Consider the following 56,988-nt stretch of genomic DNA (forward strand, 5'->3'; position numbering starts at 1 on the left):
CTTCACATCAAGTGCCTGCTCTGTCGATCAGAGCTGGTTGCCGACGAAGACCGTGAGGTCGACGAGGCGGTTGGAGTAGCCCCACTCGTTGTCGTACCAGCCGACGACCTTGACCTGCTTGCCCTGGGCCATGGTCAGGGAGGAGTCGAAGGTGCAGGAGGCCGGCCAGTTGACGATGTCCGAGGACACGATCGGGTCGGCGGTGTACTCCAGGATGCCCTTCAGCTGACCCTCGGCGGCCTTCTGGAAGGCGTTGTTGATCTCGTCCTTGGTGACCTCGCGGTCCAGCTCCAGGACCAGGTCGGTGACCGAGCCGGTGGGGACCGGGACGCGCATGGCGATGCCGTCCAGCTTGCCCTTGAGCTGCGGCAGGACGAGGGCGGTGGCCTTCGCGGCACCCGTGGACGTCGGGATGATGTTCTCCGCGGCGGCGCGGGCGCGGCGCAGGTCCTTGTGCGGGAAGTCCAGGATGCGCTGGTCGTTGGTGTACGCGTGGACGGTCGTCATCAGACCCTTGACGATGCCGAACTCCTCGTCGAGGACCTTGGCCATCGGCGCCACACAGTTGGTGGTGCAGGAGGCGTTGGAGATGACGTGGTGGTTGGCCGGATCGTACTTGTCCTGGTTGACGCCCATCACGATGGTGATGTCCTCGTCGGAGGCCGGAGCCGAGATGAGGACCTTCTTGGCGCCGCCGGCGATGTGCTTCTCGGCGTCGGCCTTCTTCGTGAAGATGCCGGTGGACTCGATGACGATGTCGACGCCCAGCTCGCCCCACGGGATGTCGGCGGGGTTGCGCTCGGACAGGACCTTGATGGTGTGGCCGTCGACGGTGATCGTGTCGGCGGTGTGCGACACCTCGGCCTTGAGGCGACCCAGGATGGTGTCGTACTTCAGCAGGTGAGCGGTGGTCGCGGTGTCACCCAGGTCGTTGACAGCCACGATCTCGATGTCTGCACCCTGCTCCAGCAGCGCGCGGAAGTAGTTACGACCGATGCGGCCAAAGCCGTTGATGCCTACGCGGATCGTCACGAACCGATCTCCTCGTTGGTACGCCGGCTCAGTGCCGGCGAGCTGTATGGGATGTCCCCGACCGCCTACGACCCTACCTCCCCGGGGCCCGTCCAGTGACATCGAGATGCCCTATACATGCCGGTGTTGTCCGTACCCGCCGGTAGGGGTACGGACCGCCCTGGTTTTGCAAGGTGATTACCTTTTGAGCGGCCGTCCGATCATCTGATTCCAGACGTTCGGGGAGGCCTCTTGTCAGCTGATCGGAGCAGCCGGCGCTCAGTTCTTCAGGGCCGCCAGCGCCTTGCCGATCAGTGCCGTTCGGTCGGCCGCCAGGGTCACCTGCTCCAGGCCGAAGCCCAGCAGCACGGTGTCCTTCGTGGTGACCGCTCCGTACGTCTTGAACAGCTCACCGGACAGACCCCACTCGTTGACGACCGCCGGGCTGCCCGCGGGCGGGCCCGGGGTACTCCAGGCGCCGAGGGAGGTCTCGAAGCCCTCGACGGCACCGGCCGTGCCGCCGATGACGACCGTGGCGTTGTCGGCGAGGAGGCCGCGACCGCCGCTACCGGGGTCGGTGATGTAGCTGAGCGACACCTCGACCGTCTTGCCGGCGTAGGCGGACAGGTCGAACTCGACCTGCTGCCAGCCGTCGGAGGCCCCGGTGAAGCTGTTCCAGGAGCCGCTGGTACCGGTGGGCGTGCACCCGCCGGAGCCCAGGGTCAGATACCGCTTCAGGGCCGGGTGGGCCTTGATGAAGTACCCGGCCTCGCACTCGACGGGCACGGCGGTGGAGGTGGCGCCGCCGGCCTCCGGCAGCGTCGTCCAGTCGTCCGCCCCGGCCGTGTGCGCCTCCAGGACCGCGTGGTCGTAGCCCTCCTCGGTGCTCCACAGGAGCTGGGTGCGCAGGGTGGGCTTGTCGGCGGCGCTCACCGAGGTGAGGTCGATGGTGCGGGTGAGACGGTTCCAGGCGTAGTCGGAGTGCGTGACGGCCGCCATGGACGCGCCCGCGTACGGGCCGTACGGGTTGGTGGTCCCCGGGTACTGGCCCGCCCCGGCGCTCGCGAACTGCGGGAACGTCTCCGTGGGCAGGGCGTCCGAGGTGAGGCCGAAGGATCCGGCGGTGTCCAGCGGGTTGCCCGGCGCGGCACCGAGGGCACCGGTGACGCCCGCCAGCTTGCCGCTGCCCGCGAAGGCGGTGACGTTCGGCAGGGACGTACGGCTGTAGGCGCCCAGGTAGTACTGACTGAAGTCGTTCGACAGGGTGCCGCCGCCGAGGTCGACGGAGCCGCCGGCGCTCTCGCCCGCCTCGATCAGCTTGCCGCCCTCGTTGAGGTAGGCGCGCAGTTCCACCTGGGTGGCCACGCCCGGGCGCACGGCGCCCGTGTAGTGAACGACCTGCTTGAAGTGCTTCAGTACGCCGAGCGCGTCGGGTGCGCCCTGGGTCGCGACGTCCCAGACGAGCGCCTTCTTGCCGTTGGCCTTCAGCGCGTTCACATACGCCTGGGCCTGGGTCTGGGCCGCGCCCTCCTCGGCGACGACGAGCGTGTCGGCCTTGGGGCGTTCGGCGATGGTGTACGTGAAGCGCTCGCTGCGAGTGGGCTTGCCGCCCTTCGTCCTGCCGGTGAACCAGACCTCGACCTTGTCGCCGGGCTCGCCGCCTCGCACCTTGGCCCGGTACTCGTCGAAGTAGAGGTTGTCCTCACCGCCGAACGTCTCACCGCCCTTCCAGGCCTTGAGCGTCCGGTCGTGGGTACGGCCGCCGTTGACGCGGTACTTCATCTCCTTGTCGCGCACGGACTTGCGTACGACGACGGAGATCTCCTGGTCGGCGCCGCGCGAGTACGACGTGGTGAAGCCGGCCGGGGTGAAGTCGGGGGCGTCGAGGCCGACCGAGGACTTGGGCTGGTCGGGCCTGGCCGCGGTCTCGGCGACGGAGAGCGCGAACGGGATGTTCTTCTGGAACTCCTGCTGGATCAGCTTCTCGTCGTCCGGGAACGTGAAGACGGAGGCGCAGTCCTCGGGCTTCCAGGCGTCGTCCGGGTCGATGTTCGACGCCGTCTGGCAGGTCGACATCTCCGGGGTGAACATCGCCGTGCCGTTGACGTTGGCCGCGTGGCCGTCCGCCTCACCGTTGGTGGTGTACAGCTCGGAGGAGAGCTGGGGGTGGTAGCCGGGGATCGCGGGGTTCTCCGGTGTTCCGGCCAGCGCCTTGTAGAGCACGTCGTCCGGGGTGGGCGTGGCCACCTGCCAGCCGACTCCGTAGAGGATCAGTTCGGCGGCGGAGTGGTAGTTGATGCCGTACTCGAAGCCGATGCGCCGCTCGAAGGCGTCCAGGGCCTTTGTCTCGGGCTCCGAGTCGGGGCCGGCGCCGCGATAGGTCTCGCTGGTGGGGTAGGGGGACGAACCCTCGTTGTCGTAGCCCCACTTGTAGGCGAAGTTGCGGTTGAGGTCGACGCCGTCGCCGACGGTGATGGCGCCGTCGCCGTTGACGTCCCGCAGGTTCTTGCGCCACTGGCGGTTGGCGTCCGCCTGGTGCGTGAAGTCGTAGCCGTCCGGGTTGGCGGTGATCACGAACCACAGCTCGGTGGTGTCGACGATCTTCTTGATCCGCTTGTCCGTCTTGTAGTTGTCCAGGTAGTAGTGCATCAGGCGCCGGGTCATCTCCGGCGTGATCCACTCGCGCGCGTGCTGGTTGGACAGGTACAGGACGGAGGGCTTGACGCCGTCCTTGGTCTTCTTCGCGTTCTTGGTCAGTTTGAGCGCGAGGATGTCCTGCCCCTGGAGGGTCTTGCCGATGGAGACCACCTTGGTCAGGGACGGGTTCTCCTGGCCCGTCCGGATGATCTCCTCCTTGATGTTGCCGGCGCCGCTGTACGGGCGGTAGACGCCGTCGCCGGCGGCGGCCACCCGGGCCTCGGCCTTGCGGGTGAGCTTGTGCTCCTTGAGCTCGACGCCCTTGTCCTCCAGGGCCGCCGCCTGCTTGTCGGTGAGGTAGACCTCGACCGAGGCGGTGCCCTTCTTCGGCGCCTGCTCGCTGAGTTCATGGCCGTCCTGGCCGGCCGCGAGCAGCAGCGGAACCTGCTGCTTCGTCACCTCGGCGCGGAAGACCTTGACTTCTTCCGTCTCCGTGGAACCGTCGTTCTCGGCCGCCTGGGCGAGTGGCGCGAAGCCCGCACCGCCGCCCAGCAGAAGCGCGCCCGCGGCGAGGATCGATCTGGCTCTTCGTCTCATGAACCCCCCTTGGCGTGGTCCGCCACAGTGGCGAACCCACGCCAGGCTCATGTCAGTTCTGAGTCAAGTCAAGGGGGTCACACAGGCCACACAAGGATTTCACGCCGCAAGCGGAACGCCGGTGCCGATCACTACAACTAAGCGTCGGCACCGGCGAGTTGGTCCGTCCGGGGTGGAGGATGACAGGGCGTCACCCGGCGAGGTTATCGGCCATCTCCTCGGTGAGGCTGGCCTCGGTCCCCGGGATGCCGAGGTCCTGCGCGCGCTTGTCCGCCATGGCCAGCAGTCGGCGGATACGGCCCGCGACGGCGTCCTTGGTGAGCGGCGGGTCGGCGAGCGCGCCCAGCTCCTCCAGGGAGGCCTGCTTGTGCTCCATGCGCAGCCGGCCGGCGGCGGCGAGGTGCTCGGGGACGTCGTCGCCGAGGATCTCCAGGGCGCGGCCCACGCGGGCACCGGCGGCGACGGCGGCGCGGGCCGAGCGGCGCAGGTTGGCGTCGTCGAAGTTGGCGAGCCGGTTCGCGGTGGCGCGGACCTCGCGGCGCATCCGCCGCTCCTCCCAGGCCAGCACGGACTCATGGGCGCCGAGCCGGGTCAGCAGCGCGCCGATCGCGTCGCCGTCGCGGACGACCACCCGGTCCACGCCCCGTACCTCGCGGGCCTTCGCGGCGATCGACAGCCGGCGGGCCGCGCCGACCAGCGCGAGCGCGGCCTCCGGGCCCGGGCAGGTCACCTCCAGGGAGGACGAGCGGCCGGGCTCGGTGAGGGAGCCGTGTGCCAGGAAGGCGCCGCGCCAGGCGGCCTCGGCGTCACAGGTGGCCCCGGAGACGACCTGCGGGGGCAGGCCCCGGATGGGGCGGCCCCGGCCGTCCACCAGACCGGTCTGGCGGGCCAGCTGGTCGCCGCCCGCGACCACGCGCACGACATAGCGCGAGCCGCGGCGCAGTCCGCCGGGTGCCATCACGATCAGTTCGGAGCTATGACCGAAGATCTCCAGGATGTCCCGCTTGAGCCGACGCGCCGCCATCGCCGTGTCCAGCTCCGCCTCGATCACGATGCGACCGCTCACCAGGTGCAGCCCGCCCGCGAACCGCAGGATCGCCGAGACCTCCGCCTTTCTGCAGCAGGTCCGGGTGACGGGTAGCCGGGAGATCTCGTCCTTCACCGCTGCCGTCATCGCCATGGGCCGATCCTTCCATGCATCCGAAAAATACGGTCGTACGCGGCGGCCAACAGCTCCGGATCGTGCCGCGGAGATCCATCGGTCCGGGCCACCGGCGCCAGCTCGACCGCGGCGCCGAACCGTTCGGCGGCGTCGGTCAGGGATTCGCGGTCGGGCACGGCGGCCTTGTCGGCCAGCACCACGTCCAGGGCGAGTTTAGGGGCGTGTCGTGCCAAAACCTCCAAATGACGCTGCGGGGAGAAGCCATCGGTTTCTCCCGGCTGCGGGGCGAGGTTCAGGGACAGCACGAGTCTGGCCTTGGTCTCGGTGAGGGCGTCCAGCAGCTCGGGCACGAGCAGGTGCGGGATCACCGACGAGAACCAGGAGCCGGGACCGAGGACCACCCAGTCCGCGTCCAGGACCGCCTCGACGGCCTCGGGCACGGCGGGCGGATCATGCGGTACGAGATGCACGGACTGCACCTCGCCGGGGGTGAGCGCGACGGTCGCCTGTCCCCGTACGGTCTCGATCTCGTCCGGACGCTCCGGGTCGTGGCCCTTGACCAGGGCCTGCAGCTCCAGGGGTACGGCGGACATGGGCAGGACGCGGCCCTGGGCGCCCAGGAGCCTGCCGACCAGGTCGAGGGCCTGGACGTGGTCGCCGAGCTGCTCCCAGAGGGCGACGATCAGCAGGTTCCCGACCGCGTGCTCGTGCAGGTCGCCCTTGGACTGGAAGCGGTGCTGGATGACACGGGCCCAGGTCTGACCCCAGTCGTCGTCGCCGCACAGCGCGGCCAGCGCCTTGCGCAGATCACCGGGCGGCAGGACACCCAGCTCGTCCCTCAGGCGTCCGCTGGAGCCGCCGTCGTCGGCCACGGTGACGACGGCGGTGAGGTCGCCGGTGATCCGGCGCAGGGCGGCGAGCGAGGCGGACAGGCCCATGCCGCCGCCGAGCGCGACGACCTTGGGCTGGGCGCCCCGGCGGCGGGGCCTCGCCCCCCGCGCCTCGGCGGGCCTGCCCGCGCGGGCCTCGGGGGTGACCCGGCGCAGCCTGCTCAGCCGCAGGGCAGCACGTCCGGTCACTCGCGCCCCATGTCCCGGTGCACGACCACGGTCTCGACGCCCTGGGAGGACAGACGGGCGGCCAGCTTCTCGGCGGTGGCGACCGAGCGGTGCTTGCCGCCGGTGCAGCCGACCGCGATGGTCACATACCGCTTGCCCTCGCGGCGGTACCCGGCGGCGATCATCTGGAGCAGCTCGGAGTAGCGGTCGAGGAACTCCTTGGCGCCGGGCTGGTTGAAGACGTACGCGGAGACCTCCTCGTTGAGGCCGGTGTACGGGCGCAGCTCCGGGACCCAGTGCGGGTTGGGCAGGAAGCGCATGTCCACGACCAGGTCGGCGTCGACCGGGAGGCCGTACTTGAAGCCGAAGGACATGACGGTGGCCCGCAGCTCGGGCTCCTCCTCGCCGGCGAACTGGGCGTCCATCTTGGCGCGCAGCTCGTGCACGTTCAGGCTGGAGGTGTCGATCACCAGGTCGGCGTCGCCGCGCAGCTCGCGCAGCAGCTCCCGCTCGGCGGCGATGCCGTCGACGATGCGGCCGTCGCCCTGGAGGGGGTGCGGGCGGCGCACCGACTCGAAGCGGCGCACCAGGGCGTCGTCGGAGGACTCCAGGAAGACGATCCGCCGGGTGACGTTCTTCGTCTCCAGGTCGGCGAGGGAGTCGCGCAGGTTGTCGAAGAAGCGCCGGCCGCGGACGTCGACGACGACCGCGATCCGCGCCACGTTGCCCTGGGAGCGGGCGCCCAGCTCCACCATGGTGGGGATCAGCGCGGGTGGCAGGTTGTCGACGACGAACCAGCCGAGGTCCTCCAGACACTTGGCGGCCGTGGACCGTCCGGCGCCGGACATGCCGGAGATGATGACCAGCTCGGGGATGGCCGTCTCGGGGACCCCGGCTGTTTCGATGCCCGTACTCACGTGTGCTCCGTCTTCCTGTGGCGCTGGGTGCTGCGAGGCATGGTCGCCCGCGGCGCTGTGCGCTTCCCCGCGCTGTGCTGTGTGCTCGTCGTGCTCTTCTTCCGGACGCTCGAAGCGCTCCGGAGGTTCTGGGCGCTCGTCGTGCTCGGTCATGTCTCCTGTCCCGATCGCCGGTCCGGGGCGCCCGCGGCCACGGGCTCCCCAGAGGGGTCCGCCGTCGTTCCGGGTTCCTCCTCCTCCATGATCTCCCCAGTGGCCGTGTTCACGGCGGGTGCGGCCGAGGCCGCCTGGGCGAGGGCCGCGGCGATCGTCTCGGCCGTCTTGCGGCCTATGCCGGGGACCTCGCAGATCTGGTCGAGGGTCGCGGAACGCAGCTTCTTCAGCGAACCGAAGTGCTTGAGCAGCGCCTGCTTACGGGTGTCGCCGAGCCCCGGTACGTCGTCCAGGGGGCTCGACCGGAAGCGCTTGGCCCGTTTGGTGCGCTGGTAGGTGATGGCGAAGCGGTGCGCCTCGTCGCGGACCCGCTGGAGCAGATACAGGCCCTCGCTGGTGCGGGGCAGCACCACCGGGTCGTCCTCGCCGGGCACCCAGACCTCCTCCAGCCGCTTGGCGAGCCCGCACACCGCGATGTCGTCGATGCCCAGCTCGTCGAGCGCCCGCTGGGCGGCGGCGACCTGCGGCTGACCGCCGTCGACCACGACCAGCTGGGGCGGGTAGGCGAAGCGCTTGGGGCGGCCGTCGTCGTCCTTGAGGGCGTTGGCCGAACCGGCGAGACCGCTGGTGGGGCCGCCGAGACCGTTCATGGGGCCGCCGAGACCGTCCCCGGAGTCGCCGGACCCGCTCGCGGTGAGGTCGGAGCCGCTGCCGGAGGCATCGGAGCCGTTCCTCGTGGTGTCGGTGCCGTTCCCCGCGGTGTCGGTGCCGTCGTCCATCCACTCGCCGGTCTTCTCCTTCTCGGCGAGGTAGCGCCTGAAGCGGCGGGTGATGACCTCGTGCATCGAGCGGACGTCGTCCTGCCCCTCGAAGCCCTTGATCTGGAAGCGGCGGTACTCGCTCTTGCGGGCCAGCCCGTCCTCGAACACGACCATGGAGGCCACCACGTCGTCGCCCTGGAGGTGGGAGATGTCGTAGCACTCGATCCTGAGCGGGGCGCTGTCCAGGGCGAGGGCGTCGGCGATCTCCTCCAGGGCCCGGGAGCGGGTGGTGAGGTCGGAGGCGCGCTTGGTCTTGTGCAGGGCGAGCGACTGCTGGGCGTTGCGCTGCACGGTCTCCATGAGGGCCTTCTTGTCGCCCCGCTGCGGAACGCGCAGGGAGACATTGGAGCCGCGGCGCCCGGTGAGCCACTCCTGGACGGGCTCGACGGGGTCGGGCAGCGCCGGGACCAGGACCTCCTTGGGCACCGAGTCGCCGGTCTCCTCGCCGTAGAGCTGCTGGAGCGCGTGTTCGACGAGATCACCGGTGGTGACGGCCTCGACCTTGTCGGTGACCCAGCCGCGCTGGCCGCGCACCCGCCCGCCGCGTACGTGGAAGATCTGGACGGCCGCCTCCAGCTCGTCCTCGGCGACGGCGATCAGGTCGGCGTCGGTCGCGTCGGCGAGCACGACCGCGTTCTTCTCCATGGCCTTCTTCAGGGCCTCGATGTCGTCGCGCAGCCGGGCGGCCCGCTCGTACTCCATCTCCTCGGCCGCGTCCATCATCTGCTTCTCCAGACGACGGATGTATGTGCCGGTGCGGCCGGCCATGAAGTCGCTGAACTCCTCGGCCAGCTCGCGGTGCTCCTCGGCGGAGATCCGCTCGACGCAGGGGGCCGAGCACTTGCCGATGTAGCCGAGCAGACAGGGCCGTCCGGTGCGGGTCGCGTTCTTGAAGACGCCGGCCGAGCAGGTGCGGACGGGGAAGACGCGCAGCAGCAGGTCCACGGTGTCGCGGATCGCCCACGCGTGCGCGTACGGGCCGAAGTACCTGACGCCCTTCTTCTTGTGACCGCGCATCACCTGCACGCGCGGGTACTGCTCGTTCAGGGTGACGGCGAGGTACGGGTAGCTCTTGTCGTCGCGGTACTTGACGTTGAACCGGGGGTCGAACTCCTTGATCCAGGAGTACTCCAGCTGCAGCGCCTCGACCTCCGTGGACACCACGGTCCACTCCACGGAGACGGCCGTGGTGACCATCGTGCGGGTGCGCGGGTGGAGGCCCGCCAGGTCCTGGAAGTAGTTCGCCAGGCGCTGGCGCAGGCTCTTCGCCTTCCCGACGTAGATCACCCGACGGTGCTCGTCGCGGAACTTGTACACCCCGGGAGAGTCCGGGATCTGCCCCGGACTGGGGCGATAGCTGGAGGGGTCGGCCATGCAACACACCCTACTGGCGGCCACTGACACAGCGAGGGCCCGCGCCCGGAAGGGGCGCGGGGCCGTATGCCGCGTGGGCGCGACCAGCCACACAGAGCCCGCGGTCGCCGGACGGCAGCCACGACCGGGCTCTCAGGTGCCCGAACTCAGCGCGTCTCCAAAAACGTCAGCACGGCAAGCACCCGCCGATGATCGTCCGGCTCCTCCGGCAACCGCAGCTTCCCCAGAATGCTGCGCACATGCTTCTCCACGGTCCCTTCGGTGACCCACAGCCGCTTCCCGATCCCGGCGTTGGAGCGACCCTCGGCCATGAGGCCGAGGACTTCCCGCTCGCGGTTGCTCAGCATCGCCAGCGGATCGTCCCGGCGCTGCGCGGCGACCAGCTCCTGCACCAGCGACGGATCGACCACGGACCCGCCCCGGCGGATCCGGTCGAGGGTCTCCAGGAACTCGTCCACGACGGTGATCCGGCTCTTGAGCAGATAGCCGATGCTGCGGCCACCGGCCAGCAGCTCCAGCGCGTCCTCGACCTCGACGAACGCCGACAGGACCAGGATCCCCACGGCCGGATGGCGCTCCCGGATCTCACGGGCCGCCTTCAGCCCCTCCGTGGACTGGGTCGGCGGCATGCGGATGTCGATGATCGCGATGTCCGGGTGTTTCGCCTCGACGAGGTCCATGAGCCCGTCGGCGTCCCCGGCCTGGCCCACCACCTCGTAGCCGACGCGCTCGCAGAGGCTTGCCAGCCCCTCCCGCAGGAGCACGTCGTCGTCCGCGAGAACCACTCGTCCGAGCTCTGGATGCTGATCGGCGTCCATGGTCTCGGCCTTCCCCCTTGCCCGACCTGTTCGGTTCTTCCCAGCAGCCTGCCCGAACTGGGGACTTACGGCTAGCCGGAAGCCTAGTTGGGGGAGGGCCGGGAGGACACCGGAACGTTTGAGCGTCATGCTCGAATCCGTGCAGTCGCAGATGGATCCGCCGTCTCTGGCGAGGGGTGGCAGGTCATCGGCCGCAAGGCTGTCGGCCGAGCATCCGCGACTGGCCCGGCACGGCGGAACTCCCGCCACCGGGCCGGACGGCCGTCTCCGCTGTCCGACCTGACCGCCCGGGACGTACGCTCGCCACCGAGTCCAAGAACTCCCCCCTTGCTTGGGCCGCCAACGCGTACGCTTCGGGCGGTCATCCATGTCCGAGGACGTCGACCTGCCCCGGAGGCGGTGTCACGGGCAGTCGCACGGTGATCGTCGTACCGCTGCCGGGTGGGCTGACGACGGTCAGCCGGCCGCCGCTGGCCTCCACGCGGTCGATGAGCCCGATCAGCCCCGAGCCCTTGTCCGGCTCCGCTCCCCCGTCCCCGTCGTCGCGGACGACGAGCTCCAGCACGCCCTCGTGGTCCCGGCCCTCGACGGTCACCACGCTCGCGCGCGCGTGCTTGACGGCGTTGGTGAGGCACTCGGAGGTGACGTAGTACGCCGCCACCTCGACCTGTTCCGGGAAGCGGGCCGTGGAGAGCTTCAAGTCGAGTTCCACGGGTACGGCGCAGCGGCGCGCGAGGGAGCGCAGGGCGGGGCCCAGGCCGCCCTTGGAGAGGATGGCGGGGTGGATGCCACGGGCCACCTGGAGGAGGTCCTGGAAGGTGTCGTCGAGGCCCTTGCCGAGGTGGGCCAGCTGCTGAGCGAGGGCGGATGAGCGGTCCTCGACCAGGGACTCCGTCATCCGCAGCTCCAGTTGGAGCGAGACCAGGCGCTGCTGGACGCCGTCGTGCAGGTCGCGTTCGATACGGCGCCGGGAGGCGTCCCCGGCGGCGACGACACGCGCGCGTGAGGCTCTCAGTTGGTCGCGGCTGTCGGCGTTGGCGATGGCGGTGGCGATCAGTTCGGTGAAGTCGGCGAGCCGGGACTCGGTGCCCTCGGGGAGCGGGTCGAGCGGCGAGGCGGCGACGACGACGCCCCACAGCCGGCCCTCGACGACGATCGGCGCGCCCACGGCGCTGCCGGCCCGGGCCGCGGACCGGGTGCGAGCCACCCCGTGGATCACCTGCCGCGCCGCCTCGCGTCGCACCAGTCGCGCGTCCTCGGCGCGCGCGATGCCCAGGACCGTGTTGGCGCCGTCGGGCTCGTAGCGCAGTACGGCCGCGGCCGTGCTCAGCAGGGCCCCCACCTCCTCGGCCACCTTGGCGAACACCTCGGACGGCGGCACCCCGCGCGCGACGGCGGTGGCGACCCTGCGCAGCGCGGCCTGTTCGAGGGCGGCCAGGCGGCTCTCGGTGACGTCGCGGGCGGCGGCGTAGATGAGCCCTTCCTCGCGGACGGCCCGGGCGCTCCACTGCAGCCAGCACTCGGTGCCGTCCGCGCGGACGTACCGGTTCTCGAACTCGGCGATCTCGTCGCCGCCCGCGAGCCGCGCAAGGGCCTCCTCGGTGCTGTCCCGGTCCTCCTCGCGGACGAAGTCCATGAGCGGTCTGGAGGTCAGCGTCTCGCTCGAATATCCGAGAGTGCGTTCGAAGGCGGGGTTGACGCGCTTGAAGTGGCCGTCGAGTCCGCTGATGCACAGCAGGTCGAGGGAGAGGTTGAAGATGCCCTCCAGTTCCTGTTCGGCCCGCCTGCGCCGGCCGTGGGCGGCGGCGAACGACGCCATGGTGCCGTTCATGCCGCCCAGCAGCTGGGCCCAGGTGCCGTGGAAGGCGTCGACCTCGGCCCGGTGTTCGAGCCGGCCCGCGTCGATCGCCGTGTTCATGGCCCGGATCTGCTCGGCCAGCCGTTCGGTGGTCACCCGCAGCTCGCGGAAGGTGTCGGCGACGTCCCCGAGCTCGTCACGCCCGGCGTAGCGGATGTCGTACGAGAGGTCGCCGTCGGACAGGGCCCGGGCGCCCTCGGCGACCTGGCCGAGGGGCTGGGTGATCGAGCGGCGCAGGGCCAGCGCCAGGACGGTGACCAGGCACAGGACGGTCAGCGAGACGCCCAGGTCGGTGAACGCCTGCCGCCGTGTGGTGCGCAGGTCGCGGTCGGCGGTGACGGCGAGTTCGCGCGCCGCCCGGTGCTGGATGGCGTGCAGATCCTCGACATAGGCCCCGGACTGAGCGAGCCAGCGGTCGTACGAGGGCCAGTCGGCGGGCCGGGTGGCGGAGTCGGCGAGCATGTCGCGGACCTTGCGGACGGCGCGGCCGGGAGCCTGGAAAGCGGCGCTGTCCAGCTCGGTCTCCAGCTCGTCGGAGGCATTCAGGCGGAATGCCCTCAGCTCGGCCTCCTCCAGTTCGGTCCAGCGGCCGGCGGCGGTGGGGCGTTCACCGGCGGGGGCATCGAACAGGATGGCGAGCTCGGCCCGCTCCCGTTCAGTGGCCGCGATGGCCCTCAGCAGCACGATGTGGGCGTCGGCCGCCCGGCCCGCGGCCCTGGTCGGCCGCCCGGACTCCAGGCCGGCGATGGTGTCGAGGAGAACGTTCTCGATGGCCTCGTACCGTCTGGCCACGGTCGGCGCGTCCAGCGAGGCGGTGCCCGTCTCGACGCGCAGCGCGTGCAGTTGCCGGCGTACGGAGTCGAGGACACCGGCGATGTCGGCCCCCGGCCGGTCGAGGGCCCGTTCGGTGGCCCGCCGCAGTGCGCCGTCTGTGGCCCGCTGGGCCGCGGCACGCTCGCGCGCGGTGTCTGTCGCGGGGCGCAACCTGTGCTGCACCGCGGCGATCCGCTCCCGGGCGACCGCTTCGGAGACCTCACTCGTCGCGAACGACACCCGGATCGCGGTGTCGAAGTCCCCCAGCCTGCGCGCCTCCTCCCACCGGGTCACGGCGGCGAGGGCCGTGAAGGCCAGCAGAACGGTCACCGGCAGCAGCACGAGCAGCATCAGCTTGGGACCGACCCGCAGCCGGGACAGGAACGGCACCGCACCTCCGGCGGCGGCCCGCCGCCGGAGGTGCGCGAGGGCGGGCCGGAGGGCCGGGGGTCGGCTTTGCGAAGGTAAGGCGTGCGGGGCCGGGACACGACCCAGTGCGCGTGAGCGGCGAAGGGCAGGGGTGCGTCTCTCCGAGGGCGAGTCGCGGGGGTCTGCGGCACGGCTTTCGGAAGCTGATCGGCCTGGGTCGGTGGCGCGGTATTCAGAAGGCAATCGGCCCGACTCGGTGGCACGACTCTCCGAAAGGGACCGGCTCCCGTCGGTGGCACGGCCACCCGAAAGCGACCGACCCGACTCGGCAGCCGAGCCGTCCGAGAGCGACCGACCCCCGTCGACAGCCGGGCCATCCGAAAGCAACCGACCCCCATCAACAGCCCCACCCTCCGGAAGCAACCAACCCCCGTTGACGGGCACGGCCGCTCGAAGGGGACCGGCCCGGGTCGTCCGGTCGGTTTCGTGAAGGTGATCGGCGCATCGCCGGGCCTCACGAACCGGTGGGCGGGTAGTAGCGGTGGTCGGCCAGGTCCTTGTCGACGGCGCGCACGGCCTCGTCCAGGGCGGGTTTCACGGGGGCTCCGCGCATGATCTCGGTGAACGCGTGGGCGAAGGCCTTGCTGATCGCCGGGTAGGCGGGGGTCTGCGGCCGGGGCCGGGCGACTCCGCTGCGCAACTGTTCGATGTAGAGCCGGGCGGGGCCGTCCTCCGCGAACATACCGGTGCGTTCGACGGCGGTTCCGGTGGCGGGTATCGCGCCGTTGGCCTCCGTCATGCGCAGGATCTCGTCGCACCGCAGCAGGAAGGCCAGGAACCGCCACACCGCGTCGCCGTCGGCGCCGCCCGCCGGGACGCCCCACTGCCAGGAGCCCATGCCCGTGGCGGTGCCCGTGCCGAAGTCGGGCAGCGGCACGATCGCCACGTCGCCGGGGAACGCCTCGGAGTAGCGCCGGTACCACCAGTGGCCGGTCCAGGACACGGGGCTCCTGCCTTTCTGAAAGGCCTCGGCGTCCTTGTCCGCGTCCACGTATCCCGCCTTCGCCCAGCCCTGCAGCGTCGTCAGCGCCTCGACCGTCCGCGGCCCGTTGAGCACGCCGTCGGCCGTTCGATAGGTGGAACGTTCGACCAGATCACCGCCCGCCGACCACACCGCCGGGGCGAATCCGTACGTTCCCCACTCGGTGTCGGCCCACGCCAGCTGGAGGTCCAGCGGCCTCTCGTAGCCCAATGAGCGCAGTTTCTTCAGAATGCCGGTGAACTCGTCGGCGGTCCAGGCGTCGCCGATGCCCTTCGGGACGCGGACACCGGCCTTCTTGAGCACCGAGGGCCGTATGTAGAGGCCGAGTCCGGAGTCAAAGGTTCCGAGACCCCACAACCTGCCCCGGTAGGTGCCCTGTTCGAGGATCGAGGGGAGCAGATCCGCGCGCAGGGCCTCCGGGACGCAGGAGTCGATCGGTCTGAGGTCGCCCGCCCAGGCGTGGCTGAACAGGTTCGTGGCGTCGAAGTCGAGCAGGTCGGGCAGTTCGCCGTCGGCCGCCGCCTCGCGGACCAGGTCGTCGTAGTCGCCCTTGGGCAGACTGACGAGCCGGACCTTCACCTCGTCCTGGGCGGCGTTGAAGGCCCGTACCTGTGCCCGCACGGCATCCAGTTCACCCCGCGCGGCCGGTGCGTGGAACCACATGGTGATCTGCGTGGAGCCACCGTCGATCCGCCCGTCGCAGGTCGCGTCGGCCCGCCGCCGGGCGCCGTCGTGACCGTCCGAGTCCGTGTCGCACCCGGCGAGGAGCAGCGCCGTGCAGAGCACTACGGCGAGAAGGGGGCGGCCGGGTGCCTTCGGTCTCGCGGCAGCGCGCCCCCGCGTCCCGACGCCGAATCTCATGGCTTGCTCTGTGGGTAACCGTCGTGGGCGGCCAGATCCTTGTCGATGTCCTCGACGGCCCGGTCCAGCGTCTTGCGCGCGGGGGCGCCGGCGAAGACGATCTCGGCGACCGCGCGGGCGAAGGCCTGGGTGACCGCAGGGTAGGCGGGGGTCTGCGGCCGGGGCCGGGCGACGCCGCTGCGCAACTGCTCGATGAACAAACGTTCGTGACCGTTCTCGTCGTACTGCTTCGACAGCTTCACCGCTCTCTCGGTCGCCGGAATGGCGCCGTTGGCCTCGCTCATCCTGAGCACCTGCTCCGGCTGCAACAGGTACTCCAGGAAGCGCCACACCGCGTCGCCGTCGGCGCCGCCCGAGGGGATGCCCCACTGCCAGGACCCCATCCCGGTGACGGTGCCGGTGCCGAAGTCGGGCAGCGGCACGATCGCCACGTCGTCCGGGTGCGCGGCACTGAACTCGCCGTACTTCCAGTGCCCCATCCAGGAGATGGGGCTGCGGCCCTTCACGAACGCGCTCTTGTCCTCGCCCCGGTCGACGTACCCCTCCTCCACCCAGCCCCGCAGGGTGGTGAGCGCGTCGACGGACTGCGGGCTGTTGAGGAACCCGTCGGCGGTACTGAACTTCTCGGGGTCGATGAGGTCGCCGCCCGCGGACCAGACCGCCGGGGCGAAGGCGTAGGTGTTCCACTCGTCGGGGCGCGCGGAGTCGACGAAGTTGAGGTCCAGCGGCGCCTCGTAGCCCTCCGCGCGCAGCGTGCGCAGGATCCCCGTCAGCTCGTCGGCGGTCCAGGCGTCCTCGATGCCCTTCGGGACGCGGACGCCCGCCGCCTTGAGCACCGAGGGCCGTACGTACAGGCCGAGCCCGGAGTCGAAGGTGCCGACGCCCCACAGCCGTCCGTCGTACGTGCCCTGCCGGCGGATCGAGGGGAGCAGATCGTCGCGGACCGTCTCGGGCACGCAGGAGTCGATCGGCTTGAGCTTGCCGGACCAGGCGTAGCTGTAGAGGTTCGGGCCGTCGAAGTCGAGCAGGTCCGGCAGGTCGCCGCTGGCCGCCGCGGACAGGACGAGTTCGGTGTACGGACGCTGTTCGGGCAGGGTGACCAGTTCGACCCGCACCTGCCGCTGGGCCTTGTTGAACTCCTTGACCTGGCTGCGCAGGGTGCTCAACTCGCCGCTCTGTCCGGCATGGAACCACAGCGTGATGTGAGCGGTGCCGTCGATCCGGCCGTCGCAGGTGGTGTCGCCCGCCGCCTTGTCGCCCTCGCCCCGCCGGTCCTCCCCGTCGCCGCCGCTGCATCCCGCCAGCAGTAAGACGGCAGTCGACATTCCGGACAGCAGGGCGCGACGGATCCGACGCGCGCCGACGTCTCTGTGCGGCGCCCTCATCACGCACCCCCACTCGAACGAACGCCCTGGGCCCCAGGGCAGCGACATGCTACTCCTCGTGGCGCGTTCGATTCCCTGCGTGAGTGCGAACGGATCGATCCGGTAAAGGACTTCAGCACATTCCGGCTAACGGGAATCCGGCCGGGACGACACTTTCCGGCTAGCCGGGATGTGCGTCCCCGAGCACGTTGGGAGGCTGACGGCATGTCCATGCGCTGTCTGATCGTCGATGACAGTGCCCGTTTCCTGGAGGCCGCCCGCACGCTTCTGGAGCGCGACGGGATCCGTGTCGTCGGTGTGGCCTCCACTGGTGCGGAGGCGCTCGCGCGAGCCGTGGAACTGGCCCCGGACGTCGTCCTGTTGGACATCGATCTCAACGGCGAGAGCGGGCTGGAACTCGCGCCACGACTCGCACGCACCGCTTCCTCCATCATCATCATCCTCACGTCGACGCACTCGTTGGACGACATCCAGGAACTCGTCGCGGCCAGTCCTGCCAGGGGTTTTCTCCACAAATCGAAGCTCTCCGGACAGGCTCTGCGAGACCTGCTGGGGCCCGATCCCCGGCCCCCGGCGCATCGAGGGTTCTGACGGTGATGACCGGCCATGTCGCACATCAGGTGTTGTCGGGATCTGGTCAACACGCTTCAATGCGGGGGAACTCGGGGACCGGAACGCTGTCGTACGGATGTAAAGACATGTGGTCGCCAGAACACCGCGCGTCCACCGGGTGCTCCCCGATCGGCCCTCCGCGCGGTCCGACCAGCCCTCGCGCCTCCTCACAGAAAGGCCCCTGCATGCGGCACGCCCCAGCCCCAGAGCACGCGGACGGCGCGGCGGTCACCGACGTCCCGGACGTCCCTGACGCCTTGGACATCCCGGATGCCGCGGACGGCGCCATGGCGGAGTTGGAGTCGGTCCTGAAAGGCGGCCCCTTCCACGTCGCGCTGCGCGCCGCGATCGCCGCGCGCGGACTGCCGCTGCAGCGTGTGCAGCACCATCTGTCGCGCCATGGGGTCAAGGTCGGTGTCACCAGCCTCAGTTACTGGCAGCAGGGCGCCAGGCGCCCCCAGCGCCCCGAGTCGCTGCGCGCGGTACGTGCCCTGGAGGAGATCCTCCAACTCCCGGACGAGTCGCTGATCCGTCTGCTCGTCCAGGCCGACGGACTCTCCGGCCCGGAGCGCCCCGTCGGCCGCTCCTACCGCGCGGTCGTGGAGGCCTCCGGCGTCCTGGAACGGCTCCTCGACGAACTGGAGGTGTCGCCGGACGGGGGCGTGCACACGGTCGGCCATCACGAGCGGGTCCGGGTCGGCGCCTGCCGGGAACTGCTCGGCCGCGAGTCCCAGCACATCGTCCGCGCCCACAAGGACGGCGTGGACCGCTATGTCGCCGTCCACCACGGCGACCCCGGCTGCACACCCGAGCGCATGGCCGTCCGCGCCCTGGAGAACTGCCGCCGCGGGCGGGTGCGCTGGGACCACGACACCGGGGTCCTCGTCGCCGAGCTCCTCTTCGACACCCGGCTGCGCAGCGGTGATACGTTCCTCTTCCGCTATGGGTTCGACGACGGTACGGCCGGGGTCTGCACCGAGTACGTCCGCGGCTTCCGCTCCGCCGGCGGACAGTACGCCCTCCAGATCCGCTTCGACGAGCGCGCCCTGCCGGTGCGCTGCCACCGCTTCAGCCAGCACTCGCCGGCGGCCCCTCGCAGCGGCCGCCAATCCCTCGCCCTGAGCACCCAGCACCGCTCGGTCCACTTCGTCGAGCCCCGGGTACGGACGGGGATCGTGGGGATCGGGTGGGACTGGGAGTGAGCGGGCGGGGGCGCGGCGACGGGCGATGAGCGGCAGCGGCCGGGAGTGAGGAGACCCGGGCGGGAGTGAGGGGACGCGGGCGCGGCGACGGACGGCGCATGTCCGGGAACCAGGCGGTGGGCCGGCGGGAACTGAGCGCTGTGTGGGCGGACTCGGCGATGACGGGGGCCGGGTCGGCGCGCAGCGCGCAGCACACGGCACACGGCGCACGGCGTTGATGGGCCGGTCGTGAGGGCCCGCCCGGCAGAGACCGGCGATCGCGCTGCGCAAACGTTTGCGGTACCTTCCGGCCCAGAGTCTGCCGAGTGCCCCGAGAAAGGATCCGTGGCGTGATCGTCGTCGCCGGTGAAGCCCTGATCGATCTGGTCCCCCAGGGTGCGGGCGCGCTCGTGGATCTGCGGCCGGCCCGTGGTGGCGGCCCCTACAACACCGCGGTCGCCCTCGGCCGCCTCGGTTCCCCCACCGCCTTCTGCTCCCGGGTGTCGTACGACGTCTACGGCGAGGCCCTCCTGGACGGGCTGCGCGAGGCGGGCGTCGACGTGACCTCCGTGCAGCGCGGCCCCGAGCCGACGACTCTCGCCGTGGCCTCGATCGGCGAGGGCGGTTCGGCCCGGTACTCCTTCTACGTCGAGGGCAGCGCCGACCGCCTGTTCGAGGCCCCCGACCGCCTCCCCGACGGCACCCGGGCGGTGTCCTTCGGCACCTGCTCGCTCGTGCTGGAGCCGGGGGCGAGCGCGTACGAGAAGCTGATGCACAGCGCCGCCGCACAGGGCGTGTTCACCGCCCTCGACCCGAACATCCGGCCGGGGCTGATCCCCGACGCGGACGCCTACCGGGCCCGCTTCAAGAGCTGGCTGCCCTCGGTGTCCCTGCTCAAGCTCTCCGAGGAGGACGCGGACTGGCTCGGCGGCACCCCGGACCAGTGGCTGGCCTCCGGCCCTTCGGCCGTGGTGATCACCCATGGCGGCGACGGCCTGACCGCCCACACCCGCGACGGCGCCGAGTACTCGGTACCGGGCGAGAGGATCGACGTCGTCGACACCATCGGCGCCGGCGACACCGTCAACGCGGCCCTCCTCCACGGTCTCGCCACCCGCAACGCCCTCTCCCCCACCACGCTCGCCGCCCTGACCTCCGACGACTGGACCCGCCTACTCCGCTTCGCCGCCCGCGCCGCCGCCATCACCTGCTCCCGCGCGGGCGCGGAGCCGCCGTACGCGGCGGAGGTGGGTGAGCTCTAGGCCGTCGGCCGTCCCCGCTGCGCGGCGCGCGCCGGCGCCGGAACGCCTCGCGACTGAGCCGGAACCCCAGGGCCAGGGAGCCTGATCACTCGGGCCTCTACGACTGCGGCTGCTGCAGGGCCAGGGCGGCTGATGGTGGAACGAGCGGCGCCCCGCGGGGAGTTCCCGCGGGGCACCTTACTTTCACGCGCTGCTGTCGCTATTGCTTGCTTGCGGCCTTCCGTCGGCTGCCGGCCTTCTTCGCCGGTGGCTTCGGCGAACGCGCGGCATCGCTGATCTTCGCCGGCTCAAGGATCTCGCGCAGGAACTTGCCGGTGTGGCTGGCCGGAACCCCGGCGACCTGCTCGGGTGTGCCCTCCGCGATGACGAGACCACCGCCGGCGCCGCCCTCGGGGCCCATGTCGACGATCCAGTCGGCGGTCTTGATGACATCGAGGTTGTGCTCGATGACGATGACCGTGTTGCCCTTGTCAACCAGGCCGGAGAGGACCTTCAGGAGCTTGCTGATGTCCTCGAAGTGGAGGCCCGTGGTCGGCTCGTCCAGCACGTAGACCGTGCGTCCGGTGGACCGCCGCTGCAGTTCGCTGGCGAGCTTGACGCGCTGTGCCTCACCGCCGGACAGCGTGGTCGCGGACTGGCCGAGGCGGACGTAGCCGAGACCGACGTCCTTCAGCGTGTTGAGGTGGCGGGCGATCGCGGGGACGGCCTCGAAGAAGTCGGTCGCCTCCTCGATCGGCATGTTCAGCACATCGGCGATGGACTTGCCCTTGTAGTGGACCTCCAGGGTCTCCCGGTTGTACCGGGCCCCGTGGCAGACCTCGCACGGGACGTAGACGTCCGGGAGGAAGTTCATCTCGATCTTGATGGTGCCGTCGCCCGCGCAGTTCTCGCAGCGGCCACCCTTGACGTTGAAGGAGAAGCGACCGGGCAGATAGCCGCGGACCTTCGCCTCGGTGGTCTCGGCGAACAGTTTGCGGACGTGGTCGAAGACGCCGGTGTACGTCGCCGGGTTGGACCGCGGGGTGCGGCCGATCGGCGACTGGTCGACGTGCACGACCTTGTCGACGAGGTCGTCGCCGTCCACGCGCGTGTGGCGCCCAGGCACGTTCCGGGCGCCGTTCAGTTCGCGGGCCAGGTGCGTGTACAGGATGTCGTTGACCAGCGTCGACTTGCCGGAGCCGGACACGCCCGTGACGGCCGTGAAGACGCCGAGCGGGAAGGACACGTCGATGTCCTGGAGGTTGTTCTCCCGGGCGCCGTGCACGGTGAGCTGCCGGGACGGGTCCAGGGGACGCCGGATGTCCGGCACCGGGATGGCCTTCTTGCCCGACAGATACTGCCCGGTCTGCGACTCGTCGTTGGTGAGCAGCTCCTTCAGGGAGCCGCTGTGCACGACCTTGCCGCCGTGTTCACCGGCGCCGGGGCCGATGTCGACGATCCAGTCGGCGGTCTTGATGGTGTCCTCGTCGTGCTCGACGACGATGAGCGTGTTGCCCATGTCGCGCAGCCGGACCAGGGTCTCGATGAGCCGGTGGTTGTCCCGCTGGTGCAGACCGATGGAGGGCTCGTCCAGCACATAGAGGACGCCGACGAGTCCGGAGCCGATCTGGGTGGCCAGGCGGATGCGCTGGGCCTCGCCGCCGGAGAGCGTGCCGGCCGCGCGGTTGAGCGACAGGTAGTCCAGGCCGACGTCGACCAGGAAGCGCAGCCGTTCGTTGACCTCCTTCAGCACCCGCTCGGCGATCTTCTTGTCGCGGGCGTTGAGCTTCAACTCGCCCAGGAACTCCGCGCAGTCGCTGATGGACATGGCGGAGACCTCGGCGATCGACTTCTCCATGATCGTGACCGCGAGGACGATCGGCTTCAGACGCGTGCCCTGACAGGTGGGGCAGGGCACCTCGCGCATATAGCCCTCGAAGCGCTCGCGGCTGGCGTCGCTCTCGGCCTCGCTGTGCCGCCGCTTCACGAAGGGGACGGCGCCCTCGAAGGCCGTGGTGTACACACGCTCGCGCCCGTACCGGTTGCGGTAGCGGACCTCGATCTGCGTCTTGTGGCCGTGGAGGAGGGCCTTCTTGGCGCGCTGCGGGAGGCCGGCGAAGGGGATGTCGGTCCGGAATCCCAACGCGTCGGCCAGGGCACCGATGAGACGGCCGAAGTAGTCCTTGGTGTGGCCGTGCGACCAGGGGTGGATGGCGCCCTCGTCGAGCGACTTGTCCTCGTCGGGGACGATCAGCTCGGGGTCGACCTCCATGCGCGTACCGATGCCGGTGCAGTCGGGGCAGGCACCGAAGGGCGAGTTGAAGGAGAAGGAGCGGGGCTCCAGTTCCTCGAAGGACAGGTCGTCGTACGGGCAGTACAGGTGCTCCGAGTACATCCGCTCGCGCTCGGGATCGTCCTCGGGGAGGTCGACGAAGTCGAGCACGACCATGCCACCGGAGAGGCCCAGGGCGGTCTCCACGGAGTCGGTGAGCCGACGCTTGGCGCTGCCCTTCACCGTGAGGCGGTCGACGACCACCTCGATGGTGTGCTTCTCCTGCTTCTTCAGGATGGGCGGGTTGGAAAGCTGGACGGTCTCGCCGTCGACCCGCGCGCGGCTGTAGCCCTTGGTCTGGAGATCGGCGAAGAGGTCGACGAACTCGCCCTTGCGCTCACGCACCAGCGGTGAGAGCACCTGGAAGCGACTGCCCTCCGGCAGCTCCAGCACCCGGTCGACGATCGCCTGCGGCGACTGACGGGAGATCGGGCGGCGGCACTCCGGGCAGTGCGGCTTGCCGATGCGCGCGAAGAGCAGTCGCAGGTAGTCGTAGACCTCGGTGATGGTGCCCACCGTCGAGCGCGGGTTGCGCGAGGTCGACTTCTGGTCGATGGAGACCGCCGGGGACAGCCCCTCGATGAAGTCGACATCCGGCTTGTCCATCTGCCCGAGGAACTGCCGGGCATAGGAGGAGAGCGACTCGACGTACCGGCGCTGCCCCTCGGCGAAGATCGTGTCGAAGGCGAGCGAGGACTTGCCCGACCCCGACAGGCCCGTGAAGACGATGAGCGAGTCGCGTGGGAGGTCGAGCGAGACGTTCTTCAGGTTGTGCTCACGCGCGCCACGGACGATGAGACGGTCGGCCACGCCGGTCCGCACCTTTCTTGAGTGAAATGACAGGAGCGGAGCCCCCGTGCTTCACAGACTAGGGGGAGCCACTGACAGCGCCGGTCCTGTTTCCCCGTTCCACAACAATTCCGGGCCTTCCAGCATGCCCGACGCAGAACTCGACCATATAGCACGTGCATTCGATTTTGGGCCGCGGTTCGCCACCTTCACCCGAAGGGGTGGCCGAGCTAGGGTCGGCGTCATGATGGATCACGCGCGTGACCTGGTCTGTGTACGTGAAGCGACCGAGCGGCTGCTCACCGCAGCCGCCAAGTTGGACGACGCCGCCGTCGCCGAACCGTCACGGCTGCCCGGCTGGACCCGCGGTCATGTCCTGGCCCACCTCGCCCGCAACGCGGACGCCCTCGTGAACGTCCTCGCAGGGCGCCCCATGTACGCCTCCGAGGAGGCCAGGGACACCGATATCGAGCGGGACGCGCCCCGGCCCCTGGAGGTGCACCTCACCGACGTACGCGAGAGCGCGAACCGCTTCCAGGAGGCCGCCTCGGTGCCCGCCGACTGGTCGCGCACGGTGGAGTTGCGCAACGGAGTCCTCGACTCCGCGTCCCGGTTGCCGTTCCGCCGCCGGGTCGAGGTGGAGCTGCACCATGTGGACCTGGGGATCGGGTACGAGCTGGAGGACCTGCCGGAGGAGTTCGTCGAGCGGGAGATCGACTTCCTCGCCGACCGCTTCCGTGGCCATCCCGAGCTGCCGTCCACCCGTGTGACGGACGGCACGCGCGCGTGGACCACCGGTAGCACCGCTTCCGGACCCACGGTCACGGTGACCGGGCCCGCGCCCGCGCTGCTCGGCTGGCTGGCCGGACGCCGCGACGGGACCGGCCTCGACGTGTCGGGCGGGCCGCTGCCGGCGCTGCCCCCGCTGTGACGGGCACCTGGTCGGCGGAGCGGGCAGGCCGGGCGCCGGGACTGCCCCCGCTGCGCCGCGCCCACGACCTGCTCCGCACACCCCTGGCGCCCTAGACTGACCGCCATGACGTACAGCGGAGCAGTGAAGGTCGGCGGCCCTGCGGATGTGCACGAGCTGCGGGACCTGATGATCTCCAAGGTCGCGGTCGGCCCGATGGACAACAACGCCTATCTGCTGCGCTGCCGGGCCACCGACGAGCAGTTGCTGATCGACGCCGCGAACGACGCCGACACCCTGCTCACGCTGATCGGTGACGACGGGATCGCGTCCGTCGTCACCACCCATCAGCACGGCGACCACTGGCAGGCGCTCGCCGATGTCGTGGCGGCCACCGGCGCCCGTACGTACGCGGGCCGGGACGACGCGGAGGGCATCCCGGTGCCGACCGATGTACTCGTCGACGACGGCGACACGATCCGAGTGGGGCGCGTGGAGCTCACCGCGCGCCACCTCGTGGGCCACACGCCGGGCTCGATCGTCCTGATCTACGACGACCCGCACGGCCACCCCCATGTGTTCACCGGGGACTGCCTCTTCCCGGGCGGGGTGGGCAACACCCGCAAGGATCCGAAGGCGTTCGCCAGTCTGATCCACGACGTGGAGACGAAGATCTTCGACGTGCTCCCCGACGAGACCTGGGTCTACCCGGGCCATGGCGACGACACGACGCTCGGCGCGGAGCGCCCGCAGCTGCCGGAGTGGCACGCGCGGGGCTGGTGAACGCCCCAGTGCCGTGGGGCAGTTGGCGCTTCCCCGACGGGGCGTGTGGTCGTACCTTCACGCGCCCCGTGTGAATCGAACGCACGCGCCGGTGCCACGCGCGCGCTCCCGGCGCGCGCCCTGGCGTAGTCCACTGGTGACAGTTCCGCACGGGATGACGGCTCCCGTACGGATGGGCCGCCGGCCTCTCCGACCCCGCCCTCGGCCGGCGGCCCCGCCCACGCTCCCTGCGCGCGGGACCCGAGGTTCCCTCGCGAGCGATCTCCGGGGCCCTCGCCGGACGTTCACAGAATTGCAACACGCATTCCCAATATGCGGACAATCGCCTGCGTGACCTCGACAAACCGGACGTCGCGCTGTCAATCTCACGCCATGCGTCTTGCCCTTCGAGCCCCGCGCCCCGTGCGCCGCGCCGTCTCCGCCGCCACCGTCGCCCTGCTCGCCACCGCCGCGGTGGGCTGCGCCCCGCAGCCGGAGGAGGACGCGTCCGCCTCGGCCTCCGCGTCCGGGGCGGCCTGCGCCAAGGGCGAGTTGGGCACGGAGGCCGCCGGGAAACTGACGATAGCCACCGACTCCCCCGCGTACGAGCCGTGGTTCAAGGACGACGACCCCAAGAACGGCGAGGGCTTCGAGTCGGCGGTCGCGTACGCCGTGGCGAAGCAACTCGGGTACGACAAGGGGGACGTCGTCTGGCAGAGCGTGCCCTTCAACAAGGCCTTCGCGCCGGGTGAGAAGACCTTCGACTTCGACATCAACCAGGTGTCCATCAGCGACGAGCGCAAGAAGGCCGTGGACTTCTCGTCGGGCTACTACGACGTGCGTCAGGCCGTCATCGCCCTGAAGGACTCCAAGGCCGCCAAGGTGAAGAGCATCGCGGACCTCAAGAATCTGCATCTGGGCGCCCAGGTCGGCACGACCAGCCTGAACTACATCGACGACGTGGTGAAGCCCACCCAGGAGCCCGCCGCGTACGCGAAGAACGACCAGGCCAAGTCCGCCCTCAAGAACGGCCAGATCGACGCGATCGTCGTCGACCTGCCGACCGCCTTCTACATCACCTCGGCCGAGGTCACGGACGCCAGGATCGTCGGACAGTTCGAGAACCAGGGCGGTACACCGGAGCAGTTCGGTCTCGTCCTCGACAAGGGCAGCGCCCTGACGTCCTGCGTGACGGCCGCCGTGGACGCCCTGCGCGAGGACGGCACGCTGGCGAAGATCGAGCAGCAGTGGCTCTCCGACGCCGTCGACGCCCCGGTGCTCAAGTGACGGTCGTCAAGGAGCAGTCGGGCCCGGAGGGGACGGACGACAACGGGGACATGCCCCGCGCGGACGACGGATACGTCCCCTCCCGGCGGCGGCTCGACCGGGAGCGCTACAAGCGCGCCCGGGCCCGCCGCGCCACCGGCATCGCCGCGCTGTCGACCCTGGTCACGGCCGTCGTCCTCTATGTCGTCGTGGTCAACGCACCCGGCTGGCCACGCACCAAGGAAACGTTCTTCAGCGCGGAGTACGCGCGCGAGGCGCTGCCCAAGGTCCTCGAAGGGCTCTGGCTGAACGTCCGGCTGTTGCTGGTGTGCGGCGCCGCCGTACTCGTCCTCGGCATGCTCATCGCCGTCGCGCGAACCCTGCGCGGGCCGGTGTTCTTCCCGCTGCGGGCGCTGGCCGCCGCGTACACCGACTTCTTCCGCGGACTTCCGCTGATCATCAACCTGATGATCGTGGTCCTGGGCGTCCCTGCGCTCCGGCTCCAGGGAGTGACCGTCGATCCGGTGCTGCTCGGCGGCACCGCGCTGACGCTCACGTACTCGGCGTACGTCGCCGAGGTGTTCCGCGCCGGCATCGAGTCCGTGCACCCCTCGCAGCGTGCGGCGGCGCGCTCGCTGGGCCTGACCAACCGGCAGGCACTGCGGCACGTCGTGCTCCCCCAGGCGGTACGCCGTCAGGTGCCGCCGCTCCTCAACGACCTGGTGTCGCTGCAGAAGGACACCGGCCTGGTCTCGATCGGCGGCGCGATCGACGCCGTACGCGCCGCCGACATCATCGTGGGCCGCAGCCTCAACTACACGCCGTACATCGTCGCGGGACTGGTCTTCGTCGCCCTGACCATCCCGATGACCCGCTTCACCGACTGGGTCACGGCCCGGATGGACCGACAGCGGGCCCAGGGAGGGACGCTATGAGCGACGCCCCCGAGGTGTCCACCGCCCCCGTGCTGCGGATGGAGTCCGTCCGCAAGACCTTCGGCGGCTCGGTCGTCCTGCGGGACGTCGACCTGGACGTCGCCCCGCACACCGTCACCGCGCTGATCGGCGCCTCCGGGTCAGGCAAGTCGACGCTCCTGCGCTGCGCCAACCTCCTGGAGGACATCGACGACGGGGCGATCTGGCTGGACGGCGAGGAGATCACCGATCCACGCGTCGACCAGGACGCGGTACGGCGCCGTATCGGCGTGGTCTTCCAGTCGTACAACCTCTTCCCGCACATGACGGTGCTGGACAACATCACCCTCGCTCCACGCCGTGTGCACGGCGTCGCCCGCGCGGAGGCGGAGGAGCGGGCCCGTGAGCTGCTCGACCGGCTGGGGCTCGACGCCAAGGCGGGCGAGTACCCGGACCGGCTGAGCGGCGGTCAGCAGCAACGCGTCGCCATTGTCCGCGCGTTGGCCGTACGGCCCCGGCTGCTGCTCCTCGACGAGATCACCGCGGCCCTCGACCCCGAGCTCGTGGGCGAGGTCCTCACCGTCGTCCGGGACCTCAAGGAGGAGGGCATGACCATGGTCCTCGCCACGCACGAGATGGGCTTCGCGCGGGACGTCGCCGACCAGGTTTGTTTTCTGGACGGAGGGGTGGTGCTGGAACGCGGAACCGCCGAGGAGATCTTCGGCGACCCGCAGCAGGAGCGCACACGACGCTTCCTGCGACGGATCGTGGAGGCGGGCCGCCTGTAAGGGACGCGCGCCTGGACAACGGGGCTTACGCCTCCGCTTTCCCCGTCCCCGCCAGCGCGGCGACCCGCTCGACGCCGAACACATAACCCTGCACCCCGCACCCGGCGATGACCCCGTCGGCGCGCAGCGAGACATACGAGTGGTGCCGGAAGGTCTCGCGCTTGTGGATGTTGGAGATGTGGACCTCGAGGACGGGCAGGCCGTCGCAGGTGTTGAGGGCGTCCAGAATGGCGACGGAGGTGTGCGAGTAGGCGCCGGGGTTGATGACGATCCCGCAGTGGCTGAGGCGTGCCTCGTGGATCCAGTCGACCAGTTCGCCCTCGTGGTTGGACTGCCGGAAGTCCACCGTGCCGCCGTGCGCGGCTGCAGCCTTGGCGCACATGGCCTCGACGTCGGCGAGCGTGTCGGACCCGTAGATCTCGGGCTGCCGCTGGCCCAGGAGGTTCAGGTTGGGGCCGTTGAGGATCATGATCGGGGCGTTGGCGAGGGTGCGGGGCACGGTTCCTCCGGTCCGTTCGGGGTGGGCGGCCCGTCGGGACCGCTGCTCGGACCCGGTTTATCACGGTGAAACGGCGGGGCGAGAGGCCGTAGCCTCCCCGCATGACCACGCCCTCGTACCCTCCGAAGCCCGTACCCGGTGACCGTGTGGCCGTCATCTCGCCCTCGGCCGGTCTGCCCGAGCTCTTCCCTCGCCCCTACGAACTCGGTCTGAAGCGACTGCGCGAGGAGTACGGCCTCGAACCGGTCGAGTACCCGACGACCCGGAAGATGGGCACGACGCCGAGGGAGCGGGCCGACGACATCCACGCGGCCTTCGCCGACCCGGACATCAAGGCGGTGTTCTCCTCCATCGGCGGCGACGACCAGATCACCGTGCTGCCGCTGCTCGACCCTGCGTTGCTGCGTGCCGACCCCAAGCCGTTCTTCGGCCTGAGCGACAACACCAATCTGCTGGCGTTCCTGTACAACGCCGGCGTCGTCGGCTACCACGGCGGAACGGTGATGACCGCGCTGGGCAGGCCCGGTGCCATGAACCCCATGACAGCCGACTCCCTGCGCGCGGCGCTGTTCGCCTCGCGGCCGTACGAGCTGAGGCCCGTCGACCGCTTCAACGACATCGAGCGTGACTGGGCCGACCCCACGACCTTCGACGCGGAGCCGGAGACACGGCCCGGCGCCGGGTGGATCTGGGTGAACCCCGACCGGGTCGTGGAAGGCCGCAGTTGGGGCGGCTGTCTCGAAATCGTCGGCCGGCTGCTGATGGCCGACCGCGAGGTGCCGCGCGACCTGTCCGTCCTCGATGGCGGAGTGCTCTTCCTGGAGACCTCGGAGGAACTGCCGAGCGCCACGGAGGTCTTCCGCACCCTGCGGAACATGGGCGAGCGCGGGCTGCTCCAGCGCTTCTCCGCGCTCCTGATGGCCCGCCCCAAGACATGGTCCTTCGAACGGCCCAACACCCCTGAGGAGGGCGCGCGTTACGCGGCCGAACAGCGGGAGGCCGTGCTGCGCGCGATGCGGGTGTACGCCCCCGACGCCACGATCGTCTTCGACGTGGACTTCGGGCACACCGATCCCCAGGTCGTCATTCCCTATGGAGGCGTGATCCGGGTGGACGGTCCCGCCCGGCGCGTCACAGTGACCTACTGAGGCGCGTTGACGCCTCCTGGGACACATTGGCGTCGAACGTGCCTCCGCACGCCCCCGTAACCACCGGTCACTGTGGGTAGTTGAAGCGGCATGCACAGTGCACGCACCGTAAGACCGCCCTCCATGCTGCGGCTCGCCGCCGCCTCGCTCGTCGGGACGGCCATCGAGTTCTACGACTTCTTCGTCTACGGGACGGCGGCGGCCCTCGTCCTGGGCCCGCTGTTCTTCCCGACGTTCTCGCCCCTGGCGGGAACCCTCGCGGCCTTCGCGACCTTCGGGGTCGGGTTCGTGGCAAGACCGTTGGGCTCGGTGCTGTTCGGGCACATCGGGGACCGGCACGGGCGGCGGCCGGTCCTCGTCGCCTCACTGCTGATGACCGGCGGCGCGACCGTGGCCGTCGGCTGCGTCCCCACGTTCGACTCGATCGGGGTGACCGCGCCCTTCCTCCTGCTCGTGCTGCGCTTTCTGCAAGGGCTGGGGCTCGGCGGGGAGTGGGGCGGGGCGGTGCTGCTGACGGCGGAGCACGCGCCGGCCGAGCGACGAGGACTGTGGTCGAGCTTCCCCCAGGTGGGGCCGGCGGTGGGGTTCCTGCTGGCCAACGGGGTGATGCTGGCGCTGTCGGCGAGTCTGACGGAGGCGCAGTTCACCGCCTGGGGCTGGCGGGTGCCGTTCTGGACGGCGGGAGTGCTCGCCCTGGCCGGGCTATGGCTGCGCTCATCGCTCACGGAGAGTCCGCAGTTCCTCGTCCTCGACGACCACGCGCGCGTGCCGCTCGTCGAGGTGATGCGCGACCACTGGCGCCTCGTCCTGCTGACCGCCGGAGCCCTCGCGATCGGGTACGCGGTGTTCTACTCGGTGACGACCTGGTCCCTCGCCTACGGCACCGAGCGGCTCGGCGTCAGCCGTACCGTCATGCTGATCTGCATCATGGGCGCCGTGGTGGTGAAGGGCGCCCTCACACCGCTGGTGGCGGTGCTCGGCGACCGGTACGGGCGGCGCCCGATGTGCCTGATCGGCTGCGGTGTCACCGTGCTGTGGATGTTCCCCATGGTCGCGTTGCTGGCGACCGGTCAGCCCCTGCTGATCTTCTTCGGCTTCCTGGTGGCGATGCTCGCGTTCGTCACGATGTTCGCCGTCATCGCCGCGTACCTACCGGAGCTGTACGAGCCCCGGGTGCGCTGCACGGGGGCCGCGGTGGGCTACAACCTCGGGGGCGTGCTCGGCGGTGCCCTGACCCCGATCGTGGCCACCACCGTGGCCCAGGGCGGACGGGTGCCGTGGGGCGTGGGCGCGTACCTGACGGGAATCGCGCTGCTGAGCCTTGGCTGCTTCGCGCTGCTGCCGGAGACCCGCCCGGTGCCCGCCGTCACGGCCGAGGCGGCGGAGGCCACGACGGGGTGAGCGGTCTGCACACGGCCGCGGTGCGCGGCGCGGCGACGGTCTCGGGGAGCAGCACGAGCCGGCGCTGCGGGCCGACGGCGCCTCGGCGTGGTCGTTTGCGGTGATCACCTCGCCGTGCCGGGTGATCGGCAGGAAGTAGTCCCGGCGGCGCACGGTCTGGGTCGCCACGAACAGCCCGTACAGGCCCCTGAGGCCGGCGCCCCGGAGCATCAGGCTGAGCGTGGCCAGGGCCGCGATCGTGGCGAGGGCGGCACCGGTGCATCTCGGGGTTGAAGACCGCGAGCCCGTGAGCAGTGAAGCGACGAGCAGGCAGCGGGAGGCCGACTGAGCCGTTGCAGGTGATCATCACGGCCGCGAAGACGGTGTCGTGGACGAGGGCGGAGCTCTTGTCGCCGCCGTCGGCCATGAGCATGGCGATCGGGACGACGGCAGTCCCTCGCTCGGTGAGCGGCCGGAGCCGAGCGAGCACGCGGTGATCGTTCCAGACATGAAAGGGCCCCGCACTCCGGTCGACGCCGTGGAACTGCGTCGTCGGTCGTACGGGGCCCAAGCGATCGTTCGCGGTGCGGTGTCGGCAGCCGTCAGGCCTCGACGCTGTCCTTCTGCGCGCCTTCGGCCTTCTCCTGCTCGGCCTCGGCTCGTGCCTGCTTCTTGGAGGCGATCAGGCTGGTGATCGTGGTGACGATCAGGACCGCGCAGATCACGCCCAGCGAGACCGGGATGGAGATCTCGGGCACATGGACGCCGGACTCGTGCAGCGCGTGCAGCACCAGCTTCACACCGATGAAGCCGAGGATGACCGACAGACCGTAGGAGAGGTGGACCAGCTTCTTCAGCAGACCGCCGATGAGGAAGTACAACTGCCTGAGACCCATCAGCGCGAACGCGTTGGCCGTGAACACGATGTACGGGTCCTGCGTCAGGCCGAAGATCGCCGGGATCGAGTCCAGGGCGAAGAGCACGTCGGTGGTGCCGATCGCGAGCATGACGACCAGCATCGGCGTCATGACGCGCTTGCCGTTCTGCTTGATCCACAGCTTGGTGCCGTGGTAGCGGTCGGCCACGCCGAAGCGCCTCTCGGCGGCCTTGAGGAGCTTGTTCTCCTCCCACTCCTCCTCCGACTCGTCCGCCCTGGCCTCCTGGATCAGCTTCCAGGCGGTGTAGATCAGGAACGCGCCGAAGATGTAGAAGACCCAGGAGAAGCTGGCGATGATCGCCGCACCCGCGGCGATGAATATCGCGCGAAGCACCAGGGCTATCAGCACACCGATCAGCAGGACCCGCTGCTGGTACTGGGAGGGCACGGCGAACTTCGCCATGATCAGGACGAAGACGAAGAGGTTGTCGACGCTCAGGGACTTCTCGGTGATGAAGCCCGCGAAGAACTCTCCGGCCGGCTGGCCACCGGCGAAGACAAGCAGTCCGAGCCCGAAGAGCGCGGCGAGGACGATCCAGACGACCGTCCAGATTCCGGCTTCCTTGATGGACACGTCATGGGGCTTGCGGCCGATGAAGAAGTCGACCGCGATGAGGGCGGCAAGGCCCACAACAGTCAGGACCCACAGGGTCGTGGAAACATCCACTGCGCCTCCGGCAATACGTAACGGCAAATTTCAGCGTCATCGCTACCGGAGGTCTCTTCCACCCGGTCCTCCAGGACGTTCCACAACGCCTGGTGCCGCCGGGCCGACGCCCCGGGATCTGGATTGATCCGTATTGACGGGTACGCCGCAGCAAGTAGGGAGTACTCCCCTCCGCTCATAAGAGCCTACCCGTTCACCAAGAAAAGGTAAAGGGTCAGGCAAAGGAAGTATCAAAACTGCTGATCAGAGGGCTTTGCAAGGTCTTGGTGGAGCCCGGATCCCTCAGCGGTTCCAGGAGCGGCGGGCGTCCGCGACCTGAGTGAGCACGGTGTGCAGGACCCGGCTGCCGGGCGGGAGGAGTGAGGGCTCGTACGTCCATGCGTGCCCGACCCATGGGTCGGCCAGGTGGTCGTCGGGGGTGGGGGTGAGTCGCAGCAGCGAACGCCACAGCGGGTCGAGCAAGGGCCCGTACGCGGCGGCCTCCTGTCGGTCGGCGACCATCATCAGCTGGACGCCTACGGCCGGGCCCTCGTCCGCGAGGTAGCGGAGCTGGGTCACGGCGCGGTCGTCGAAGCCGTGGGGGAAGTCGTTGACGATCAGGAGTTGTTCGGCCGTGTCGAAGCCCGGGGGCAGGGAGTCGGCCGCGCCGCCGCGCACCGCCATCTGCACGAGGTCGACGCGCTGGGTGAGCCGGCCCAGGACGTCCGAGACGCCCGCGGCTCCGGCGGCCGGCGGTCCGGCGAGGACATCGGCCTGCACCAGCGGCGCGAACGCGGAGGCGCCCGCCCCGGCCGGGTCGATGACGTGCACACCGAACTCGCCGGGCGGGTACACCGCGAGCAGTCGTGCGGCGAGCGCCACCGCTGTGTCCAGCGCGAGGCGGCGCAGTTCGTCGGAGTCGGTGAGCGAGTCACGGGAGCCGGTGCGGCCACTGTCGATCCACAGGCCCCGCTCCAGCGGCAGCCGGACCAGCATCGGGATGCGCAGGTCCTCGCTCTCCGGCAGATGCAGGTCGCCCACGCGCAGGGCCATGGAGATGTCCATCGGGACCCGGTAGCCGTGCCATACCGGGTTGTCCCAGCGTGCGTAGGCGGCGGGCAGCGCGGGCTCGACGACGTCGGCCTCGGCCCGGAGCTGGGCGAGGTCCCGGTCCAGGGCCTCCCTGGCCTGGTCGACGAGCTGGGCGTGCTTGGCGCGGGCGGCCTCACGCGCGGCGTCCCCCTGCCCACCGATCCGGCTGCGGGGGTCGGACAGGACCCTGTCCAGCTCCTGTTCCATGCGGGACTCGGCGAAGTCGACGGCGCTGCGGTACGCGGCCGTGGTGCGGGCCAGATCCTCGAACATGCCCCACACCTGGTTGTAGAGCCGCTCGTCCATGGACCAGCCGGTGGCGTCACCGGCGACGGGCTGCGCGGGCTGCCCCGGCTGGGCCGGGGGCGCTGTCGGAGGGGGCGGTGGCGGTGCGGTGTTCTGGCGCCGGGGATGGGTGTAGTCGACCGGGCCGCCGGTCGCGGGTGCGGCGGGCTGGGTGCCGGTGGACGGGTCCGTCGGTGCCGGGCCGCCGTGCTGTGCGGACGCGTCGTCGGGCAGCGTGGCGTCCGGGGAAGCGGGGGCGCCGTAGGGAGGCGTGCCGTCGTGCGGTCCCGAGGCGCCGTACGGAGCGGTGGCGTCCGGGGTGCCCGGCGAGCCGTACGGGGATGTCGTGCCGTACGGCGAGGTGGGCTGGGCTCCTCCCTGGGCCGGTGCCGTGCTCCCGGAGACGCCCTGTGGTGTTGTGCCGCCGTGGGTCTGGTCGGGGGCCGGCGTGGGCGCGGCGGTCTGCCGGGGGCGGTCGGCCTCGGGCAGGCGGGGCGGGGGCGCCGCCACCGAGCGGGCGAGGCCTTGGGCCACCGCCTCGTGAATGCTGCCCGCGAGCTGTCGGGCCTCGGGCAGGCCCTGGTCGGTCAGCAGGTCCATGAGGCCGCCCGCGTACCCCTGGCCGACCGCGCGGACCTTCCAGGCACCCTGCCTGCGATACAGCTCCAGGGCGATGACGGCGGACTCCGCCTCCAGGCCGGTGATGGTGTAGCTGGCGACCTCGGTGCCGTCGAGGCCGGTGACCGCGACGAAGGGGGCGGGGACGGCGCCGAACCGCACCGGGCCACCCGTCCCGGACGGCAGCGCGAGCAGCACGGTGACCCGGTGCACGGACGGCGGCAGGGCGCTCAGGTCCACGGCGAGGCGGTGGTCGGCCGCCGCCTGCTTGGAGACCTCCAGGCCCGGCAGGGTGGGCGCGCCCGGATGGGCCACCCACTCCACGCCGTGCACCCGGCCGTGCTCGTCGCCGAGGGTGGCTCCGGCCACTATCGGCGCGCCGGCCGAGACCCGTATCTCCAGTCGGACCTCGGGCAGCGGATGGTTCTGCCCCCGGACCAGCTCGGCCGTCATCGGCTTCGTCCCCCTGTGTCGCTTCGTGCGTGTGGCGTCCGGCTCCCTACAGGACCGGCAGGATCGCGGGCATCAGGTCCTGGAAGGTGCGGCCGTTGGCGGGCGAACCGATGGCGGTCATCTGCCAGCCCCCGCCCGAGCGGTGCACCTTGGCCATGATCTGGGCCGTGTACTGGCCGCCGCCCGCGAGGGTGTAGCGCGCGAGCTCCTGCCCGTTCGTCTCGTCGACCAGTCGGCAGAACGCGTTCTGCACTTCCTGGAACGTCTGACCCGTGAAGGAGTTCACGGTGAAGATGATCTGGTCGATGTGGACGGGGACACGGGCCAGGTCGACGAGGATCGCCTCGTCGTCGCCGCCCTGGCCTACACCACCGACCAGGTTGTCACCGGTGTGACGGACGGAGCCGTCGTCGCTCACCAGGTGACGGAAGAAGACGACGTCGACCGGCTGCTTGTCCGCGAACAGGACGGCCGAGGCGTCGAGGTCGATCTCACGGGTGCGGGATCCGAACAGGCCGCGCCGGGGGGCAGCCTGCCAGCCGAGACCCATGCGCACCGCGGTCAGGCTGCCTCCGTCGTTCTTCTGCAGACTGATGGCCTGACCCTTGGTCATGTTGACGGTCACGCGCTGATTCCCCTCTCGAACTGTCCCCTGTTGCCGCGGAGTCCGCGGATGTGCAGCACCATACGCAGCGGCACTGACAATGCCGCAGCCTGTGTCGCACTTTGTGTCGGTCTTGCAACACAGTGCGCCCGCGCCGGGGGTGCGGCCCCTCCCCCGGCATCCGTCGAGCCGTCAGGCCAGGCCCGCCTCCTTCATCTGCCGCAGCTCCTTCTTCATCTCCGAGACCTCGTCGCGCAGCCGGGCGGCGATCTCGAACTGCAAGTCGGCGGCAGCCGCACGCATCCGCGCCGTCATCTCCTCGATCTGCTCGGCGAGGTCGGCCGCGGGACGGTCGGTCGGCACCGTCTCCTTGGTCTTGCCCTTGGCGGACTTGGCCGCCTTGCCGGCGAGGGATGGCACGGGGGCCTTCGCGCCCTTGCCGTCCTTCCCCTTGCGGTAGCCCGTGCCGAGCAGCTGTTCGGTGTCGACGTCCTCGCGAGCGATCTGCGCGACGATGTCGTTGATCTTCTTGCGGAGCGGCTGCGGGTCGATGCCGTTCGCCTTGTTGTACGCGACCTGCTTCTCCCGGCGGCGGTTGGTCTCGTCGATGGCCTTCTCCATCGCCGGGGTGATCTTGTCGGCGTACATGTGGACCTGGCCGGACACATTGCGCGCCGCGCGGCCGATGGTCTGGATCAGAGAGGTCCCGGAGCGCAGGAAGCCCTCCTTGTCGGCGTCCAGGATCGCCACCAGGGAGACCTCGGGGAGGTCGAGGCCCTCGCGCAGGAGGTTGATGCCGACCAGGACGTCGTACTCGCCGGAGCGCAGCTCGCGCAGCAGCTCGACACGGCGCAGGGTGTCGACGTCGCTGTGGAGGTAGCGGACCTGGATGCCGAGTTCCAGGAAGTAGTCGGTGAGGTCCTCGGCCATCTTCTTGGTGAGCGTGGTGACCAGGACGCGCTCGTCCTTCTCGGTGCGCTTGCGGATCTCGTGCACCAGGTCGTCGATCTGGCCCTCGGTGGGCTTGACGACGACCTCGGGGTCGACCAGTCCGGTGGGGCGGATGATCTGCTCGACCTGACCGTCGGAGCGGGACAGCTCGTACTGGCCCGGGGTCGCCGAGAGGTAGACGGTCTGGCCGATGCGCTTCTGGAACTCCTCCCACTTCAGGGGCCGGTTGTCCAGGGCGGACGGCAGCCGGAAGCCGTGGTCCACGAGGGTGCGCTTGCGGGAGGCGTCGCCCTCGTACATCGCGCCGATCTGGGGGACGGTGACGTGGGACTCGTCGATGACGAGGAGGAAGTCCTCCGGGAAGTAGTCGAGCAGCGTGTTCGGCGGGGAGCCGGGCTCGCGGCCGTCGAAGTGCATCGAGTAGTTCTCCACGCCCGAGCAGGAGCCGATCTGGCGGAGCATCTCGATGTCGTAGGTGGTGCGCATCCGCAGGCGCTGGGCCTCCAGAAGCTTGCCCTGCTTCTCCAGCTCCGCCAGGCGCTCCGCCAGTTCCTTCTCGATGTCGTTGACGGCCCGCTCCATGCGCTCGGGGCCGGCGACGTAGTGGGAGGCGGGGAAGACGTACAGCTGCTGGTCGTCGCTGATGATCTCGCCGGTGAGCGGGTGCAGCGTGGAGAGGGCCTCGATCTCGTCGCCGAACATCTCGATGCGGACGGCGAGTTCCTCGTAGACCGGGAAGATCTCGATGGTGTCGCCGCGGACGCGGAAGGTGCCGCGGGTGAACGCCAGGTCGTTGCGGGTGTACTGGATGTCCACGAAGCGGCGCAGCAGCTCGTCCCGGTCGTGTTCGTCGCCGACCTTCAGGGGGACCATCCGGTCGACGTACTCCTGGGGCGTACCGAGGCCGTAGATGCAGGAGACCGAGGCGACCACGACGACGTCGCGGCGGGTGAGCAGCGAGTTGGTCGCGGAGTGGCGCAGGCGCTCGACCTCCTCGTTGATCGAGGAGTCCTTCTCGATGTAGGTGTCCGACTGCGGGACGTAGGCCTCGGGTTGGTAGTAGTCGTAGTACGAGACGAAGTATTCGACCGCGTTGTTCGGCAGCAGCTCGCGGAACTCGTTGGCCAGCTGGGCGGCCAGCGTCTTGTTCGGCGCCATCACCAGGGTGGGGCGCTGGAGCTTCTCGATCATCCACGCGGTGGTGGCGGACTTGCCGGTGCCGGTCGCGCCGAGCAGGACGACGTCCTTCTCACCTGCTTCGATGCGCCGGGCCAGCTCGGCGATGGCCGTGGGCTGGTCGCCGCTCGGCTGGTAGGGGCTGACGACCTCGAAGGGCGCCACCGTGCGTTCGATCTTGGAAACGGGCCGCATGGAACCACCGTACGACTCCGCACTGACAACGGGCTCCGATCAGCGGTTCTGCGGGGTGCGGTAGTGCCGTTCGCCGTGTACGTGACCGGCCCGGGACAGCGGGCGCCGGCCGGTGTGCACGGGGGCGTGGGCCGGGACGCCGGGGCGGCGCTCGACGGGGTTGCCGTGGAACCTGCCCATGATCATGAAGGGGTCGAACATGATGACGACACCGGCGAGGATCAGAAAGAGCAGTGGGCCGATGATCAGCGGGGCGAGCATCGCGGCGGAGGAGGAGCCCTCGGCCGGGGCGACGGCGGCGGCGCTGTGCAGATGGACGCTGAGGGCGGCCATGCCCGTGTAGTGCATGCCGCTGACGGCGACGCCCATGACGAGGCTCGCCCCCACGCTCCACAGGAAGCCGCGGACCTGTCCGGCGGCCCACAGGGCGGCGATCGCGGCCACCACGGCGATGACGACCGAGGCGGCCACGGTGACGGTGTTGTACTCGAGCTTGCCGTTGAGGCGCATTCCGGCCATGCCCAGGTAGTGCATGGAGGCTATGCCCAGGCCCGTGACGGTGCCGCCGGTGAAGAGCGCGGCCCCCTTTGCCCCTTTGGAGCCGACGATGAAGATGCCGACGCCGACCATGACGATCGCCAGGGCGAGACTCGCGAAGGTCATCCCCGCGTCGTAGTGGACCGGGGTCTGCACGACCTTGAATCCCATCATCGCGACGAAGTGCATGGTCCATATGCCGGAGCCGATGGCCGCCGAGCCCAGCGCGAGCCAGCCGAGGCGCCAGCGGCCGTCGACGAGCATCGATCTCGCGGTGCAGCGAAGGCCGAGCGCACCTCCGAGGCAGGCCATGAGATAGGCCACCAAGGGTGTGACGAGTCCATAGCTGAAGCCGTCGACCGTGCCCTGCATGCGCGGCTGCCTTTCCCGCCCTGTCGCGTCCCTGGATTCCCTGCACCGCCCCCGCCCCCGGGACCGCCACAACGGTCAGGGTTGTCGCAGAGAGTATGACCCCCACCGGAATGGTCGAACGATTTTCCGGCAAAGAAACACGCCCTTGCCTCACTTGTGCGGTGCCCGTGAGCGGACTTGGGCAACTCCATTCAATTCGTGGCCATCTTGCACCCTCCTCTCGTTGACCCTCTGCTGTCACGCTTGAGCTGACCGTGATCGATCGACGCGAGGAGTACGCATGCAGATGCGGGCAGTTGCCGCGACGACCACCGCGTTCATGGGAGCCGCCGCCCTCGTGCTCCCCACTTCCCCCGCCCAGGCGGCCGCCGACACCGACGGTCCGCTGGTCGTCGCGCACCGCGGAGCCTCCGCCTACGCGCCCGAGAACACCCTGGCCGCCGTCGACAAGGCCGACGAGATGGGCTTCGACTGGGTCGAGAACGACGTCCAGCGCACCAAGGACGGCCGGCTTGTCGTCATCCATGACGCGACGCTCACGCGGACGACCGATGTCGAGGAGCTCTACCCGGGGCGGGCGCCTTGGAATGTGTCGGACTTCACCGCCGCGGAGATCGCGCGGTTGGACGCGGGCAGTTGGTTCAGCGACCGCTACGCGGGGGCGCGCGTGCCGACGCTGCAGCAGTACATGAGGCGTGTGTCACGCAATCACCAGAAGCTCGTCCTGGAGATCAAGAACCCCCAACTCTACCCGGGCATCGAACAACAGACCCTGAAGGTGCTCTCCAACGAGGGCTGGCTCGCTCCGGGGCACCTCAGGAACCGGCTGGTCATCCAGAGCTTCAGCGCGGACACCGTACGGCGGGTGCATGAGCTGCGCCCCGGCGTGAAGACCGGTCTGCTGGGCACCCCGGACATCTCCGACCTGCCGGAGTACGCGACGTTCGCCGACCAGATCAACTCCTCGTACACGACCATCTCCGAGGCCTACGTCGCCACGCTCCACGCGTCCGAGGGCCCACACGGAAAGCCGTTGGAGATCCTCACCTGGACCGTGAACGACGCGGACAACGCCCGTCGGGTGGCGCGTTACGGCGTGGACGGCATCATCACGAACAAGCCGGACGTGATCGAGGAGGCCACTCGGGACTGAGGGAGCCGTTCAGGGCCGGGGGAGTCTCGCCTCGACCCTGGCACGCCCCTTCTTCCGTGGTGTGCGTTCCGGGGCGGAGCGCACACCACGGGCGTTGTCAGTGACAGGCCGTACGGTGGTCGCATGAACAGCCATGGGAACGAGCAGCAGGTCGTGTGGGCCGTCGTCGGCACCGACATCGGTCCACTGCTGCTGGCCGCCACGGACGACGGCCTGGTGAACGTCGTGTTCCACGCCACGGACGAGGTGCGCGACAAGGCGCTGGACCGGCTCGCGTCCCGCCTGGGCACCGTGCCCGTCGAGGCCCCCGACGCCCCCGCCCTGGCCGAGGCCATACGTCAGTTCGAGGCGTACTTCGCCGGTGAGCGGCATGACTTCGACCTGCCGCTGGACTGGTCGCTGATCACCGGGTTCAACCGCCAGGTACTGCGCGAGCTGGCGTCCGGTGTGTCGTACGGCTCGGTCGTGGGCTACGGGGACCTGGCCCGGCGGGTGGGGCAGCCGGGCGCGGCCCAGGCGGTCGGCATCGCGATGGGGTCGAATCCGCTGCCGGTGGTCGTGCCGTGCCATCGGGTCGTCGAGAGCGACGGCGGCATCGGGGGCTTCGGTGGCGGCTTGGAGACCAAGCGGAAGCTGCTGGCACTGGAAGGAGTGCTTCCGGAGCCGTTGTTCTGAGACATCTGTAGGCGATCTGTGCGGTGAGGCACTGGGACGGTCACCGTCCCACCATGTGGTCGCCCAGCGGCCGAAACGACACCGGAAGGGTGGCCGAAAGCCGCTGACGGGAGCGGCTTCCGCCGTGGGCACAGCCGCTGGTGAAGGCCTCTCACCGAGCATGGATCGCCGCGCTACTCGTAGTGCCGCGCCTCGAACACGTTGCCGTCCGGATCCTTGAAGTAGAAGCTGCGCCGGGCCATTCCGCGGGCACCGAAGGAGTCGTACGAGAAGTCCGAGACGGGGACCGCCCGTTCCTCCAGACGGGCCCTCAGTTCGTCGAAGGCGTCGGTGGGCAGGGCGATGCAGACGTGGTTGACCGGATGGCCCGCGCTGTCGGCGGCGCCGGGCACCATCTTCATGCGCTCGGCCATGGTGAGCGGCATGAGGTCGAGGATGGTCTCGTCGTTGAGGCGTACGGAGGGGAAGGGCACCTGTCCTGCGGCGTATTCGGTGATCCTCACGGGTTCCAGGCCGACGGCCTTCTCATAGAAGTCGGCCGCGGCGACCGGCTCCCGCACCCAGAGGACGACGTGGTCGAGACGTGCCGTGTTGTCCGTCATGCACCCAGGCTGGTGTCCGGAACCACAGCTCGCAAGGGTTTGGCCGGGCGCGCCGTCCGCCAGAGATGAGGAAGAACGACAGACAGGAGGCAAGCGCGTGCTGGTGGTGTCGGAAGAGGTGCGGGAAGCGGTTGACGCGCGTCGACCCGTGGTGGCGCTGGAGTCCACGATCATCGCGCACGGGCTGCCCCGCCCGCGCAATCTGCAGGTGGCGCTGGAGCTGGAGGGCGTCGTACGGCAGGAGGGTGCCGTGCCGGCGACGATCGCCGTGCTCGACGGGCGGCCTCACATCGGCCTCGACAAGGAGCAACTGGAGCGGGTCGCGAACGAGGACGGCATCCGCAAGCTCGGCCACCGGGATCTGCCGCTCGCGGTGGCCTCGGGAGTGAGCGGCGCGACCACCGTGTCGGCGACCGCCCTGCTGGCATCCCTGGCAGGCGTACGGGTGTTCGCGACGGGCGGGCTCGGCGGCGTGCACCGGGAGTGGACGGTGACCCAGGACGAGTCCGCCGACCTGGGGCTGCTGGCGCGCGCCCGGATCACGGTGGTGTGCGCGGGCGTGAAGTCGATCCTGGATGTTCCGGCGACGCTGCAGCGCCTGGAGACACTGGGTGTCGCCGTCGCCGGGTACGACACGGAGCGCTTCCCCGGCTTCTATCTCTCCGACTCGGGCTACCCCGTGGAGTGGACGCTCCGGTCGCCGGGCGAGGTCGCGGAGGTCATGCGCGCCCAGGACGCGCTCGGTGGCCCGGAGTCGGCGCTGATCGTCGCCAACCCGGTGCCCGAGGACGAGCAGCTCGATCCCGAGCTCCACGCGCGCGTGCTCGCCGAGGCACTGCAGGCGTGCGAGGCGGAGGGGGTGACGGGCCAGGCGGTCACCCCGTTCCTGCTGAGCTATCTGGTACGGCACACCGACGGCGCCTCCCTGCGCGCCAACCTGGCGGCGGTGCGGGGCAACGTACGGCTCGCGTCCCGGATCGCGGCGGCCTGGGCCGGGGCGTGAGGTGACGCGGCGGGGCGTGAGCGGGGCCGACGGTGGTGCGCGTGGGCCCGGCGGTGAGGCGAGCGGGGCTGACGCGGCATCGGGCGGTGCCGGTGGTCCCAAGACCGGGGCCGGCGCCGAGGTGGGTGGAGCTCTGCTTGTCGTGGGTGATGTCGTCACGGATGTCGTCGCCCGGCACCGGGGACCGCTCGCGTCCGGTACCGACACGGCCGCCGCGATCCGGACGCTGCCGGGCGGGGCCGGTGCCAACGTGGCGTGTTGGGCGGCTCATTGGGGCTGCGCGGACGTGCGGCTGCTCGGGCGGGTGGGCGTGGACGCGGTCGCGTGGCACGAGCGGGAGCTGCGGGCTTCCGGGGTACGGCCCCACCTGGTCGTCGATCCGGAGGCGGCGACGGGGACGGTGATCTGTCTGGTGGACACGGACGACGCGGCCGAGCGCACGTTCCTCACGGACAGCGGTGCCTCGCTGCGGCTGGACCCGGACGACTGGTCGTCGTCCCTGCTCGACGGGGTCGCACGGCTGCATCTGTCGGGCTATCTGTTCTTCTCCGAGCCGAGCCGGGCGTTGGTCGCGATGGTTTTGGAGTCGGCACGCGCGCGTGGGGTGCCGGTGAGCGTGGATCCGGCGTCGGCGGGGTTCCTGAGGGAGCTGGGCGTGGACCGTTTCCTCGAACTCGCCGAAGGGGTCGATGTGTTGCTGCCGAGCCGGGACGAGGCGTGTCTGCTGACCGGGCTGCCGGACCCGGCCGACGCCGCGGCCAGGCTGAGCCGCCTTGTTCCGCTGGTCGTGGTCAAGCAGGGGGCTGACGGTGCCCTGGTCGCCCGCGGTGGCAGTGTGGGCTCCCGGGTTCCGGCGGCGCCCGCCGCGGCCCACGACACCACCGGCGCGGGCGACGCCTTCACCGGGGCGTTCCTGGCCGCCCTGCTCACCGGCGCGACGGCCGAGGACGCGGCGGTCGAGGGGTGCAGGGCGGGGGCGCTGGCGGTGGAGAAGGTGGGCGGGAGACCGCCGACAAAGGACTGACGCCTTGGGCCGGCCGGCCTCACGGGCCGACTCTGATCGATGAGCGACTGTGCGCAACCGCGCTGCGGCGGCCTGCCCCCCGGAGGCGGATCAGGCCGGTGGGCAGTGCGAGCCGGCGGGGCCCCGGAGCGTCGGCCGTGAAGGGGCGAAGGCGGCCTCGAAGCTCCACCGCCCCCATCCGCTATGTCTTCCGTCATGGCTTCCGCCCCCAAGCGGAGATCAGCGGGGCGGCGGCGATGTCCATCGTGCCGGCGGCCACGTTGGCCAGATGGCGGTCGATCTCCGCGTCCGTGGCGAGGTTCGCCGTGACGAGGTCGGCGCGGAGCTGCTGGATCGTCGAGGTCTCCAGGGCGGCGCAGGCGGGTGCGGCGACGGGGAAGTAGGCGTCGGCCTGCACGCCGCGCAGGCCGGCCGCGCGAAGCAGACGCGGGAGCCTGCGGCCGTGCGCCGGGTCGACGCCGCGTGCGGAGAGCAGCGCACGGGCGGCCTGGCGGAGCCGGTTGGCGAGTTGGTGCTCGGGGTCGGCTTCCTCCAGGCAGGCCAGGGGCTGGAGGGCGAGGTCGGCGTCCTCGACCAGGAGCCGCCCACCGGGACGCAGGGCCTTGATCATCGACAGTAGCGCCCGCTCGTGGTCCGGCGCGTGGACCAGGGCCAGCCGGGCGTGGACCAGGTCGAAGCCCTCCCCCGGCGGCTGGTCGACGCCCACGCGGTGGACGAGGACGCCGACCGGTGGGCGGACCACCGAGGGGACGGCCCAGGAGAGGTCGGTGCCGGTCGCGATGACCTTGCCGGTCGGTCCGACCTTCTTGGCCAGCCAGGAGACGACGGAGGCGCCTCCCGCGCCGACCTCCCAGCAGCGCCAGCCGGACCCCAGACCGAAGCCCTCCATGTGCCGGAACGTCGTAGGGTCGAAGAGCGCGGCGAAGGCGTCGGAGTGCTGCCCCGTGTCGGCCTGCCGGTGGTCGAGGAGATACCCGTCGTTTCGCATCATGACGCGATCATCCCATTTAACCGACTTGCCGCTTGTGGCGACGCTCCCGCAGTCCACCAGGTCCGCTCCGGCGGCGGCTGGAAGCTCCGGAAGGGAAGCGGATGGTTCCGTTCCCACAGCCTTACCCGCCACTCGTTCAGTCCTGGCAAACTGGCGCGACAAGGCACGGAATGCGGTGCGAGGAGATCCACGCAAGGAGATCCAGATGTCCATGGCAGGGAATCTGCGGAAGGTCACCGGCCTCGACAAGGTCGGCAGCCTCCGCAAGGTGGCACGGCTGGCACGGCGTCGCGCCCGCGTCGACCTCAGCCATCCGGCCCGCTCCCCGCTGGGCACCTCGGTGGTGAACTGCGTGACGTATCAGAAGGGCGTCCGCTTCCCCGGGGGGCGCGATGTCATCGAGGCGGTCAGGCAGGTCCGCGGGACCGACCACGGCTTCGTCTGGCTCGGGCTCCACGAGCCGACGGAGCGGGAGTTCGCCGGTATCGCCGAACTCTTCGATCTGCACCCGCTGGCGGTCGAGGACGCGGTCGAAGCCCATCAGCGCCCGAAGCTGGAGCGGTACGGCGACACACTGTTCGCGGTGTTCAAGACGGTCTGCTACGTCGAGCACGCGGAGCTGACCGCGACCAGCGAGGTGGTGAACACCGGCGAGATCATGGTCTTCGTCGGCTCCGACTTCGTGATCACGGTCCGCCACGGACGGCACGGTTCGCTCGGCCCGCTGCGTGAGGAGCTGGAGGCGAACCCGGAGCAGCTCGCCAAGGGCCCGGCCGCGGTGCTGCACGCGATCGCCGACCATGTGGTGGACGACTATCTGTCGGTCACGGACTCGGTGCAGGCGGACATCGACCAAGTGGAGACGGATGTGTTCGCCTCGAACGGCGCGCGCGTCGACCCGGGGCGCATCTACCAGCTCAAGCGTGAACTGCTCGAACTGAAGCGGGCGGTGGCCCCGCTCGCCCGCCCGCTCCTGGAGCTGACCTCACGGCCTATCCGGGTGATCGATCCCGAGATACAGGCCTACTTCCGGGACGTCTCCGACCATCTGATGCGGGCCACCGAGCAGATAGCCGCGTTCGACGAACTGCTGAACTCGATCCTGCAGGCGCATCTCGCACAGGTCAGCGTCGCCCAGAACGAGGACATGCGGAGGATCACGGCGTGGGCGGCGCTCATCGCCGTGCCGACCATGGTGTGCGGGGTCTATGGCATGAACTTCGAGCACATGCCCGAGCTGCACTGGAAGTTCGGCTACCCCCTGGTCCTGGGAGTCATAGCCATCGCCTGCGTCACCCTCTACCGGGGCTTCAAGCGCAACGGCTGGCTGTGACCCCCGGGCCGGCGGAAGCGGAGGTACGACCGGGTCAGTGCGTCGCGCTCTTCGCGTAGACGCTCTCGGCCCAGTCGGCGATCTGGTCCTCCGGCAGATTACGGGCCAGGTCGGCCTCGCTGATCATGCCGACGAGACGCTTGTTCTCGATGACCGGAAGCCGGCGGATCTGGTGCCCCTTCATCTCCTGGAGCACCTCGCTGATGTCGGCGTTCGCGTCGATCCAGCGCGGCGTGCCCTTGGCCAGGTCGCCCGCCGTGACCTTGGACGGGTCGTGCCCCATGGCGACACAGCCGACGACGATGTCGCGGTCGGTGAGGATGCCGCAGAGCCTTTCGTTCTCGTCGCTGATGGGGAGCGCTCCGACGTTCAGTTGGCGCATCAGCTGGGCGGCCCGGTCCAGAGTCTCGTGGGCGGGGATCCACTGGGCGCCGCGGTGCATGATGTCTCCGGCAGTGGTCATGTGGTACCTCCCGGTGCCGGACGGCCGGCGCGGCGCAGGACGCACCGCTAGTCCCGGCACCCTTCATTCTTGCCTCGCCGAGAGGGAAGCGCACCCGGAGGAACAGGGCCGTTTCAAGGTGCCGCGGCACAAGGGGACATGGCGGGGAGTCAGCATCCCCGTCAGCCGCGCCATGCCGGATGGCGTGGGTCGTCGGCGCGTATCAGGACGTCGGCGGTGGCGGCCGGGTCGGTCTCGGCGGCGTAGCGCTCGAAGACGGGAAGGGTCCAGTGCTCACTCTCCGGGGTGCGGCGGCGCAGGGCGCCCGGGGAGAGAAGGACGTGGACGGTCAGATCGAAAGGGAACCAGTTCTTCAGGAGGAGGGGGCCGTGCATCAACAGGAGTGCACCGGGCTGGAGCTGAACGTAGGGGCTGCGGGTCGCGCGGTCGGTGGCGGGGTCCCAGAGGTCGGGGAGGACTCGGCCGGTGCCGTCGGGTTCGAGCGGGCCGAAGACCTCGCGCCAGAGGGCGGCGGTGTCGAACCAGCCGTTGTAGTACGCCTCCACGTCCTCGTGGCCGTACTCGAACCGGAGCGACGCCGGTCGGAGGAAGCCCTCGGTGCCCACGACGAGGGAGGACCGGCCGCGTATGCGCAGCGCCTCGGACACCCGCGCGGCGAGGTCCCCGGGGCGTGCGGCCGGGGCGCCGTCGAAGGCGATGCGCGGCCAGGGGCCGCCGTCGGCCGGCTTCAGGTCGAGGAGGCGGTCGGCGAGGAGGTCGCCGAGCCGTTCCCAGGTGATCGCTTCGAATCGCACACGGTCCATGATGCCGCGCGCGGCGCACCGTGCCCGAGCCACTCGGGAGACCGGCGCGACGGCCGCGTGACCCTGCGGCCACCAGGGGGAATGAACCGCGTATGGCAGCGCTCGCTACTCCCCCGCCCCGCACCGGACTTGTCGTCGTGCAGGCCCGTAGGAAGAAGCACTGCGCCGAATGCCGGAGCGGGCCGGTGGCCCTGCTGGTGCTGGAGAAGGGCGCACCGCGCTGCCTCGACTGCGCGGACCTCGGGCATCTGGTGTTCCTGCCACGGGGCGACACCGCGCTCACCCGCCGGGCCAGGGAGGAGAGTTCGCTGTCGGCGGTGGTCGTGCGGTTCAACCGGCGCAAGAGCCGGTACGAGCGGCAGGGCGTCCTGGTCGAGGAGGCGGCCCTCGCCCGGGCCGAGGAGCGGTGCCTGGCGGACGCGGAGGCGCGCCGACGCCGCCGGGCGCGGGACGCACGGCGGCGGGCCGCGGAGGACGTGCGCTTCACGAACGCGTTCGCGGCGGAGATACGGCGGCTGTTCCCCGCGTGTCCCGCCGAGCGGGCCCACGACATCGCCGTGCACGCCTCGGTACGCGGCAGCGGCCGAGTCGGCCGGAGCGCGGCCGGACGCGCCCTCACGGAGGTGGCGGTGACCTCGGCGGTCATCGCGTCCATACGGCACCTGAACACGCCGTACGACCGGTTCCTCATGAACGGCGTACCACGCCACGAGGCCCGGCGCCGGATCGCGGGGGTGGTGGAGGCGACGCTGCGGGAGTGGCGGGCGGCGGGGTGAGCGGCGGCAGGCAGGGTCGGGAAAACCGGTTGGTGGGGGGTGGCGAGGCGGACAGGGTGGCGTCATGGCCGATCTACTGTGGGATGACGTGAAGTGGTTCTTCGACCCGGTCGAGATGGGATCGCTGCCGGACGTGTTCGTCCCCGGCACCGCGGTGGAGGACTGGCAGGCGGTCCTTGACCTCATCGGGGAGCGGGGCTGGGCGTTCCGGTATTCCGAAGGCGAGACCGTGTTGCCGCTTCCCCGGGCGGAGGTTGTGCTGTCCCGCCCGGCCGATGCCGAGCAGCCTCATCTGGAGGTCTGGCCGGCTCCCGATGTGTTGGCGATCTTCCGGTTCTATGCGGCGGAGGAGATCGACTTCGATGTTGATCTCCGGCAACTCCAGGGGCAGGAGCGGCTCGATGTGCTCTGCGGGTTTCTGGCGGCGATCGGGCGGCGTCTGGGGAAGCCGGTGCTGATGGACAGCGAGGGCGGAGGCGGCAGTCGTCCCGTGCTCGGGTTCGATGTCACGGCCGATCGGGTCGTGGCATTGGTGGAACCGCGGGTCACGTGACCGACGGGCCCCGCGCGGAGGCGGCGGACGGATGGGGCGGATCGTCCCTGGGCGCTCGCGTACGGGAGCGCGCCGCCTCGGCCATGGTGACTGTGGTCGTGGACATGTTCACTTTTGGTGATGGCAGGTGCTGGGCAGGGTCTTGGAAATCGGGGGATATCAGGTGGGAGCGGACATGATCGACGGGCCGTACTTCGTACTGACGGTACTGGGGTTGCTCGGGACCGGGATCGTGGCGGGAGTGTTCTGCGGGTTCTCGACGTTCGTGATGAGGGCGCTCGCCTCGTTGCCGCCGGCGCAGGGGGTCGCCGCGATGCAGGCGATCAATGTGAGTGCCCTGACTCCGGCGTTCATGCTGGTGTTCGTCGGTACGGCGGTGCTGTGCGCCGTGCTCGCCGTCGTCACGTTCGTGCTGTGGCCGGACGAGGGCACGGTGGAGTTGCTGCTGGGCAGCGCGCTGTATCTGTTCGGCTGTTTCGGGGTCACAATGGTGGCGAACGTGCCGCGCAACGACGCGCTCGCCGAGCTGGACGCGGGCACCCCGGAGGCCGCGACGTACTGGCGGACCTATGTGAGCCAGTGGACGGCGTGGAACCACATACGGATGGTGGCCTCGGCCGCGGCGGCGCTGTCGTATCTGCTGGCGCTCGCCTGAGGCGGGCCCGGCGGGGGCGTCGTATCGTGGCGGGAAGAGAGCGCCGCCCGAAGGCGTCGGCATGGCGCAGATCCGAGTCCGCCGGTACGGCCGCGCCGTACCCGCACGCGATACGTGAGGGAGACGGCCATGGCCGATCCCAAGGGTTTCCTGACCACCCCACGCGAGGAGTGGCCCCGCCGACCCGTGCGGGAACGGGTACGGGACTGGAACGAGGTCTACGTTCCGGGGGCGCTGCTGCCGATCATCAGCAAACAGGCCGACCGTTGCATGGACTGCGGCATCCCGTTCTGTCACGACGCCTGTCCACTCGGGAACCTGATACCCGAGTGGAACGATCTGGTGTCGCGGGAGGACTGGCGGGCGGCGAGCGACCGGCTGCACGCCACGAACAACTTCCCCGAGTTCACGGGGCGGTTGTGTCCGGCGCCCTGTGAGGCGGGGTGTGTGCTGGCGATCAACCAGCCGGCGGTGACCATCAAGAACGTCGAGGTGGCCATCGCGGACCGGGCCTGGGAGGACGGTTTCACACCACCGCGCCCGCCCGAGCGGCTGACCGGGAAGACGGTCGCGGTCATCGGCTCCGGGCCGACCGGGCTGGCGGCGGCGCAGCAGTTGACCCGGGCCGGGCACACGGTCGCGGTGTATGAACGGGCCGATCGGATCGGGGGATTGCTGCGGTACGGGATACCCGCGTTCAAGATGGAGAAGCGGCATCTGGACCGGCGGCTGGAGCAGATGCGGGCGGAGGGCACGAAGTTCCGTACGTCGACGGCTGTGGGGACGGACATCGGGGCGGCGGAGTTGCGGGCGCGGTACGACGCCGTGGTGGTCGCGACAGGGGCTACGGCCTGGCGGGAGCTGGATGTGCCGGGGCGGGAGTTGGCCGGCGTCCATCAGGCGATGGAGTATCTGCCACTGGCCGACCGAGTGTGCGAGGGGGATCTGGAGGTCTCGCCGCTGTCGGCGGCCGGGAAGCATGTGGTGATCGTCGGGGGTGGTGACACGGGGGCGGACTGTCTGGGGACGGCGGTACGGGAAGGCGCCGCGTCTGTGACGCAGTTGGACATCTATCCGCTGCCGGGGGCGGAACGGGACGAGGAGGTCGAACCCTGGCCGACGTATCCGAAGGTCTACCGGCTCTCTGCGGCGCACGAGGAGGCGCGCGACCTGGAGACGGCGCCGGCCGCGGACGCGGACGCGCGGTTGTTCGCGGCGTCGACGCTCCGGTTCACGGGGGACGCCGACGGGCATGTGCGGGCGTTGCATCTGGTCGAGGTGGACGAGCGGCGTCGGCCCCGGCCCGGTACCGGTCGGACGCTCCCCGCCGACCTCGTGCTCCTCGCCCTCGGGTTCTCCGGACCCGACCGCGACGACGGGCTCGTCGAGCAGCTCGGGCTGGCCCTCGATCCGCGCGGGACCATCGCCCGGGGGCCGGACTTCGGGACGAACGTCCCCGGCGTCTACGCCGCGGGGGACGCCGCCCGCGGGCAGTCCCTCATCGTCTGGGCCATCGCCGAGGGCCGGGCCGTCGCCGCCGCCGTCAACCACCGCCTGACCGGCACGGAACGCCTGCCGTCCCCGATCGGGCCCTACGACCGGCCCATGACGCCGTAACCGCCCACAACCACAACCACAGCCACAGCCACAGCCACTGCCGCTGCCGCTGCCGCTGCCGCCGGGCACATCGTGATCGAGAGGGCGGCGGTGTGGGGAGGATGGGGTGCGGCCTGTCCTAGGGTGCGTTCTCATGGTGGATTCCTGGGTCGATTCGGCGGAGCGGATTGGCGCTGATCTGCATCTGGAGCTGATGGGGGCCGGTGGGCGACGGGCCGCGTTGATTCGGGCGTTGCGGGAAGCGGTGCGTGGGGGACGGTTGGCGCCGGGGACGCGGTTGCCTCCGTATCGCTCACTGGCCGCGGATCTCGGTGTCGCCCGCAACACGGTCGCCGACGCGTACGCGGAGCTGGTGGCCGAGGGGTGGCTGACAGCACGGCAGGGCTCGGGGACGCGGGTCGCCGAGCGGGCGGAACCACTGGGCGCCCCCGCGCACGTACCGAAGAAGGCGCCGTCACGCGCGCGTGGGCCGCGGCACGATCTGCGGCAGGGCACTCCGGACGCGTCGGCGTTCCCGCGCGCGGCCTGGGCGGCGTCGTACCGCAGGGCGCTGACGCAGGCGCCGAACGAGGTCTTCGGGCCGGGGGATCCTGCGGGTCGGAGCGAGCTGCGCGAGGCGCTCACCGAGTACCTGGCACGCGCGCGTGGAGTGCGGACCGAGCCCTCGCGGATCGTGGTCTGTTCCGGCTTCGCGCATGCCCTGCGGCTGCTCTTCCACGGTCGGGTGCTGCGGGGGCCGCTGGCCGTGGAGTCGTACGGTCTGGGATTTCATCGTGAACTGCTGAGCGCCGCGTCCGTACGGACCGTTCCACTGCCGCTGGACGAGGACGGCGCGCGGGTGGACGGGCTGGGGCGGGAGAGGGTGGTACTGCTGACGCCCGCGCATCAGTTCCCCACGGGTGGGCCCTTGCATCCGTCGCGGCGGGCAGCCGTGGTCGACTGGGCACGCGCGCGTGGAGGAGTGATTCTGGAGGACGACTACGACGGGGAGTTCCGGTACGACCGCAAGCCCGTCGGGGCCGTGCAGGGACTGGATCCCGAGCGGGTCGTGCACATCGGCTCGGTCAGCAAGAGTCTGTCGCCCGCGCTGCGGCTGGGGTGGATGGTCCTTCCGGAGCGGTACGTCGACGCCGTGCTGGAGGCGAAGGGCGAGCGGGAGGCATGGGCGAGCGTCCTGGACCAACTGGCGCTCGCGGACTTCCTCGTTTCCGGGGCGTACGACCGTCATGTGCGGCGTATGCGGCAGCGCTACCGTGCGCGGCGCGACCGGCTGGTGGCCGCCCTCGCCGCACACGCGCCGCATATCGAGGTCACCGGGATCGCGGCCGGGCTGCACGCGGTGCTGCGGCTGCCGGCCGGGGCCGAACGGTCCACGGTGCGGGCGGCAACCCGGCAGGGCATCGCGCTCGACGGGCTGGCCGAGTTCCGGCACCCGGAGGCGACGGACACCGACGTACCGGACGGGCTCGTCGTGGGATACGCGACACCTCCGGAGCACGCGTACGGCGCGGCGGTGGAGGCGCTGTGCGGGGTGCTGCCACCGGGGTGAAGGACAGGGCAGGGGTGAACGACGGAGCCGGAGTGAAGGACAGGGCCGGGGTGAAACGACAGGGACGGCGAGTGGCGGGGCGGTCCGGGCTGCAGGTTGACGGTGACTGCCAGGTTGCGGGTACATAAACCCCAGTCGACAGGAAATCAACCGGAGTGGGACCATTGGCGCAGGAGGCGTGTCGCCGCCCGCCAGCCGCAGATGCACACACACCGCCGATCACGGATCCACACAATTTGGACGGTGATCCGCCCCCATCCTTCGTTCCGTCGTCAGGCGTAGGGCCCTCCCGCGCGTCCCCCCTGTTGGCGGCAGGTCCTGGAGGGTGCTCGATGACGACGCTCGACGAACGTCACGGAGAACACCGAGAAGGTGCGCACGACGGGGGACTGCCCCGGGGCGGCGGCACACCCGATCCTCACGTCGTCTCCCTGACCCAGGCGACGGCCTCGCTCCCCCTGCTCACCGGTTCCAAGGCGGCCCATCTCGCGCGGGCGGCTCGCGCCGGGCTGCCGGTACTGCCCGGCTTCGTGCTCCCCCACGGTTCGCACACCGCCGCGTCCGCCGTGCAGCGCGCCTGGCGGGAGCTGTCCGGGCACGGTTCGCGCCCCCTCGTCGTACGGTCCTCCTCGCCGCAGGAGGACACGCGGGAGTCCTCTCTGGCGGGCCGGTTCGACTCGGTGCTCGAAGTGCGGGGGTGGGAGGAGTTCCGCGCGGCGGTGCACACCGTGCGGGAATCGGCGGGGCGGGTCGACGGGGTCGCCGCGCCCATGGCGGTGCTCGTCCAGCCGATGCTGAGGGCCCGGGTCGGAGGCGTGCTGTTCGGAGCGGACCCCGTGGCGGGCCGGACCGACCGGATGCTGGTCAGCGCGGTGCGGGGCGGGCCCGACTCGCTGGTCAGCGGCGAACAGCCCGGTACGAGTCACGTGTTGAGCGGATGGGGACGGTTGCTGCGGACCGAACCGGCCGAGTCGGGCGAACCGGCGGAGCCGCTCGGCCCGCAGCCTGTGGGGAGCGAACGACAGCCTGCCGGCTCCAGCCCCTTGCTCACGGCCTCCGAGTTGCGTCGGCTCGCGCGGCTCGCGCGTCGTGCCGCTCGTGTGTTCGGTGGGCCGCAGGACATCGAGTTCGGTTTCGACGAGGACGGGCGGTTGTGGCTGTTCCAGAGCCGTCCGATCACGGCGATGGCGGCCCGGCCGGGGCGCGGGGCGCGGTTGCTCGGTCCTGGGCCGGTGGTGGAGACGCTGCCGGGGCAGTTGGAGCCGCTGGAGGAGGATCTGTGGGTGGCGCCGATGGCACGGGGGCTGGCCGTGGCGCTCGACATCGGCGGCAGTGCGCCCCGGCGGCTGTTGCGGACGGTGCCGGTCGTCACGACGGTCGGCGGGCGGGCCGCGGCGGACCTGCGGCTGATGGGCACCGTCCCGCCGAGGCACCGCCGGCTGGCGTTGCTCAACCCGGCGCCGGGTGCCCGGCGACTCGGTGCCTCCTGGCGGGTGGGGCGGCTGGCGTCGACGTTGCCCGACCTGGCGACGGACCTGGTGGCGGACGTCGACCGGCGGCTCACCGAGACCCCGCCGCCCGGCGAACTGCCGACCGCCGAGCTGATCTCGACCCTCCGCTGGACCCGCGCCGTCCTCGTCTCACTGCACGCCCAGGAGGCCCTCGCGGGCGCCTTCCTCCCGGAACCCCATGTCACGGCCGCGAGCACCGCCCTCGCCACGCTCGCGGAGACGGGCGCCCAGCACCTGCCGGACCACCGGCTGATCGCCGCCGAGCCGGTGGTACTCGCGCTGACGGCACCGAGCCTGTGGGCCACCCTGCGGCTGCCCCGGCCCAACGGGGCGGTCCGACACGACCACGCCGCAGCGGCATCCGGTGTCGAGCGCACCGCATCCCCCGGCGCCGAACACACCGCATCCCCCACAGCGACCGACGCCCCCACCTCTCCGGCCGCCACCTCCGCGACGGCCACCGCGACCGCTATCGCCACCGCCACCGCCGCCAAGCGACCCCCCGCCCAAGAGCCCGGCCCTCACGCACCCGCACCCGTCCCCGGCCCCATCCCTCCCCCAGCCGCCCTCCCACCCCGCGAAGCCCTGCGGCTGCGCGTTCGGTGGGTGCAGGAGTTGCAGGTGCGGCTGGTACGGGAGGGGGCCCGGCGGCTGGTCGTACGGGGAGCGCTGCGGGAGGACCGGCAGACGGGGCTGTTGCGGTGGAAGGAGTTCGTGGTCGCGTTGGAGAGCGGGCCGCTCCCCCGTGACCTCGACGAACGGCTGCCCCGGTCCGCCTCCGCGCCGCTCCCGGACGCGTTCCGGCTCGCGGGCGGCGGTGTGGTCGTCGCCGAGCGCACCGCCCGGCGTTCCGGCGACGGCGCCCGGGGCGTGTCCGGCGGGCGGGCCGTCGGCACCGCCTGGGACGGCGTCGGGCCGCGGCCCCCGGACGCCGTGCTCGTCGTACGCACCCTCGATCCGGCGCTCGCCCCGCTCCTGCCCCGCCTCTCCGGGCTGGTCGCGCAGACCGGCAGCCCGTTGTCCCATCTCGCCGTCCTGGCCCGGGAGTTCGGGGTGCCCACGGTGGTCGGCGCCACCGACGCGGTACGCCGTTTCCCGCCGGGCACCCGACTGACGGTGGACGGCACCTCCGGCGACGTACGGTCGGAGGGATCACCATGAGGCGGCTCGCTTACCTCTTCGGGGGCGCGGCGGCGTTCGGCGCGGGCGTCTACTTCGTCATCTACCTCTACCGGTGGCAATGGCAGCGGGCGATCCTCTGCGGAGTGCTGCTGCTGATCGTCGGGGTGCTGCTGCTCGGGATCGTGCTGCTGGGGCGTCTCTCGCGGATCGAGGAGCGGATCCGGGAGAACGACCGCCGGCAGCAGGACGTGCTCGCCCGACTGGGGCAGACGCAGGCGCGGGAACGGGGCGACCGCTTCCGCTGGCTGGAGGACCCGGCGAGCCGTACGTATGTCTTCGTGCCCGTGCTGATGGTCGCCGGGGTGGCGCTGTCCGGGATCGCCTGGCTGGTGCAGCGGATCGCGTCGGCCGCGGCCCGGCCCACGGCCGAGCGACGTCTGGCCGGCCGGTTGGCCGTCCTCACCGCGCCCGAGTCGGCCCCGGACACCGATCTGGAGGACGTACGGCCGCCCGTCGGCGGCGGTCGGCGTCGGACGGCCCGGCTGGTCACCGTGGGCGTCGTCGGCGCCGCCCTGCTGGCCTCGCTCGTCGTCGGGCTCGCCGAACTGACCCAGACCAGGAAAGTGGAGGCGAACGAGGCCGAGGCGACCTCCGTACTGGTCCGCGTCGACATGCGGGGCGTGGCCTCGACCAAGGAGCGGCAGACCATGGCCGCACGCCAGGCCTGGGAGCGCTGCCGGAACTCGACGTCCGTACCGCTGCGGCAGACCACACTCGGCGACCTCGGGGACGGTCTGTTCGCCGGGGTCCTCCGCCCCGCCCTCACCGACCACGACCGGCTACGGCTGCGGGGCTGCCTGGAGGACGCCGACGTCGATCGCGCCCACCTCACGGTGGTGGGCATCGACGACGCGGACGAGGAGTGAGCCGCCGGGAGACGCGACAGCCTGCAGGCAGCGACCGGCAGCGACCGGCAGCGACCCGCAATCGACAAAACGGTAATAACGTAGTGAGTTCTCACACAATCGGACAGATCACCCATCGGGTCGGGTTACGATTCCGAGCAGGCCCTCTCCCGCAGGGCCTCAGATCCTCTGTCGCAGGGGCTCGGGCCTTCGCCACCGGGTCCGGGGCCCTCCGTCGCTGGATCTCGGGCCCTCCGTCACTGGGTCTTCCACGCCCCCGTCCCCAACCTCCGGGTCGCCCATGTCTGTCACCCTCGTGCCTTCCCCCACGCAGCCAGGTCCGCTCCCCACCGACTCCGGTCGCGCCGGCAGGCTCCGCCGCCGGATCGCGCGTATCGCCGTCGGAGTCCTGCTCAGCGGTTTCGCCCTGTGGGCGACGGGCACGGTCGGCGTCCTGGCTCTGTCGTACGTGGCGCGCGAGGCGAACCCGGCCCCCGAGGGGGCCCGCACGGTGCGGGGCATCCACAACTTCCAGCCCGTCGGCACGGACGGCAAACTGTGGCGTGGGGCGGCGCCCTCACCGGCCGGCTACCGGGAGCTCGCCGACCTCGGCTTCACCACGGTCGTCGATCTGCGCGCCGAGGACCTGAACGCCGCGCAGCTGGCCGAGCCCCGCGAGGCGGGCCTGGACGTCGTACGGGTGCCGATGCGCGACGGGCAGACCCCGACCCCGGAGCAGGTGCAGCGGCTGCTCGACACCGTCGCCCGAAGCTCCGGACCGGTGTTCGTGCACTGCGGTGCCGGTGTCGGTCGTACGGGGACGATGGCGGCGTCGTACCTCGTGCGCACCGGGCAGGCGGACTCGTCGGCGGCGGTCTGGCGCAACCTGTCGGTCGGGCCGCCCTCGATCGAGCAGATCTACTACGGGCTGAGCCTGGAGCCGGACCGCGCGACCGAGAAGCCCCCGCTCCCGGTGGTCGCGGTGAGCCGCTTCGTCGACGCCCCGCGCCGCATGTGGTCGTACCTGTAGGCCGACACGCGGTTCCCGGCGCCGAGCCCCGCGGCCGGTACCGGACACCACGAACACCGGCCCACGTGCCGCAGCCGACGCCCCCCCCCACGAACGCCGACCCACATGCCGCAGCCGGCGCCCGGGGCGACGATTCCCGGTGTCGAAGATTCCCGGTGCCGAAGCCTCCGCTCGACACCGGGAATCCCCGCGACAGCCGACCGTTTCGACAGCCAGCCGTTGTTTCCCACGGCTGCCGTTTCCCACGGCTGCCGTTTCCTACGGCTTGCGGGCCACCGCCCCGTAGCCCGGGATGACTCCGTCGTCCTGGCCGGGGATCGGGTCGCCCAGTTCGGGGTGCCACTTGTGGGGGACCTCGATGCCGGGGTCGACCAGTTCGAGGCCGTCGAAGAAGCGGGCGAACTCGTCGCGGGAGCGCAGGGCCAGGGTGACGCCCGCGGCCTTGAGCTTCTCCGTCGCCGCGGCCGACTCCTCCGGGGTGAAGTCGGCGGTGGCGTGGCTGACGACCAGGTAGCTGCCGGAGGGCAGTTCGGACATCAGCCGGTCGACGAGGGCGTGCGCGCCGTCCTCGTCGGAGACGAAGTGCAGCAGCGCGATGAGGGAGAGCGCGACGGGCCGGCCGAAGTCCAGCACGCTCTTGGCGCCCTCGAGCACGGCGT

General features: G+C 70.7%; 45 protein-coding genes and 1 pseudogene (1 of these 46 only partly in view). 23 read left to right on the plus strand and 23 right to left on the minus strand.

Annotation, left to right across the window (positions count from 1 at the left end):
* Nucleotides 1–27: 27 nt before the first annotated feature.
* From gap to STRIP9103_RS31920, 10 genes are all read right to left on the minus strand, one after another.
* Nucleotides 28–1,032 (minus strand): type I glyceraldehyde-3-phosphate dehydrogenase, encoded by a 1,005-nt coding sequence (gene gap, locus STRIP9103_RS31875; protein ID WP_009327363.1) that lies wholly within the window; start codon nucleotides 1,030–1,032, stop codon nucleotides 28–30.
* 258 nt (nucleotides 1,033–1,290) lie between these two features.
* Nucleotides 1,291–4,245, minus strand: a complete 2,955-nt coding sequence (locus STRIP9103_RS31880) for a M14 family metallopeptidase (RefSeq protein WP_009327404.1) — start codon at nucleotides 4,243–4,245, stop codon at nucleotides 1,291–1,293.
* Between the two features lie 190 nt (nucleotides 4,246–4,435).
* Nucleotides 4,436–5,425 carry a DNA-binding protein WhiA gene (whiA, locus tag STRIP9103_RS31885; RefSeq protein WP_009327362.1) on the minus strand — a complete coding sequence of 330 codons (990 nt, stop codon included), beginning with the start codon at nucleotides 5,423–5,425 and terminating at the stop codon, nucleotides 4,436–4,438.
* Nucleotides 5,416–6,486, minus strand: coding sequence for a gluconeogenesis factor YvcK family protein (locus STRIP9103_RS31890; RefSeq protein WP_009327399.1), 1,071 nt, complete (start codon nucleotides 6,484–6,486; stop codon nucleotides 5,416–5,418). Before STRIP9103_RS31890 ends, whiA begins: the two co-directional genes overlap by 10 nt.
* Nucleotides 6,483–7,535, minus strand: a complete 1,053-nt coding sequence (gene rapZ, locus STRIP9103_RS31895; protein WP_009327366.1) for an RNase adapter RapZ — start codon at nucleotides 7,533–7,535, stop codon at nucleotides 6,483–6,485. Before rapZ ends, STRIP9103_RS31890 begins: the two co-directional genes overlap by 4 nt.
* The gene (gene uvrC / locus STRIP9103_RS31900) at nucleotides 7,532–9,730 is read right to left on the minus strand and encodes an excinuclease ABC subunit UvrC (protein WP_063747340.1); all 2,199 of its coding nucleotides are present in this window, start codon (nucleotides 9,728–9,730) and stop codon (nucleotides 7,532–7,534) included. Before uvrC ends, rapZ begins: the two co-directional genes overlap by 4 nt.
* Nucleotides 9,731–9,876: 146 nt before the next feature.
* Nucleotides 9,877–10,548 carry a response regulator transcription factor gene (locus tag STRIP9103_RS31905; RefSeq protein WP_009327423.1) on the minus strand — a complete coding sequence of 224 codons (672 nt, stop codon included), beginning with the start codon at nucleotides 10,546–10,548 and terminating at the stop codon, nucleotides 9,877–9,879.
* A 361-nt stretch (nucleotides 10,549–10,909) separates the two neighbouring features.
* Entirely contained in the window at nucleotides 10,910–13,570 is a 2,661-nt protein-coding gene (locus STRIP9103_RS31910; RefSeq protein WP_086019340.1) for a PAS domain S-box protein, read from the minus strand.
* Between the two features lie 532 nt (nucleotides 13,571–14,102).
* A complete protein-coding gene (locus STRIP9103_RS31915; protein WP_078614121.1) occupies nucleotides 14,103–15,491 on the minus strand; it encodes an ABC transporter substrate-binding protein in 1,389 nt (462 codons plus the stop codon).
* The gene (locus tag STRIP9103_RS31920) at nucleotides 15,488–16,816 is read right to left on the minus strand and encodes an ABC transporter substrate-binding protein (protein WP_234022355.1); all 1,329 of its coding nucleotides are present in this window, start codon (nucleotides 16,814–16,816) and stop codon (nucleotides 15,488–15,490) included. Before STRIP9103_RS31920 ends, STRIP9103_RS31915 begins: the two co-directional genes overlap by 4 nt.
* Before the next feature lie 264 nt (nucleotides 16,817–17,080).
* Between STRIP9103_RS31920 and STRIP9103_RS31925 the strand changes: the two genes are divergently transcribed.
* From STRIP9103_RS31925 to STRIP9103_RS31935, 3 genes are all read left to right on the plus strand, one after another.
* Nucleotides 17,081–17,467 (plus strand): response regulator, encoded by a 387-nt coding sequence (locus STRIP9103_RS31925; RefSeq protein WP_009327414.1) that lies wholly within the window; start codon nucleotides 17,081–17,083, stop codon nucleotides 17,465–17,467.
* A 206-nt stretch (nucleotides 17,468–17,673) separates the two neighbouring features.
* A complete protein-coding gene (locus tag STRIP9103_RS31930) occupies nucleotides 17,674–18,690 on the plus strand; it encodes a hypothetical protein (RefSeq protein WP_009327377.1) in 1,017 nt (338 codons plus the stop codon).
* 329 nt (nucleotides 18,691–19,019) lie between these two features.
* Nucleotides 19,020–19,931 carry a carbohydrate kinase family protein gene (locus tag STRIP9103_RS31935; RefSeq protein ID WP_009327370.1) on the plus strand — a complete coding sequence of 304 codons (912 nt, stop codon included), beginning with the start codon at nucleotides 19,020–19,022 and terminating at the stop codon, nucleotides 19,929–19,931.
* A gap of 199 nt (nucleotides 19,932–20,130) precedes the next feature.
* Here the strand turns inward: STRIP9103_RS31935 and uvrA are convergent, their stop codons facing one another.
* Nucleotides 20,131–23,052 carry an excinuclease ABC subunit UvrA gene (uvrA, locus tag STRIP9103_RS31940; protein ID WP_009327410.1) on the minus strand — a complete coding sequence of 974 codons (2,922 nt, stop codon included), beginning with the start codon at nucleotides 23,050–23,052 and terminating at the stop codon, nucleotides 20,131–20,133.
* Nucleotides 23,053–23,275: 223 nt separating this feature from the next.
* On the opposite strand from uvrA, the gene STRIP9103_RS31945 reads away from it, so the two are divergent.
* The 5 genes from STRIP9103_RS31945 to STRIP9103_RS31965 all read left to right on the plus strand — a co-directional run bounded on the left by STRIP9103_RS31945 (nucleotide 23,276) and on the right by STRIP9103_RS31965 (nucleotide 27,671).
* On the plus strand, nucleotides 23,276–23,962 hold the full coding sequence (locus STRIP9103_RS31945; RefSeq protein WP_009327357.1) for a maleylpyruvate isomerase family mycothiol-dependent enzyme: 687 nt from the start codon (nucleotides 23,276–23,278) through the stop codon (nucleotides 23,960–23,962).
* Between the two features lie 105 nt (nucleotides 23,963–24,067).
* Complete coding sequence (locus tag STRIP9103_RS31950; RefSeq protein WP_009327391.1) at nucleotides 24,068–24,724, plus strand: MBL fold metallo-hydrolase; 657 nt, start codon at nucleotides 24,068–24,070, stop codon at nucleotides 24,722–24,724.
* 372 nt (nucleotides 24,725–25,096) lie between these two features.
* Nucleotides 25,097–25,990 carry an ABC transporter substrate-binding protein gene (locus tag STRIP9103_RS31955; RefSeq protein ID WP_048821357.1) on the plus strand — a complete coding sequence of 298 codons (894 nt, stop codon included), beginning with the start codon at nucleotides 25,097–25,099 and terminating at the stop codon, nucleotides 25,988–25,990.
* Entirely contained in the window at nucleotides 25,987–26,904 is a 918-nt protein-coding gene (locus tag STRIP9103_RS31960) for an amino acid ABC transporter permease (RefSeq protein WP_009327390.1), read from the plus strand. The genes STRIP9103_RS31955 and STRIP9103_RS31960 overlap by 4 nt, the downstream gene beginning before the upstream one ends.
* Entirely contained in the window at nucleotides 26,901–27,671 is a 771-nt protein-coding gene (locus tag STRIP9103_RS31965; protein WP_009327381.1) for an amino acid ABC transporter ATP-binding protein, read from the plus strand. The genes STRIP9103_RS31960 and STRIP9103_RS31965 overlap by 4 nt, the downstream gene beginning before the upstream one ends.
* Before the next feature lie 25 nt (nucleotides 27,672–27,696).
* Here STRIP9103_RS31965 and aroQ read toward each other — a convergent pair whose 3' ends face one another.
* The gene (gene aroQ, locus STRIP9103_RS31970; RefSeq protein ID WP_009327388.1) at nucleotides 27,697–28,170 is read right to left on the minus strand and encodes a type II 3-dehydroquinate dehydratase; all 474 of its coding nucleotides are present in this window, start codon (nucleotides 28,168–28,170) and stop codon (nucleotides 27,697–27,699) included.
* Between the two features lie 101 nt (nucleotides 28,171–28,271).
* Here aroQ and STRIP9103_RS31975 point away from each other — a divergent pair, with 101 nt between their 5' ends.
* Both STRIP9103_RS31975 and STRIP9103_RS31980 read left to right on the plus strand, forming a co-directional pair.
* A complete protein-coding gene (locus STRIP9103_RS31975; protein WP_009327421.1) occupies nucleotides 28,272–29,318 on the plus strand; it encodes a S66 family peptidase in 1,047 nt (348 codons plus the stop codon).
* 123 nt (nucleotides 29,319–29,441) lie between these two features.
* A complete protein-coding gene (locus tag STRIP9103_RS31980; RefSeq protein WP_009327386.1) occupies nucleotides 29,442–30,719 on the plus strand; it encodes an MFS transporter in 1,278 nt (425 codons plus the stop codon).
* A 60-nt stretch (nucleotides 30,720–30,779) separates the two neighbouring features.
* Here the strand turns inward: STRIP9103_RS31980 and STRIP9103_RS53215 are convergent.
* The 6 genes and pseudogenes from STRIP9103_RS53215 to STRIP9103_RS32005 all read right to left on the minus strand — a co-directional run.
* Nucleotides 30,780–31,146, minus strand: a pseudogene (locus tag STRIP9103_RS53215) (ionic transporter y4hA); the annotation flags it as partial.
* 154 nt (nucleotides 31,147–31,300) lie between these two features.
* Entirely contained in the window at nucleotides 31,301–32,302 is a 1,002-nt protein-coding gene (locus STRIP9103_RS31985; protein WP_009327395.1) for a TerC family protein, read from the minus strand.
* 282 nt (nucleotides 32,303–32,584) lie between these two features.
* Nucleotides 32,585–34,729 (minus strand): TerD family protein, encoded by a 2,145-nt coding sequence (locus STRIP9103_RS31990; protein ID WP_009327413.1) that lies wholly within the window; start codon nucleotides 34,727–34,729, stop codon nucleotides 32,585–32,587.
* Between the two features lie 46 nt (nucleotides 34,730–34,775).
* On the minus strand, nucleotides 34,776–35,354 hold the full coding sequence (locus tag STRIP9103_RS31995) for a TerD family protein (protein WP_009327411.1): 579 nt from the start codon (nucleotides 35,352–35,354) through the stop codon (nucleotides 34,776–34,778).
* A 171-nt stretch (nucleotides 35,355–35,525) separates the two neighbouring features.
* Nucleotides 35,526–37,655: an excinuclease ABC subunit UvrB gene (gene uvrB / locus STRIP9103_RS32000; protein ID WP_009327385.1), complete on the minus strand. Its 2,130-nt coding sequence runs from the start codon at nucleotides 37,653–37,655 to the stop codon at nucleotides 35,526–35,528.
* Between the two features lie 39 nt (nucleotides 37,656–37,694).
* Entirely contained in the window at nucleotides 37,695–38,564 is an 870-nt protein-coding gene (locus tag STRIP9103_RS32005) for an MHYT domain-containing protein (RefSeq protein ID WP_009327394.1), read from the minus strand.
* Nucleotides 38,565–38,844: 280 nt separating this feature from the next.
* Between STRIP9103_RS32005 and STRIP9103_RS32010 the strand changes: the two genes are divergently transcribed.
* Nucleotides 38,845–39,717, plus strand: coding sequence for a glycerophosphodiester phosphodiesterase (locus STRIP9103_RS32010; protein ID WP_009327372.1), 873 nt, complete (start codon nucleotides 38,845–38,847; stop codon nucleotides 39,715–39,717).
* Between the two features lie 123 nt (nucleotides 39,718–39,840).
* On the plus strand, nucleotides 39,841–40,392 hold the full coding sequence (locus tag STRIP9103_RS32015) for a methylated-DNA--[protein]-cysteine S-methyltransferase (protein ID WP_009327375.1): 552 nt from the start codon (nucleotides 39,841–39,843) through the stop codon (nucleotides 40,390–40,392).
* A 173-nt stretch (nucleotides 40,393–40,565) separates the two neighbouring features.
* Here the strand turns inward: STRIP9103_RS32015 and STRIP9103_RS32020 are convergent, their stop codons facing one another.
* Complete coding sequence (locus tag STRIP9103_RS32020; protein ID WP_009327360.1) at nucleotides 40,566–40,994, minus strand: VOC family protein; 429 nt, start codon at nucleotides 40,992–40,994, stop codon at nucleotides 40,566–40,568.
* 97 nt (nucleotides 40,995–41,091) lie between these two features.
* On the opposite strand from STRIP9103_RS32020, the gene STRIP9103_RS32025 reads away from it, so the two are divergent.
* Together STRIP9103_RS32025 and STRIP9103_RS32030 are read left to right on the plus strand one after the other, a co-directional pair.
* The gene (locus STRIP9103_RS32025) at nucleotides 41,092–41,997 is read left to right on the plus strand and encodes a pseudouridine-5'-phosphate glycosidase (RefSeq protein ID WP_009327359.1); all 906 of its coding nucleotides are present in this window, start codon (nucleotides 41,092–41,094) and stop codon (nucleotides 41,995–41,997) included.
* 121 nt (nucleotides 41,998–42,118) lie between these two features.
* Nucleotides 42,119–43,021, plus strand: coding sequence for a carbohydrate kinase family protein (locus STRIP9103_RS32030; protein ID WP_048821367.1), 903 nt, complete (start codon nucleotides 42,119–42,121; stop codon nucleotides 43,019–43,021).
* Nucleotides 43,022–43,214: 193 nt separating this feature from the next.
* On the opposite strand, the gene STRIP9103_RS32035 is transcribed toward STRIP9103_RS32030, so the two are convergent.
* Nucleotides 43,215–44,012: a methyltransferase domain-containing protein gene (locus tag STRIP9103_RS32035; protein ID WP_048821359.1), complete on the minus strand. Its 798-nt coding sequence runs from the start codon at nucleotides 44,010–44,012 to the stop codon at nucleotides 43,215–43,217.
* A gap of 205 nt (nucleotides 44,013–44,217) precedes the next feature.
* Here STRIP9103_RS32035 and STRIP9103_RS32040 point away from each other — a divergent pair, with 205 nt between their 5' ends.
* On the plus strand, nucleotides 44,218–45,345 hold the full coding sequence (locus STRIP9103_RS32040; protein WP_048821360.1) for a magnesium and cobalt transport protein CorA: 1,128 nt from the start codon (nucleotides 44,218–44,220) through the stop codon (nucleotides 45,343–45,345).
* A 34-nt stretch (nucleotides 45,346–45,379) separates the two neighbouring features.
* Here the strand turns inward: STRIP9103_RS32040 and STRIP9103_RS32045 are convergent, their stop codons facing one another.
* On the minus strand, nucleotides 45,380–45,808 hold the full coding sequence (locus tag STRIP9103_RS32045) for a CBS domain-containing protein (protein ID WP_009327422.1): 429 nt from the start codon (nucleotides 45,806–45,808) through the stop codon (nucleotides 45,380–45,382).
* A 161-nt stretch (nucleotides 45,809–45,969) separates the two neighbouring features.
* Complete coding sequence (locus STRIP9103_RS32050) at nucleotides 45,970–46,611, minus strand: nucleoside/nucleotide kinase family protein (RefSeq protein WP_181800521.1); 642 nt, start codon at nucleotides 46,609–46,611, stop codon at nucleotides 45,970–45,972.
* Between the two features lie 92 nt (nucleotides 46,612–46,703).
* Here STRIP9103_RS32050 and STRIP9103_RS32055 point away from each other — a divergent pair, with 92 nt between their 5' ends.
* From STRIP9103_RS32055 to STRIP9103_RS32090, 8 genes are all read left to right on the plus strand, one after another.
* On the plus strand, nucleotides 46,704–47,387 hold the full coding sequence (locus tag STRIP9103_RS32055; RefSeq protein WP_078614122.1) for a DUF2293 domain-containing protein: 684 nt from the start codon (nucleotides 46,704–46,706) through the stop codon (nucleotides 47,385–47,387).
* A gap of 64 nt (nucleotides 47,388–47,451) precedes the next feature.
* A complete protein-coding gene (locus STRIP9103_RS32060; protein WP_009327379.1) occupies nucleotides 47,452–47,940 on the plus strand; it encodes a hypothetical protein in 489 nt (162 codons plus the stop codon).
* Nucleotides 47,941–48,115: 175 nt separating this feature from the next.
* A complete protein-coding gene (locus STRIP9103_RS32065) occupies nucleotides 48,116–48,595 on the plus strand; it encodes an anthrone oxygenase family protein (RefSeq protein WP_009327369.1) in 480 nt (159 codons plus the stop codon).
* Between the two features lie 129 nt (nucleotides 48,596–48,724).
* A complete protein-coding gene (locus STRIP9103_RS32070) occupies nucleotides 48,725–50,212 on the plus strand; it encodes a glutamate synthase subunit beta (RefSeq protein WP_009327364.1) in 1,488 nt (495 codons plus the stop codon).
* Nucleotides 50,213–50,345: 133 nt separating this feature from the next.
* The gene (gene pdxR / locus STRIP9103_RS32075; protein WP_009327412.1) at nucleotides 50,346–51,761 is read left to right on the plus strand and encodes a MocR-like pyridoxine biosynthesis transcription factor PdxR; all 1,416 of its coding nucleotides are present in this window, start codon (nucleotides 50,346–50,348) and stop codon (nucleotides 51,759–51,761) included.
* A gap of 332 nt (nucleotides 51,762–52,093) precedes the next feature.
* A complete protein-coding gene (locus tag STRIP9103_RS32080; protein ID WP_009327398.1) occupies nucleotides 52,094–54,433 on the plus strand; it encodes a PEP/pyruvate-binding domain-containing protein in 2,340 nt (779 codons plus the stop codon).
* Nucleotides 54,430–55,320: a hypothetical protein gene (locus tag STRIP9103_RS32085; RefSeq protein ID WP_009327403.1), complete on the plus strand. Its 891-nt coding sequence runs from the start codon at nucleotides 54,430–54,432 to the stop codon at nucleotides 55,318–55,320. The genes STRIP9103_RS32080 and STRIP9103_RS32085 overlap by 4 nt, the downstream gene beginning before the upstream one ends.
* Before the next feature lie 280 nt (nucleotides 55,321–55,600).
* Nucleotides 55,601–56,329 (plus strand): protein-tyrosine phosphatase family protein, encoded by a 729-nt coding sequence (locus STRIP9103_RS32090; protein WP_048821362.1) that lies wholly within the window; start codon nucleotides 55,601–55,603, stop codon nucleotides 56,327–56,329.
* 258 nt (nucleotides 56,330–56,587) lie between these two features.
* Here STRIP9103_RS32090 and STRIP9103_RS32095 read toward each other — a convergent pair whose 3' ends face one another.
* A protein-coding gene (locus STRIP9103_RS32095; protein ID WP_048821363.1) for an SAM-dependent methyltransferase crosses the window boundary here: on the minus strand, nucleotides 56,588–56,988 show its 3' end. The gene runs 415 nt beyond the window's last position; the window shows 401 of its 816 coding nt (coding positions 416–816); its start codon lies beyond the right edge, outside the window; the stop codon is at nucleotides 56,588–56,590.

This window comes from Streptomyces ipomoeae 91-03, from assembly GCF_000317595.1.
Lineage (GTDB): Bacteria > Actinomycetota > Actinomycetes > Streptomycetales > Streptomycetaceae > Streptomyces > Streptomyces ipomoeae.

What these genes read in the sequence shown, in the direction of transcription:
- STRIP9103_RS31915 (WP_078614121.1), bottom strand. Translation starts at nt 15,491, where the DNA reads ATGAGATTCGGCGTCGGGACGCGGGGGCGCGCTGCCGCGAGACCGAAG.
- pdxR (WP_009327412.1), top strand. Translation starts at nt 50,346, where the DNA reads ATGGTGGATTCCTGGGTCGATTCGGCGGAGCGGATTGGCGCTGATCTG.
- STRIP9103_RS31920 (WP_234022355.1), bottom strand. Translation starts at nt 16,816, where the DNA reads ATGTCGACTGCCGTCTTACTGCTGGCGGGATGCAGCGGCGGCGACGGG.
- STRIP9103_RS32010 (WP_009327372.1), top strand. Translation starts at nt 38,845, where the DNA reads ATGCAGATGCGGGCAGTTGCCGCGACGACCACCGCGTTCATGGGAGCC.
- STRIP9103_RS31880 (WP_009327404.1), bottom strand. Translation starts at nt 4,245, where the DNA reads ATGAGACGAAGAGCCAGATCGATCCTCGCCGCGGGCGCGCTTCTGCTG.
- STRIP9103_RS32065 (WP_009327369.1), top strand. Translation starts at nt 48,116, where the DNA reads ATGATCGACGGGCCGTACTTCGTACTGACGGTACTGGGGTTGCTCGGG.
- STRIP9103_RS32090 (WP_048821362.1), top strand. Translation starts at nt 55,601, where the DNA reads ATGTCTGTCACCCTCGTGCCTTCCCCCACGCAGCCAGGTCCGCTCCCC.
- uvrB (WP_009327385.1), bottom strand. Translation starts at nt 37,655, where the DNA reads ATGCGGCCCGTTTCCAAGATCGAACGCACGGTGGCGCCCTTCGAGGTC.
- STRIP9103_RS31950 (WP_009327391.1), top strand. Translation starts at nt 24,068, where the DNA reads ATGACGTACAGCGGAGCAGTGAAGGTCGGCGGCCCTGCGGATGTGCAC.
- STRIP9103_RS31975 (WP_009327421.1), top strand. Translation starts at nt 28,272, where the DNA reads ATGACCACGCCCTCGTACCCTCCGAAGCCCGTACCCGGTGACCGTGTG.
- STRIP9103_RS32060 (WP_009327379.1), top strand. Translation starts at nt 47,452, where the DNA reads ATGGCCGATCTACTGTGGGATGACGTGAAGTGGTTCTTCGACCCGGTC.
- STRIP9103_RS32085 (WP_009327403.1), top strand. Translation starts at nt 54,430, where the DNA reads ATGAGGCGGCTCGCTTACCTCTTCGGGGGCGCGGCGGCGTTCGGCGCG.
- STRIP9103_RS32055 (WP_078614122.1), top strand. Translation starts at nt 46,704, where the DNA reads ATGGCAGCGCTCGCTACTCCCCCGCCCCGCACCGGACTTGTCGTCGTG.
- STRIP9103_RS31955 (WP_048821357.1), top strand. Translation starts at nt 25,097, where the DNA reads ATGCGTCTTGCCCTTCGAGCCCCGCGCCCCGTGCGCCGCGCCGTCTCC.
- STRIP9103_RS31905 (WP_009327423.1), bottom strand. Translation starts at nt 10,548, where the DNA reads ATGGACGCCGATCAGCATCCAGAGCTCGGACGAGTGGTTCTCGCGGAC.
- STRIP9103_RS31990 (WP_009327413.1), bottom strand. Translation starts at nt 34,729, where the DNA reads ATGACGGCCGAGCTGGTCCGGGGGCAGAACCATCCGCTGCCCGAGGTC.
- STRIP9103_RS31965 (WP_009327381.1), top strand. Translation starts at nt 26,901, where the DNA reads ATGAGCGACGCCCCCGAGGTGTCCACCGCCCCCGTGCTGCGGATGGAG.
- STRIP9103_RS32070 (WP_009327364.1), top strand. Translation starts at nt 48,725, where the DNA reads ATGGCCGATCCCAAGGGTTTCCTGACCACCCCACGCGAGGAGTGGCCC.
- STRIP9103_RS32040 (WP_048821360.1), top strand. Translation starts at nt 44,218, where the DNA reads ATGTCCATGGCAGGGAATCTGCGGAAGGTCACCGGCCTCGACAAGGTC.
- STRIP9103_RS31945 (WP_009327357.1), top strand. Translation starts at nt 23,276, where the DNA reads ATGATGGATCACGCGCGTGACCTGGTCTGTGTACGTGAAGCGACCGAG.
- STRIP9103_RS31980 (WP_009327386.1), top strand. Translation starts at nt 29,442, where the DNA reads ATGCTGCGGCTCGCCGCCGCCTCGCTCGTCGGGACGGCCATCGAGTTC.
- rapZ (WP_009327366.1), bottom strand. Translation starts at nt 7,535, where the DNA reads ATGACCGAGCACGACGAGCGCCCAGAACCTCCGGAGCGCTTCGAGCGT.
- STRIP9103_RS32080 (WP_009327398.1), top strand. Translation starts at nt 52,094, where the DNA reads ATGACGACGCTCGACGAACGTCACGGAGAACACCGAGAAGGTGCGCAC.
- STRIP9103_RS32050 (WP_181800521.1), bottom strand. Translation starts at nt 46,611, where the DNA reads ATGGACCGTGTGCGATTCGAAGCGATCACCTGGGAACGGCTCGGCGAC.
- STRIP9103_RS31910 (WP_086019340.1), bottom strand. Translation starts at nt 13,570, where the DNA reads ATGCTGCTCGTGCTGCTGCCGGTGACCGTTCTGCTGGCCTTCACGGCC.
- uvrC (WP_063747340.1), bottom strand. Translation starts at nt 9,730, where the DNA reads ATGGCCGACCCCTCCAGCTATCGCCCCAGTCCGGGGCAGATCCCGGAC.
- STRIP9103_RS32015 (WP_009327375.1), top strand. Translation starts at nt 39,841, where the DNA reads ATGAACAGCCATGGGAACGAGCAGCAGGTCGTGTGGGCCGTCGTCGGC.
- whiA (WP_009327362.1), bottom strand. Translation starts at nt 5,425, where the DNA reads ATGGCGATGACGGCAGCGGTGAAGGACGAGATCTCCCGGCTACCCGTC.
- STRIP9103_RS31930 (WP_009327377.1), top strand. Translation starts at nt 17,674, where the DNA reads ATGCGGCACGCCCCAGCCCCAGAGCACGCGGACGGCGCGGCGGTCACC.
- STRIP9103_RS32005 (WP_009327394.1), bottom strand. Translation starts at nt 38,564, where the DNA reads ATGCAGGGCACGGTCGACGGCTTCAGCTATGGACTCGTCACACCCTTG.
- STRIP9103_RS31925 (WP_009327414.1), top strand. Translation starts at nt 17,081, where the DNA reads ATGTCCATGCGCTGTCTGATCGTCGATGACAGTGCCCGTTTCCTGGAG.
- STRIP9103_RS32035 (WP_048821359.1), bottom strand. Translation starts at nt 44,012, where the DNA reads ATGATGCGAAACGACGGGTATCTCCTCGACCACCGGCAGGCCGACACG.
- STRIP9103_RS32020 (WP_009327360.1), bottom strand. Translation starts at nt 40,994, where the DNA reads ATGACGGACAACACGGCACGTCTCGACCACGTCGTCCTCTGGGTGCGG.
- STRIP9103_RS32045 (WP_009327422.1), bottom strand. Translation starts at nt 45,808, where the DNA reads ATGACCACTGCCGGAGACATCATGCACCGCGGCGCCCAGTGGATCCCC.